45 protein-coding genes are annotated in these 44,613 nt (G+C 73.0%); 24 read left to right on the top strand and 21 right to left on the bottom strand.

From position 1 onward, the window contains the following. From KUM32_RS22125 to KUM32_RS22165, 9 genes are all read left to right on the top strand, one after another. The coding region (locus tag KUM32_RS22125; RefSeq protein ID WP_217143668.1) for an MCE family protein at positions 1 to 955 on the top strand (955 nt) is incomplete at its 5' end. After that, positions 952 to 1,971: an MCE family protein gene (locus KUM32_RS22130; protein ID WP_217143669.1), complete on the top strand. Its 1,020-nt coding sequence runs from the start codon at positions 952 to 954 to the stop codon at positions 1,969 to 1,971. The genes KUM32_RS22125 and KUM32_RS22130, both read left to right, overlap by 4 nt. 89 nt (positions 1,972 to 2,060) lie before the next feature. Further along, positions 2,061 to 3,290 (top strand): MCE family protein, encoded by a 1,230-nt coding sequence (locus KUM32_RS22135; protein ID WP_217143713.1) that lies wholly within the window; start codon positions 2,061 to 2,063, stop codon positions 3,288 to 3,290. Continuing rightward, positions 3,287 to 4,567 (top strand): MCE family protein, encoded by a 1,281-nt coding sequence (locus KUM32_RS22140; protein ID WP_217143670.1) that lies wholly within the window; start codon positions 3,287 to 3,289, stop codon positions 4,565 to 4,567. The genes KUM32_RS22135 and KUM32_RS22140 overlap by 4 nt, the downstream gene beginning before the upstream one ends. Further along, entirely contained in the window at positions 4,564 to 5,082 is a 519-nt protein-coding gene (locus KUM32_RS22145) for a hypothetical protein (RefSeq protein ID WP_217143671.1), read from the top strand. The genes KUM32_RS22140 and KUM32_RS22145 overlap by 4 nt, the downstream gene beginning before the upstream one ends. After that, entirely contained in the window at positions 5,079 to 5,852 is a 774-nt protein-coding gene (locus tag KUM32_RS22150; protein ID WP_254405926.1) for a hypothetical protein, read from the top strand. The genes KUM32_RS22145 and KUM32_RS22150 overlap by 4 nt, the downstream gene beginning before the upstream one ends. A 25-nt stretch (positions 5,853 to 5,877) precedes the next feature. Continuing rightward, positions 5,878 to 6,420: a nuclear transport factor 2 family protein gene (locus KUM32_RS22155; protein ID WP_217143672.1), complete on the top strand. Its 543-nt coding sequence runs from the start codon at positions 5,878 to 5,880 to the stop codon at positions 6,418 to 6,420. Positions 6,421 to 6,444: 24 nt separating this feature from the next. Then, positions 6,445 to 7,299, top strand: coding sequence for a hypothetical protein (locus KUM32_RS22160; protein WP_217143673.1), 855 nt, complete (start codon positions 6,445 to 6,447; stop codon positions 7,297 to 7,299). Positions 7,300 to 7,535: 236 nt separating this feature from the next. Then, a complete protein-coding gene (locus KUM32_RS22165) occupies positions 7,536 to 8,819 on the top strand; it encodes a lytic transglycosylase domain-containing protein (protein WP_217143674.1) in 1,284 nt (427 codons plus the stop codon). Positions 8,820 to 8,831: 12 nt separating this feature from the next. Here KUM32_RS22165 and proP read toward each other — a convergent pair whose 3' ends face one another. Further along, the gene (gene proP, locus KUM32_RS22170) at positions 8,832 to 10,346 is read right to left on the bottom strand and encodes a glycine betaine/L-proline transporter ProP (protein ID WP_217143675.1); all 1,515 of its coding nucleotides are present in this window, start codon (positions 10,344 to 10,346) and stop codon (positions 8,832 to 8,834) included. Positions 10,347 to 10,487: 141 nt separating this feature from the next. Here proP and KUM32_RS22175 point away from each other — a divergent pair, with 141 nt between their 5' ends. Continuing rightward, a complete protein-coding gene (locus KUM32_RS22175; RefSeq protein ID WP_217143676.1) occupies positions 10,488 to 10,943 on the top strand; it encodes an RpiB/LacA/LacB family sugar-phosphate isomerase in 456 nt (151 codons plus the stop codon). 9 nt (positions 10,944 to 10,952) lie between these two features. On the opposite strand, the gene rocD is transcribed toward KUM32_RS22175, so the two are convergent. From rocD to KUM32_RS22190, 3 genes are all read right to left on the bottom strand, one after another. Further along, complete coding sequence (gene rocD, locus KUM32_RS22180) at positions 10,953 to 12,173, bottom strand: ornithine--oxo-acid transaminase (RefSeq protein WP_217143677.1); 1,221 nt, start codon at positions 12,171 to 12,173, stop codon at positions 10,953 to 10,955. Beyond that, positions 12,170 to 13,012: a dimethylargininase gene (gene ddaH, locus KUM32_RS22185; protein ID WP_217143678.1), complete on the bottom strand. Its 843-nt coding sequence runs from the start codon at positions 13,010 to 13,012 to the stop codon at positions 12,170 to 12,172. Before ddaH ends, rocD begins: the two co-directional genes overlap by 4 nt. 125 nt (positions 13,013 to 13,137) lie before the next feature. Beyond that, positions 13,138 to 13,641, bottom strand: a complete 504-nt coding sequence (locus KUM32_RS22190; RefSeq protein ID WP_217143679.1) for an Lrp/AsnC family transcriptional regulator — start codon at positions 13,639 to 13,641, stop codon at positions 13,138 to 13,140. Positions 13,642 to 13,718: 77 nt separating this feature from the next. On the opposite strand from KUM32_RS22190, the gene KUM32_RS22195 reads away from it, so the two are divergent. From KUM32_RS22195 to KUM32_RS22210, 4 genes are read left to right on the top strand one after another with little or no spacing between them, the layout of a single operon-like run. Continuing rightward, a complete protein-coding gene (locus KUM32_RS22195; RefSeq protein WP_217143680.1) occupies positions 13,719 to 14,477 on the top strand; it encodes a LytTR family DNA-binding domain-containing protein in 759 nt (252 codons plus the stop codon). A 2-nt stretch (positions 14,478 to 14,479) separates the two neighbouring features. Continuing rightward, positions 14,480 to 14,839, top strand: a complete 360-nt coding sequence (locus KUM32_RS22200) for a hypothetical protein (protein WP_217143714.1) — start codon at positions 14,480 to 14,482, stop codon at positions 14,837 to 14,839. Beyond that, positions 14,836 to 16,698 (top strand): cation acetate symporter, encoded by a 1,863-nt coding sequence (locus KUM32_RS22205; protein ID WP_254405927.1) that lies wholly within the window; start codon positions 14,836 to 14,838, stop codon positions 16,696 to 16,698. The genes KUM32_RS22200 and KUM32_RS22205 overlap by 4 nt, the downstream gene beginning before the upstream one ends. 8 nt (positions 16,699 to 16,706) lie before the next feature. Then, the gene (locus KUM32_RS22210; RefSeq protein ID WP_217143715.1) at positions 16,707 to 17,912 is read left to right on the top strand and encodes a sensor histidine kinase; all 1,206 of its coding nucleotides are present in this window, start codon (positions 16,707 to 16,709) and stop codon (positions 17,910 to 17,912) included. A 22-nt stretch (positions 17,913 to 17,934) separates the two neighbouring features. On the opposite strand, the gene KUM32_RS22215 is transcribed toward KUM32_RS22210, so the two are convergent. The 6 genes from KUM32_RS22215 to KUM32_RS22240 all read right to left on the bottom strand — a co-directional run bounded on the left by KUM32_RS22215 (position 17,935) and on the right by KUM32_RS22240 (position 24,214). Beyond that, positions 17,935 to 18,105: a hypothetical protein gene (locus KUM32_RS22215; protein WP_107291848.1), complete on the bottom strand. Its 171-nt coding sequence runs from the start codon at positions 18,103 to 18,105 to the stop codon at positions 17,935 to 17,937. A 13-nt stretch (positions 18,106 to 18,118) separates the two neighbouring features. Continuing rightward, positions 18,119 to 19,837: a septum formation family protein gene (locus tag KUM32_RS22220; RefSeq protein WP_254405928.1), complete on the bottom strand. Its 1,719-nt coding sequence runs from the start codon at positions 19,835 to 19,837 to the stop codon at positions 18,119 to 18,121. Positions 19,838 to 19,895: 58 nt separating this feature from the next. After that, positions 19,896 to 20,846, bottom strand: a complete 951-nt coding sequence (locus tag KUM32_RS22225; RefSeq protein WP_217143681.1) for a cytochrome c oxidase assembly protein — start codon at positions 20,844 to 20,846, stop codon at positions 19,896 to 19,898. Positions 20,847 to 21,032: 186 nt separating this feature from the next. Continuing rightward, a complete protein-coding gene (locus tag KUM32_RS22230; protein ID WP_217143682.1) occupies positions 21,033 to 22,058 on the bottom strand; it encodes a 6-phosphofructokinase in 1,026 nt (341 codons plus the stop codon). A gap of 164 nt (positions 22,059 to 22,222) precedes the next feature. Further along, positions 22,223 to 22,951: a type 1 glutamine amidotransferase gene (locus KUM32_RS22235; RefSeq protein WP_217143683.1), complete on the bottom strand. Its 729-nt coding sequence runs from the start codon at positions 22,949 to 22,951 to the stop codon at positions 22,223 to 22,225. 24 nt (positions 22,952 to 22,975) lie between these two features. After that, the gene (locus KUM32_RS22240) at positions 22,976 to 24,214 is read right to left on the bottom strand and encodes a MurT ligase domain-containing protein (RefSeq protein WP_217143684.1); all 1,239 of its coding nucleotides are present in this window, start codon (positions 24,212 to 24,214) and stop codon (positions 22,976 to 22,978) included. A 169-nt stretch (positions 24,215 to 24,383) separates the two neighbouring features. Between KUM32_RS22240 and def the strand changes: the two genes are divergently transcribed. Continuing rightward, the gene (gene def, locus KUM32_RS22245; protein ID WP_217143685.1) at positions 24,384 to 24,923 is read left to right on the top strand and encodes a peptide deformylase; all 540 of its coding nucleotides are present in this window, start codon (positions 24,384 to 24,386) and stop codon (positions 24,921 to 24,923) included. Between the two features lie 351 nt (positions 24,924 to 25,274). On the opposite strand, the gene KUM32_RS22250 is transcribed toward def, so the two are convergent. Further along, positions 25,275 to 25,934, bottom strand: a complete 660-nt coding sequence (locus KUM32_RS22250; RefSeq protein ID WP_217143686.1) for a TetR family transcriptional regulator — start codon at positions 25,932 to 25,934, stop codon at positions 25,275 to 25,277. 169 nt (positions 25,935 to 26,103) lie between these two features. Here KUM32_RS22250 and KUM32_RS22255 point away from each other — a divergent pair, with 169 nt between their 5' ends. Then, positions 26,104 to 27,330 (top strand): acyl-CoA dehydrogenase family protein, encoded by a 1,227-nt coding sequence (locus KUM32_RS22255; RefSeq protein ID WP_217143687.1) that lies wholly within the window; start codon positions 26,104 to 26,106, stop codon positions 27,328 to 27,330. Between the two features lie 126 nt (positions 27,331 to 27,456). On the opposite strand, the gene KUM32_RS22260 is transcribed toward KUM32_RS22255, so the two are convergent. The 7 genes from KUM32_RS22260 to KUM32_RS22290 form a co-directional block, all read right to left on the bottom strand. Then, complete coding sequence (locus KUM32_RS22260; protein WP_217143688.1) at positions 27,457 to 27,978, bottom strand: cupin domain-containing protein; 522 nt, start codon at positions 27,976 to 27,978, stop codon at positions 27,457 to 27,459. 72 nt (positions 27,979 to 28,050) lie between these two features. Further along, positions 28,051 to 29,127, bottom strand: coding sequence for a type III polyketide synthase (locus KUM32_RS22265; RefSeq protein ID WP_217143689.1), 1,077 nt, complete (start codon positions 29,125 to 29,127; stop codon positions 28,051 to 28,053). Between the two features lie 159 nt (positions 29,128 to 29,286). After that, the gene (locus KUM32_RS22270; protein WP_217143690.1) at positions 29,287 to 29,523 is read right to left on the bottom strand and encodes a DUF6213 family protein; all 237 of its coding nucleotides are present in this window, start codon (positions 29,521 to 29,523) and stop codon (positions 29,287 to 29,289) included. 25 nt (positions 29,524 to 29,548) lie between these two features. After that, the gene (locus KUM32_RS22275) at positions 29,549 to 30,934 is read right to left on the bottom strand and encodes an NADP-dependent succinic semialdehyde dehydrogenase (protein WP_217143691.1); all 1,386 of its coding nucleotides are present in this window, start codon (positions 30,932 to 30,934) and stop codon (positions 29,549 to 29,551) included. Positions 30,935 to 31,050: 116 nt separating this feature from the next. Further along, complete coding sequence (locus KUM32_RS22280) at positions 31,051 to 31,509, bottom strand: NUDIX domain-containing protein (protein ID WP_217143692.1); 459 nt, start codon at positions 31,507 to 31,509, stop codon at positions 31,051 to 31,053. Then, entirely contained in the window at positions 31,506 to 33,044 is a 1,539-nt protein-coding gene (locus tag KUM32_RS22285) for an ATP-dependent DNA ligase (RefSeq protein ID WP_217143693.1), read from the bottom strand. Before KUM32_RS22285 ends, KUM32_RS22280 begins: the two co-directional genes overlap by 4 nt. Positions 33,045 to 33,791: 747 nt before the next feature. Further along, complete coding sequence (locus KUM32_RS22290) at positions 33,792 to 34,757, bottom strand: NAD(P)/FAD-dependent oxidoreductase (RefSeq protein WP_217143694.1); 966 nt, start codon at positions 34,755 to 34,757, stop codon at positions 33,792 to 33,794. A gap of 77 nt (positions 34,758 to 34,834) precedes the next feature. Here KUM32_RS22290 and KUM32_RS22295 point away from each other — a divergent pair, with 77 nt between their 5' ends. The 6 genes from KUM32_RS22295 to KUM32_RS22320 all read left to right on the top strand — a co-directional run bounded on the left by KUM32_RS22295 (position 34,835) and on the right by KUM32_RS22320 (position 40,108). Continuing rightward, a complete protein-coding gene (locus KUM32_RS22295; protein ID WP_217143695.1) occupies positions 34,835 to 35,407 on the top strand; it encodes a helix-turn-helix domain-containing protein in 573 nt (190 codons plus the stop codon). A gap of 93 nt (positions 35,408 to 35,500) precedes the next feature. Further along, entirely contained in the window at positions 35,501 to 36,481 is a 981-nt protein-coding gene (locus tag KUM32_RS22300) for an NADPH:quinone oxidoreductase family protein (protein WP_217143696.1), read from the top strand. Then, a complete protein-coding gene (locus KUM32_RS22305; RefSeq protein ID WP_217143697.1) occupies positions 36,478 to 37,659 on the top strand; it encodes an acyl-CoA dehydrogenase family protein in 1,182 nt (393 codons plus the stop codon). The genes KUM32_RS22300 and KUM32_RS22305 overlap by 4 nt, the downstream gene beginning before the upstream one ends. Beyond that, positions 37,656 to 38,738, top strand: coding sequence for an acyl-CoA dehydrogenase family protein (locus KUM32_RS22310; protein WP_217143698.1), 1,083 nt, complete (start codon positions 37,656 to 37,658; stop codon positions 38,736 to 38,738). The genes KUM32_RS22305 and KUM32_RS22310 overlap by 4 nt, the downstream gene beginning before the upstream one ends. Before the next feature lie 196 nt (positions 38,739 to 38,934). Continuing rightward, positions 38,935 to 39,798, top strand: coding sequence for a phosphatidylinositol-specific phospholipase C/glycerophosphodiester phosphodiesterase family protein (locus tag KUM32_RS22315; protein WP_217143699.1), 864 nt, complete (start codon positions 38,935 to 38,937; stop codon positions 39,796 to 39,798). A gap of 115 nt (positions 39,799 to 39,913) precedes the next feature. Next, a complete protein-coding gene (locus KUM32_RS22320) occupies positions 39,914 to 40,108 on the top strand; it encodes a hypothetical protein (RefSeq protein WP_217143700.1) in 195 nt (64 codons plus the stop codon). Between the two features lie 21 nt (positions 40,109 to 40,129). On the opposite strand, the gene KUM32_RS22325 is transcribed toward KUM32_RS22320, so the two are convergent. Further along, positions 40,130 to 40,498 (bottom strand): DUF779 domain-containing protein, encoded by a 369-nt coding sequence (locus tag KUM32_RS22325; RefSeq protein WP_217143701.1) that lies wholly within the window; start codon positions 40,496 to 40,498, stop codon positions 40,130 to 40,132. Between the two features lie 93 nt (positions 40,499 to 40,591). Here KUM32_RS22325 and KUM32_RS22330 point away from each other — a divergent pair, with 93 nt between their 5' ends. Both KUM32_RS22330 and KUM32_RS22335 read left to right on the top strand, forming a co-directional pair. Beyond that, complete coding sequence (locus KUM32_RS22330; protein ID WP_217143702.1) at positions 40,592 to 41,065, top strand: MarR family winged helix-turn-helix transcriptional regulator; 474 nt, start codon at positions 40,592 to 40,594, stop codon at positions 41,063 to 41,065. Positions 41,066 to 41,193: 128 nt separating this feature from the next. Continuing rightward, positions 41,194 to 42,786 carry an MFS transporter gene (locus tag KUM32_RS22335; RefSeq protein WP_217143703.1) on the top strand — a complete coding sequence of 531 codons (1,593 nt, stop codon included), beginning with the start codon at positions 41,194 to 41,196 and terminating at the stop codon, positions 42,784 to 42,786. Positions 42,787 to 42,839: 53 nt separating this feature from the next. Here KUM32_RS22335 and KUM32_RS22340 read toward each other — a convergent pair whose 3' ends face one another. Then, the gene (locus KUM32_RS22340; protein ID WP_217143704.1) at positions 42,840 to 43,229 is read right to left on the bottom strand and encodes a luciferase family protein; all 390 of its coding nucleotides are present in this window, start codon (positions 43,227 to 43,229) and stop codon (positions 42,840 to 42,842) included. Positions 43,230 to 43,374: 145 nt separating this feature from the next. Then, on the bottom strand, positions 43,375 to 44,460 hold the full coding sequence (locus tag KUM32_RS22345; RefSeq protein WP_217143705.1) for a lytic polysaccharide monooxygenase: 1,086 nt from the start codon (positions 44,458 to 44,460) through the stop codon (positions 43,375 to 43,377). Between the last annotated feature and the right edge of the window lie 153 nt (positions 44,461 to 44,613).

Raw genomic sequence — 44,613 nt, forward strand, 5'->3', positions numbered from 1 at the left:
CGCCTACAACGCCGAGCGGCTGCCCCTGGTCACCGGGGGCACCACGTACAGTGCCGACTTCTCCGAGGCGGCCGGCCTCGACGACGGGGACGAGGTGCGGATCGCCGGGGTCAAGGTCGGCGAGGTCACCGGCGTCGCGCTCGACGGCGACCGGGTGAAGGTCAGCTTCGAGGTGGAGGACGCCTGGATCGGCGACCGGACCACCGCGGCCATCGCCATCAAGACACTGCTCGGCGACAAGTACCTGGCCCTGGACCCCCTGGGCTCGGCCCGGCAGGACCCCGGCAGCCGCATCCCCCTGGCCCGCACCACCTCGCCGTACGACGTGACGCAGGCGTTCCAGGACCTCAGCGGCACCGTCGACGCCATCGACACCGAGCAGCTCGCCAAGAGCTTCGAGACGATCTCGAAGACCTTCGAGGACTCGCCGCCGCACGTGCGCAAGGCCGCCACCGGCCTGTCCGAACTGTCGAAGTCGGTGTCCGAACGGGACGACGAACTCTCCGAACTGCTGAAGGGGACCGAGCGGTTCACCCGGACCCTGGCGGACAAGAAGTCCAGCTTCGAGACGCTCATCGAAGACGGCGGGTCCCTGCTGGGAGAACTGCAGGACCGCCGGGACGCCATCAACGCCCTGCTGGAGGGCAGCCGCGACCTCGGCACGGAACTGAGCGGCCTCGTGGAGGACAACGACAAGCAACTGGGGCCCACCCTCAAGGCGCTCGGCCGCGTCACCACGGTCCTGGAGAAGAACACCACACAGCTCGACCGGACGCTGGCCCTGGTCGGCCCCTACTACCGCCTGGTCGGCAATACCCTCGGCAACGGCCGCTGGTTCGACAGCTACCTGTGCGGGGTCGTGCCCCGCGACTACCTGCCCGCGCAGTCCCGGCCCACGACGGGGTGCATGCCGCCGAAACAGCCGGCGGCGGCCCAGGGAAGCGGTGAGAGATGAGCAAGCGCAGACGACTCCTCGCGGCCGCGATCGCCCTCGCCGTGGTCGCCGCCGGACTGGCCGCGGTGCGCGCCCTCCAGGCCACGGGCACCCGCGTGACCGCCTACTTCGACCGTGCCGTCGGCATCTACCCCGGCTCGGACCTGCGCGTCCTCGGGGTCCGGGTGGGCGAGGTCGAGTCGGTACGGCCGCAGGGCACGCGGGTACGGGTGGAACTCGCCCTCGACGACGGCGTCCGGGTGCCCGAGGGGGCGCGGGCCGTGGTGGTCGCGCCCAGCGTCGTCGCCGACCGCTACGTACAGCTCACCCCGGCCTACCGCTCCGGCCCCACCCTCGACGACGGCGCCGTGCTGCCCGCCTCCCGCACCCGGACCCCCGTCGAGATCGACCAGCTCTACGCCTCGATCACCGACCTCGCCAAGGCCCTCGGCCCCGACGGGGCGAACTCCTCCGGAGCCCTGTCGGACCTGCTGACGACCGGTGCCGCCAACCTCGAAGGGAACGGCGAGGCCATCGGCGACAGCATCGAGCAGTTCGGCAAGGCGGCCAGGACCCTCGACGGCTCCAGCGACGACCTGTTCGCCACCCTCGGCAGCCTGCAGACCTTCACCACCATGCTGAAGGAGAAGGACACCGACGTGCGCACCGCCCAGGAGCGTCTGGACACGGTCGTCGGCTTCTTCGCCGACAACAAGGACGACCTCGCCGGCGCGCTCGACGAACTCGGCACGGCCCTCGGTCAGGTGAAGACGTTCGTCAAGGACAACCGGGGCGAACTGAAGAAGAACGTGGAAAGGCTGGTGCCGATCACCGAGACGCTGGTCCGGCAGCGTGCCTCGCTCGCCGAGGCCCTGGACGTCGCACCGCTGGCCGCGGGCAATCTCGTCGGCGCCTACGACACCGGCACCGGCATGCTCGACGGCCGCGCCAACCTCAACGAGATCAGCATGGGCGGCCCGCTGCTGCCCCTGCCGGCCGCGGGAGGCGCCGCGACCTCGGGGGAGGGGGAGCGGTGAGGCACCGCATACGGGGAAGGTCGCGGGGAAACGGGCCGGAGCCGGGCCCGGTGCGGACCGAGGACGCCGACCGGGGGGACGCCGCCCCCGTGCGGCGCGGAGCGCTCACCGGCGGCAAGGCCGCGGGCCTCGGACTCGGCGGACTCCTCGCCCTGGGACTGGGCTTCGCCCTCGCACTCGGCGCCTTCTCCGCCACCGCACCGCGCTTCGACGGAGTCGAGGACCTGCCGTTGCCCGGTGGTGCCGACCTCGGCTCGAACCCCTACACCGTGACCGCCGAACTGGACGACGTCCTCAGCCTCGTCCCGCAGGCCGCGGTGAAGGTCAACGACGTCGCCGTGGGCCGGGTCACCGGCATCCGCCTCGACGGCGAGAACTGGACGGCCCGCGTCACCATGAAGATCAACGGTGACGTGCGGCTGCCCGCCGACGCGGGCGCCCGCCTGGAACAGTCCAGCCTGCTCGGCGAGAAGTACGTCCAACTGGTCGCGCCCCCCGAACCGGCCACCGGACGGCTCGGCGACGGCAGCCTCATCCCGCTGTCCCGCACCGGTCGCAACACCGAGGTCGAGGAGGTCTTCGGCGCCCTGTCCCTCCTGCTGAACGGCGGTGGCGTCAACCAGCTCAAGACCATCACCCGGGAACTCAACGCGGCACTCGGCGGGCGCGAACCCGAGGTCCGTTCGATGCTCAAGCGGGTCGAGGAACTGGTCGCGAACCTCGACGACCACCGCGGCGACATCACCGACGCCCTGGACGGCGTCAACCGGCTCGCCGCGACCCTCGCCGGCCGCAAGGACGACGTCACAACCGTCCTCACCGGCCTGTCGCCCGGGCTGAAGACCCTGCACGAGCAGCGTGGCTCCCTGCTGACCATGCTGCGCTCCCTGGACACCCTGTCCGGCGTCGCCGTCTCCACCGTCAACGCGAGCAAGGACGACATGGTCGCCGACCTCAAAGCCATCGCCCCCACCCTGAAGGCACTCGCGGACGCGGGCACCGACCTGCCCGACTCCCTCCAGGTGCTGCTCACCTACCCGTTCACCGACGAGGTGCTGCGCGGCGTCAAGGGCGACTACCTCAACGTGTACCTGACCATGACCGCCGCCCCCGGCACCACGGTCGTCCCACCGCTGGTGCCGCGGAGCCCGGCCTCGCCGTCGGCCACGCCGCGGGGGAAGCCGGACACCGACGCGAGGAACCCCAGGGACCAGGGGAGCCCGAGGCAACGGACGAGCGCCACGCCCGGACCCTCGGCATCGGCACCGCTGCCGTTGCCGTCCGTGCCGGCGCCGTCCCGGGACGGAGGGCACGGGTGATCACTCTCGCCGTACGCCTCAAGAACCTCGCCTTCCTCGTCATCGCCGTCCTCGTGCTCGGCTTCGTCGGCATCCGCTACGCGGACCTCGGCCGGTACGCCGGCGTCGCCGACTACTACACGGTGGATGTCGAACTGCCGCGCACCGGAGGACTGTTCACCCACTCCGACGTGACCTACCGGGGTGTGTCGGTCGGCCGTGTCGGCCCCATCGACCTCACCGCGGACGGTGTCGTCGCCGAGCTGCGCATCAAGAAGTCCGCTCCCCGCATCCCCGCCGACACACGGGCCGTGGTGGCCGCGCTGTCCGCGGTCGGCGAGCAGTACATCGACCTGCGGCCCGAGAGCGACAGGGGCCCCTTCCTCGGCCAGGGCGCCCGGATCGAACAGCGGGACACCCAGGTGCCCGCGCCCGTCACCGACGTCCTCACCAGCGTCGACGACCTCACGCGCTCCGTGCCGCTGGAGGACCTCCGCACGGTCGTCGACGAGTTCGGCAAGGCGTTCGAGGGCCACGGCGACGACCTCCAGGTGCTGCTGGACAACGGCAGCGCCTTCGTGGAGGCCGCCGACCGCGCCCTGCCCTCCACCACCCGGCTGCTCACCGACGGCGAAACCGTGCTGCGGACGCAGGCCGAGGAGGCGGAGGCCATCCGCGACTTCGCCGACGGCGCCGAGGAACTCGCCCGCACGCTCAAGGGCTCCGACGCCGACCTGCGCCGGCTGCTCACCGTCACACCGGAGGCCGCCACCCAGGTCAGCGGCCTCCTGCGAGACCTCGACCCCAGCCTCGGGGTCGTCCTCGCCAACCTGCTCACCACGTCCGAGGTCGCCGTCACACGCCAGCGCGGCATGGAGGAACTCCTCGTGACATACCCGGCGGCTGTCTCCGCCGGCGCCACCGCCGTCGAGGGAGGAACCATGAAACTCGGCCTGGCCGTCACCTTCTTCAAGCCGCTGCCCTGCACCACCGGGTACGGCGGCACCCGCTACCGGAACGGTCTCGACCTCGGCACCGCCCCCGCCCTCAACACCGGTGCCTCCTGCACGGCGCCGGCCGCGAGCGGAAGCAACGTACGAGGCTCCGCCAACGCCCCCCGCGGCGGTGCGGTGCCCGTACCGGCCAGGCCGGGCTCCCTGCCCTCCGGCAGCGCACCGCCGGCCACGGCCCCGGCGTCCGCACCGCTGCCGGGCGCCCTCGCGCTGCCCGGCACGGGGGACGGCACCCCGCAGGACCTGGCGGCTCTCCTCGGCGCGGACACGGAGGACGGCCGATGAGAAGGGCCCGGGCCCTCGCCGGGGCGGGGACGGCACTCGCACTGGCGTTCTGCGGCGCGGGTGCGTGGACTTACGCACAGGCACGGGGCGACGACTCACTCTCCTACGGCCGTGAGCGGGACGAGGCGCTGGCCGACGGGCGCGCCACCCTGACCGCGCTGACCACCCTCGACGCCTCTTCCACCGAGCGCGCGCGGGCCGGCATCCGGGCCTGGCGAACCGCCTCGACCGGTCCGCTGCGGGAGGAACTGGGCCGCACCGAGCCCAAGGCGGGCGCATCGGCGCGGGGCACGGTCACGGAGGCCGCCCTCACCGCCCTCGACCCGCGGGCCGGCACCGCCAAACTCATCGCCACCGTGCGCGTGGAGGTCACACCCGCCGGGAGCGGGAAGCCCACCACGGACCGCAAACGCCTGGAAGCGGTCCTGGCCCGCACCGGGGAGGGCGAGTGGAAGGTCAAGGCGCTCAGCGCCGTACCGCTCACGCGGACGGCGGGGGAGGACGACGGCCGATGACACGGCTCGGGCACATCAGGAGGCTGCGGGACTCCACCGGTCCGGCACGGGAGGTTTCCCCGCCGCCGTCGGCCCCCGCCCGGAACGGGAGCGGGCTCCGGACGGACGTCCGCCCGGCGCCGGAGCCGGCCCCGCCGACGCGGGGCCCCGACCCCGACGAGGGCCCGGGGGACGACGACGCAGGCCCGCCGCGACCGGCCGGGCCCGTCACGGACGCCGAGGGCGAGGAGGAGGCCGGCCAGGACGGGACCGGTGCCCGCCGCCCGCGGTCCGGCCTGCTGCGGCGCACCGCCCTGGCGACGAGTGCCGCGGTGCTCCTCCTCGGCGGCTGTGGCTTCTTCTACGGCGCCCACCAGCTGAGGAGCACACCGTCGGCTCACAACCGCGCGCTCACCGACGCCGAGGCCACCACACGTGTCGCCGGGGACGTCGGCAGCGCCCTCGCCCGCGTCTTCTCGTACACGCCGGAGGGTCTGGACGCCACCGAGCGGTCGGCGCGTTCCGTCCTCGCCGGGCGGGCGGCCCGCCAGTACACGGAACTGATCGACCGTACGCGCGAGGACCTCGCGGAGCAGCGCGTCACCCTGAGCACCCAGGCCGTGCGCACCGGAGTGATCGAACTCGACGGCGACACCGCGCGCCTGCTGGTCTTCCTCGACCAGATCTCCCGCCGCGGCAAGGACGGGGCCGGCTCGGCGGCGGCCCAGCTCGCGGTCACCGCGCGATGGGGGAACGACCAGTGGCGCATCGTCGACATCAGCACCCGCTGAACGTGCGGGAGACAGGGAGGACTTCATGAGACGCGCGGTCCGCGGGCCGGCCGGACGCCGGGCGCTGACGGCCACGGCCCTCACCCTCGCCCTCGTCGCGGGCGGGTTCGCGGCCTGGGGAGGCTGGGACTGGTACGACGCGGCGCACGACGAGTCGGCCGCGTACGCCGTGCAGCGGGACGAGGCCCTCGCCGCCGGTGAACAGGCCGTCCAGAACCTCAACACCCTCGACCACCGCCACCTCGACCGGGGCCTGGATCTGTGGGAGTCCTCCACGACGGGCGAACTGCACGACCAACTCGTCACCGGACGTGACGAGTTCGCCGCCCAGGTGAAGACCGCGAAGACCGTCACCACGGCCCGGGTGCTGTCCGGTGCCGTCACCGAACTCGACGACCGGGCCGGCCGCGCCCGGGTGCTCGTCGCCCTGCGGGTGACGGTGAAGGCCCCGGACGCCGAGAGCACCGACAAGGACAGCCGCATGCTCGGCGAACTGACCCGCACCGGAGACCGGTGGAAGCTCAGCGCCCTGGGGCAGGCCCCCGTCGGCGGCACGGCGGCCGGCTGACCGGCCGCAGGAGAGGACCACACGATGGCGACCACCCGTCACCACATCAACAGCCTGCGCCGCCGTCAGGCCCGCGAGTCGGTCCGCACCCGGGGGCCCGGCACGGCCACGGCCACCCGGGCCGGACGGGCCACGGCCACCGACTCCCCGGCCGGAGCGTCCGGCGCGGTCGGCCCGGCCCGCACCCGTACCGCCGTACGGCCCGCGCGGGACGCCCCGCCGGACCCGGTGGACGCGACGGCCCGGCGGACGCGGAACGACCGGCGGTCCCGTCCCGTGGGACTGGTGCTGTGCTGTCTGCTCACCGTCGTCCTCGGTGGCTTCGCCGGCTGGGCGCACGCACGCGCCGAGGGCCTGCGGGAGGACCCCGCGGTACGCAACACCGCCCTGACGGACGTCGCCCGCACCAGTGAGATCAAGGGACAGACGGCCAAGGCCGTGGCCGCGCTCTTCTCCTACGACCACGCCGACCCCGGCGCCTTCGAGGAGGCCGCGAAGAACCTGCTGACGGGACGGGCCGTCGAGCAGCACCGGGCGCTGCTCGGCGACGTCCGGGCCGGTGCCGAGCGGCAGAAGGCGGTGATCACCACCACGGTCACCGACAGCGCGGTCGAGCGCATCGACGGCGACCGGGCCCGCGTCCTGGTCTACGCCGACCAGGCCGGCGTCAGCACGGCCGGGGGCGAGGACGCCTCCGCCCCGCGGGACCGGCAGGCGAAGGACGCGAAGGAGAAGCAGGGCACGAAGGGCGCGAAGGGAGCGAGGAAGGACGAGCGGGCGAAGGACACGGGCACGTACGCCGGCGCGATGTTCGCCGTCGACGTCGTGCGGCGCGACGGCCGCTGGCTCGTCTCCGGAATCGACACCTTCGGCCGCTGAGAGCGGCGTACGGACCCAGGCACGGCCGACCCGGCAGCACCCGCATCCGACCCATGAGCCCCGACGGACCACAAGCCCCGACGGACCACGAGGCCCGACGGACTACAAGCCCCGACGGACCACGAGGCCCGACGGACTACAAGCCCCGACGGACCACGAGGCCCGACGGACTACAAGCCCCGACGGACCACGAGGCCCGACGGACCACGAGACCCGACGACCAGGGAGTGACCGCCATGCCCGCACACCGTGCACGACGTCTGCGCGCCCGGACCGGGCGAGGCCTGCGGACCACCGCCGTCGCCGTGACCGCGGTGGCGGCCCTCACCGCCTCCCAGGCCCCCGGCCTCCCGCACCACGAGAAGGCCTGGCCGGCCGCCGACGACGAACGCACCCCGCCGACGAGCGCCCCCCACGCCGAGCTCGTCCCACCCGGCGACGGTTCCTACCACACCGAACTGCCGCCCCTGGCCGCCACGGACACGCCCGGCACCCCGCCCCGGCCCGAGCAGGCCACGCGGGCGCGGGCCGAGTCCGGCATCCCGGGGACCGTGCTGCGCGCCTACCGGGCCGCCGAGACCTCCGTGGCACGCACGGACCCGGGCTGCGGGCTGCCCTGGGAACTGCTCGCCGCGATCGGCAAGGTGGAGTCCGGCCAGGCGCGCGGCGGTGCGGTCGACCGGCACGGCACCACGCTGGGCCGCATCACGGGCCCGGCCCTCGACGGCCGCGGCTTCGCCCTGATCCTGGACACCGACGGCGGCGCGCACGACGGCGACACGGTGTACGACCGGGCGGTCGGACCCATGCAGTTCCTGCCGTCGACCTGGGCCCGGTGGGGCACCGACGGCAACGGCGACGGCCGCGCCGACCCGAACAACGTCTTCGACGCCGCCCTGGCCGCCGGGCACTACCTGTGCGCCGGGGACCGGGACCTGAGCAGGCCGGCGGACCTGGACCGGGCGATCCTCAGCTACAACAACTCGCGTTCCTACCTCGGGCTGGTCCGCCACTGGCTGGACTTCTACCGCAGGGGGGTGCGCACCGTCCCCGACGGCAGGGGCGTCATTCCGGCGTCCCCCGGGGCGGGCGGCGCCACCCCGGCGACGAAGCCGGTCGACGACGCCGGCGGTCAGGGGGGAGACGGCATCGTCGTCGGCCCCGATCCCGCGACCTCCGCGCCCGGAACCCCCGGGGCCCCCGCTCCCGCGCCCTCCCCTTCGCCCTCTCGCCCGGTCCCCTCCTCGCCGTCTCCCGTGCCCTCCCCCTCCCGGCCGGCACCCACCGCGCAGCCGAGCCCCTCGCAGTCGTCCAGCCCCGATCCGGCCGAGTCCCCGACGCCGGGCCCCTCGACCACCCCGGACCCCACCGGCTCGCAGACGCCGGGCCCCGGGAACCCGACGCCACCGCAGGGCTGCCCCTCGGGCTCCCCGAGCCCGTCCCCGGAGGCGAGCGGGCACTCCACCGCCACTCCGGGCACCCGGCAGGACGAGCCGACGTGTCCGGCGGACGGAGGATGAGCCCGGCGCGCTTCAGAACTTCGGCGTCGGGACCTGCGCCTCGACCATCTCCGCCGCCTCCTCCTCGGTCTGCACCGAGGGCGGGGAGCCCGCGAGCGGCTTCTGGGCCGTCTCCTTCATGCAGGCCACGGCCACGACACCGACCAGGGCCGCGGCCATCGAGTAGTAGGCGGGCATCATGTCGGAGCCGGTCACGCTGATCAGCGCGGTGATGACCAGCGGCGTCGTACCGCCGAACAGGGACGCCGACAGGTTGTAGCCGACCGAGAGGGAGCCGTACCGGACGTTGGTGGGGAACATCGCCGGGAGCGCCGCCGACATGGTGCCGAGCAGACAGACCAGGGACAGGCCGAGCATCAGCATGCCGCCCGAGACGGCGAGCAGACCGCCGTCCCGCACCAGCACGAAGGCCGGGGCGGAGAGGAGGAAGAAGCCGATCATGCCGGTCATGAGGACGGGCTTGCGGCCGAAGTGGTCGGAGAGCCGGCCGACCTGGTTGATGACCAGCATGAGCAGCACCATGGTGGCCACCAGGATCAGCAGACCGTGGCTCTCGCTGTAGCCCAGCTCGTCCGACAGGTACGTGGGCATGTACGACAGCAGCATGTAGTCCGTGATGTTGTACGCGCCGACCAGCGCGATGCACAGCACCAGCGACCGCCAGTGCGTGCGGAAGATCTTGGCGAGGTCGCCCCGGGCGGTGGTCTCCACCGCGGTCGCCGCGTCGGAGATGTGGACGTTGGCGTCCTCCAGCTTGAGGAACGCGGGTGTGTCGTCGAGCTTCAGCCGCAGGTAGATGCCGACGATGCCGAGGGGCGCCGCGAGCAGGAAGGGGATGCGCCAGGCCCAGGCGTCCATGGTGTCGTTGCCGAGGCCCGCCGTGAGGGCGGTGACGAGACCGGCGGCGCAGGTGTAACCGGCCAGCGTGCCCAGCTCCAGGAAGCTGCCGAAGAAGCCGCGCCGCTTGTCCGGCGCGTACTCGGCGATGAAGGTGGACGCGCCACCGTACTCGCCGCCCGTGGAGAAGCCCTGGAGCAGGCGGAACACGATCAGCAGGAGCGGAGACCAGAAGCCGATCGAGTCGTAGCTGGGAATGAGCCCGATGGCGGCCGTGCCGATCGCCATGAGGATCATCGTCAGCGCGAGCACCTTCTTGCGGCCGATCTTGTCGCCCATCGGGCCGAAGACCATGCCGCCGAGCGGGCGCACCAGGAACGCCACGGCGAACGTGGCGAAGGAGGAGAGCAACTGCGCGGTGTCGCTCCCGGACGGGAAGAACACCCGCCCGATGGTGCCCGCCAGATAGGCGTAGATGCCGAAGTCGAACCACTCCATGGCGTTGCCGAGGGAGGCCGCCTTCACGGCTCGCTTGACCGCGGCCTCGTCCGTGACGGTGATGTCCGACCGGCGCAGCCGGGGGTTCTGCCGGCGTCTGACGGCCCGGAACAGAGCCGGGTGGCGGCGGACGGCCGCGGTGTCGGGTGCTGGGCCGTTGTCGGTGGGGGACGTGGCGGCCTCCCTTTCCACATGCAGACGCTCCTGGCGGAGCGCTGCTGGTCGTACGTTTCTCGGGTCGTACCGTTCCCCAGATCATGCTGGGTATGGTGGTGACTTCGGTCATGTGGTTGAGCCGATGAGGTGAGCGGCCGGGGTGGGTACGCTTCGCACATGCGCATCGCCGTCTCTTCCGACATGGACGAACCCGTGGCCCGCCTCCTCGTCGAGGAGCTGCGCGGCCGGGGCCACCAGGTGCTCACGCACGGCGCCCTGCGCCCCGGGGCGGACCCGCGGTGGGCGGTGTGCTCGGAGCGGGCCGCCCGCGAGGTCGCCGACGGTACGGCCGACCAGGCGGTGGTGTGCTGCTGGACCGGCACGGGAGCGTCGATCGCCGCGAACAAGGTGCCGGGCGTGCGGGCGGCCCTGTGCGCCGACGCCTACACGGCGGACGGGGCACGCCGCTGGAACGACGCCAATGTGCTCGCGCTCAGCCTGCGGCTGACGTCGGCGCCGCTGCTGCGGGAGATCCTCGACGCCTGGTTCGCGGGCGGCCCCAGCGAGGACGCCGAGGACCGCGGCAACGTGACGCACGTGGAGCGGCTCGACGGGGACCGAGCCGCTCCGTAGGGGAAACCCTCAGGACGTGAGGACCTTCTCCAGCGTCCCGAGCGCGCCCTCCAGCTCCTCACCGGTGACGGTCAGCGGCGGGGCCAGACGGATCGTGGAGCCGTGCGTGTCCTTGACGAGGACGCCCTCGCGCATCAGGCGCTCGCTGACCTCGCGGCCGGTGCCCAGCGCCGGGTCGATGTCGACACCCGCCCACAGCCCCCGCGCCCGGAAGCCGACGACGCCCTTGCCGACCAGGGCGGTCAGGCCCTTGCGCAGGACCGCGCCCAGCTCGGCCGCCCGGCGCTGGAACGCGCCCGTCTCCAGCAGCTCCACCACCGCCGTGCCGACCGCGGCGGCCAGCGGATTGCCGCCGAACGTGGAACCGTGCTCGCCCGGGTGCAGCACGCCGAGCACCTCCCGGCTGCCGACCACCGCCGACACCGGCACGATGCCGCCGCCCAGCGCCTTGCCGAGCAGCACCACGTCCGGCACGACCGACTCGTGCTCGACGGCGAGGGTGTGCCCCGTGCGGCCCAGCCCCGACTGGATCTCGTCCGCGACGAACAGGCAGCCCGCGCGGCGGGTCAGCTCCCGCACCCCGGTCAGATAGCCGTCGTCGGGGATCAGTACGCCCGCCTCGCCCTGGATGGGCTCGATCAGCACCGCCGCCGTCGTCTCGTCGACCGCCGCCTCCATGGCCGCCAGGTCGTTGTACGGGACGATCCGGAAGCCGGGGGTGAACGGGCCGAAGCCCGAGCGGGCCGTCTCGTCCGTGGAGAAGCTCACGATCGTGGTCGTGCGGCCGTGGAAGTTGTCCGCCGCGACCACGATCGTCGCCCGGTCCGCGGGGACGCCCTTGACGTCGTACGCCCATTTGCGGGCCACCTTGATGCCGCTCTCCACCGCTTCGGCGCCGGTGTTCATCGGCAGCACCATGTCCGTGCCGGTCAGCGCGGCCAGCCGCTCGGCGAAGGAGGCGAGCCGGTCGTTGTGGAAGGCGCGCGAGGTGAGCGTGAGCCGGTCCAGCTGGCGGTGGGCGGCCTCGATCAGCGCCGGGTGGCGGTGGCCGAAGTTGAGGGCGGAGTAGCCGGCCAGCATGTCCAGGTAGCGGCGCCCCTCCACGTCCTCGACCCAGGCGCCCTCCGCGCGGGCCACGACGACGGGCAGCGGGTGGTAGTTGTGCGCGAGGACGGGCTCCTCCGCGCGGATGAGTTCTTCGGAGCCGCGGGTACGGGCGGGCGCGGTCATGAGGGGTTCTCCCGGATCTCCTGGGTGCAGCACTTGATGCCGCCCCCGGCCTTGTGGAACTCGGACAGGTCGACGGGGACGGGGACGTAGCCGAGGCCGGTGAGCCGGTCGGCCAGGTTCCGGGCCCCGGGCGAGATGAACACGTGTCGTCCGTCGGACACGGAGTTGAGCCCGAACGCCATGGCGTCCTCACGAGTGGCGGTCACCGCGTCCGGATAGAGCCGTTCGAGCACCTCCCGGCTGCCGGGCGAGAAGGCCCCGGGGTAGTAGGCGATGTTCCCGTCGGTCCCGGTCCCGGCCCCGTCGTCGAGCACGAACAGCGCCGTGTCCAGGTGGTAGAAGTATGGGTCCACCAGCGTCAGCGAGACCACCGGCAGCCCGAAGAACTCCTGCACCTCCCGGTGCGCCTCGGGGGTGGTGCGAAACCCCGTTCCGGCCAGGAGCCAGCGGCCGGCCGGTACCAGGTCGCCCTCGCCCTCGCACACCGTCCCGGGATGGTGGACCTCGAAGCCCTCCGCCTTGAACCACGCCTCGTAGGGTACGGACTCGGGACGGCGCTCGGGCGCGTGGAAGAGGGAGCCGAAGACCCGGCCCCCCACCACGACGGCGCAGTTCGCCGCGAAGACCATGTCGGGCAGGCCGGGGACCGGCGCGACGGTGTCCACGGTGTGGCCGTGGGCGCGGTAGGTGTCGACCAGTGCCTGCCACTGGTCGAGCGCGCGGATGACGTCGACGGGTCGGCCGGTGCTCATCCACGGGTTGATCGCGTACTGCACGGCGAAGTGTCTGGGTTCGCAGACCAGGAATCGCCGTCGGTGCGGCACACGGGACTCGGACACAGAGGGGTACCTCCGCTCCTCACGGTGTGTGACGGTGTGTTGACACCACGGTAGGAAGCGGCGGCCGAACCCGACAAGCACGAAGAGCTGCGTGTTCCCGCAGGATCGCTGCGTTGTCCGCCGCGTCAGCGCACGTCTGCTGCGTCCTGCGGAGCGAGCAGGCCCGCTCCCGCCTCCGGACTGTCCGGGATCAGGTGGGACAGCACCATCACACTGATCGTCTTCCGGATGAACGGCTCCGCACGGATGCGCTCCAGCACCTCCTCGAAGTGCTCCACGTCCCGCGCCCGTACGTGCAGCAGCGCGTCCGCACCACCGGTCACCGTCATCGCCGCCGTGATCTCCGGGTAGCCGCGCACGACTTCCGCCAGCCGCCTCGGCGGGGCAGCCCCCTCGCAGTACACCTCGACGTACGCCTCGGTGCGCCAGCCCAGCGCGGAGGGCCGCACGGTCGCCGTGAACCCGGTGATCACCCCCGTTTCGCGCAGCCGGTCCACCCGGCGCTTGACCGCCGTCGAGGACAGTCCGACCTCCGCGCCGATCTCGGTGAAGGACGTCCTGGCGTTCGCCATCAGCGCGGTGACGATCTTCCGGTCGAGTTCGTCGAAAGAGGTGGGCCTGCCGTTCATGCGGGCACTGTATCCAGCGGATACGTCCACGGCGCAGGCGTGTGCAGGCGTACCGATTGCTCCTACACTCCACGTTCATGCTGCGCGCCCTGGCTGTCGACGACGAACGCCCCACGCTCGAGGAGCTCGTGTACCTGCTGAAGGCCGATCCCCGGATCGGTACGGCGGAGGGCGCGAACGACGCGACCGAGGCCCTGCGCCGCATCAACCGCGCCCTGGAGTCCGGCCCCGACGGACCGGACGCCATCGACGTCGTCTTCCTCGACATCCAGATGCCCGGCCTCGACGGACTGGACCTCGCCCGGCTGCTGACCGGGTTCGCCCGCCCGCCGCTCGTCGTGTTCGTCACCGCGCACGAGGACTTCGCCGTCCAGGCCTTCGACCTCAAGGCCGTCGACTACGTCCTCAAACCCGTGCGCAGGGAGCGGCTCGCCGAGGCGGTGCGCCGTGCCGCCGAACGACGGGGCCCCGCGACCCCCGCTCCCCGCATCCCGGTCCACGAACCCGACCCCGACCACGTCACCGTGGAACTCGGCGGCGTCACCCGCTTCGTCCCCGTCGACGACATCACCCACGTCGAGGCCCAGGGCGACTACGCCCGCCTGCACACCGACAAGGGCAGCCACCTCGTCCGCATCCCCCTGTCCACCCTGGAGGAGCGCTGGCGTGCCCGCGGCTTCGTCCGCATCCACCGCCGCCACCTCGTCGCCCTGCGCCACATCGGCGAACTCCGGCTGGACGCGGGCACCGTCAGCGTCCTGGTCGGCACCGAGGAACTCCAGGTCAGCCGCCGCCACGCCCGCGAGCTGCGGGACCTGCTCATGCGGAGGCCGTGACCGTGGCCCAGGACCCCACCGAACGCCGCGTCACCGTCACCGGGCCGCCCAGGCGCACCGGCGGCGCCCTGGGCTACTACCGCCCGCGCACCGAGATCGACGAGCAGACCACCCTCGGCCACACCTACGTCCGCTCCCTGATGCGCAGCCAGCTGCGCGCCGGCCTGACCGCGTTCGTGGTCCTCGGGCTGCTCGTCGGACCGCTGCCGCTGCTGTTCGCGGCGATGCCCGGCGCCCGCCGCCTGGAATGGGCCGTCCTCGGCTTCGGCCTGTACGCACCCCTCGTCCTCCTCGCCCGCTGGTACGTGCGCCGCGCCGAGCGCAACGAGCGCGACCTCGTACGCCTCGTCGAGGACCGATGAACTCCGGCTACGCCATACCCGCCGTCGCCCTCGTCGTCGTGGCCACCGTCCTCGTCGGCGCCTTCGGCCTGCGCATCTCCCGCACCACCTCGGACTTCTACGTCGCCTCCCGCACCGTCGGCCCCCGCCTCAACGCCGCCGCCATCAGCGGCGAGTACCTCTCCGCCGCGTCCTTCCTCGGCATCGCCGGCCTGGTCCTCGTCCAGGGCCCCGACATGCTCTGGTACCCGGTCGGCTACACCGCCGGCTACCTGGTCCTGCTGCTCTTCGTCGCCGCCCCGCTGCGCCGCTCCGGCGCCTACACGCTGCCCGACTTCGCCGAGGCCCGGCTCGGCTCCCCGGCCGTACGGCGGCTGGCCGGGGCGTTCGTCGTGGGTGTCGGCTGGCTGTACCTGCTGCCCCAGCTCCAGGGCGCCGGACTCACCCTGACCGTGCTGAGCGGCGCCCCCGACCGGCTCGGCGGTGTGATCGTCGCCGTCGTCGTCACCGCCATCGTCGCCGCCGGCGGCATGCGCAGCATCACCTTCGTCCAGGCCTTCCAGTACTGGCTCAAACTCACCGCCCTGCTCGTCCCCGCCCTCTTCCTGGTGCTGGCCTGGCGGGGCGACGGAGCGCCCGGCCGCCCCTTCGAGGAACCCGCCACCTTCCGCGAGCAGCGCTCCGTCCGGGTCGACGACAGTCTCGCCCTCGAGCTGGAGAGGCCGCTGACCGTCACCGTCGACGGTACCGTGGACGGCCGCGCCCACCGCGGCACCCGGCTCAGCCTGTCCAAGGGCACCCATCACATCGGGTCCGGCACCCGCCTCACCTTCGCCGAGGGCACCCCGGTCCCGGCCGCCGGACGCGGCGTGGACGACGCCCTGTCGCCGTCCCGGGCCGAGAGCCGCACCGAACGTCCGCTGTACGCCACGTACGGGCTGATCCTCGCCACCTTCCTCGGCACCATGGGGCTGCCCCACGTCGTGGTCCGCTTCTACACCAGCCCGCACGGTGTCGCCGCCCGCCGCACCACCGTCGCCGTCCTCTGCCTGATCGGCGCCTTCTACCTGCTGCCGCCCGTCTACGGCGCCCTCGGCCGCCTCTACGCCCCCGAGCTCACCCTCACCGGTGACGCCGACGCCGCCGTCCTGCTGCTGCCGGACCGCGTCATCGGGGGAGTGGGCGGCGACCTGCTCGGCGCGCTGGTCGCGGGCGGTGCCTTCGCCGCCTTCCTGTCCACGGCGTCGGGACTGACCATGGCCGTCGCGGGCGTCCTCACCCAGGACGTGCTGCCGTCCCGCGGCGTGCCGCACTTCCGGCTCGGCACCGTCCTCGCCATGGCGGTGCCGCTGGCGGCGAGCACACTGGTCGGCGGGTTGCCGGTCGCCGACGCCGTCGGCCTGGCCTTCGCCGTGTCCGCCTCCTCCTTCTGCCCGCTGCTCGTCCTCGGCATCTGGTGGCGGCGGCTGACCCCGCCCGGCGCGGCGGCCGGGATGCTGGTGGGCGGCGGCTCCGCGCTGCTCGCCGTCGCCGCGACCATGGGCGGCTTCCCGGGCGGCGGCGCCCTGCACGCGCTGCTGGCCTGGCCCGCCCTGTGGTCCGTGCCGCTGGGCTTCCTCACCATGGTGCTGGTCTCCCTGGCCACACCGGGCCGGATCCCGGCCGCAACGGCGGCGATCCTGGCCCGCTTCCACCTGCCCGAAGAACTGCGCACCGACGAACTGCGCCCACAGGAACCGCGCGCGGACGGCCGGCGTGCCGACGAACCGCGCGAGGACGAAGAACGCGAGGACGAAGGACATGAGGACGAAGAACGCGAGGACGAAGGACATGAGGACGAAGAACGCGAGGACGGACCACGGAAGGAGGTGACCCCGTGAGCGGTTCGCTGGGCGGATTCCTGGCGGGCCTGGTCGTCGCCGTCCTCCCGCTGCTGGCCGCGGGCTTCTGGCTGGGGCGCCGCACGGCCCGCCCGCAGAACCTCGGCGGCCTCGGCACTCCCGTCGAGCACGCCACCTTCCAGACCCTGCACACCGCCTCGCTGGCGACACCCCCGCTACGGGCGGGCCTGACCGCGGAGACCGCCGGGAAGTCGGCCCGCAAGCTGCGCTCCCTGCTGGGCACGGACGCGCTGTGCCTGACCGACCTCAAGGAGGTCCTGGTCTGGGACGGCGCGGGCGCGCATCACCGCACCGAGATCATGGAACGCCTCGCGGGGCCACTGGAGACCGGCCGCGGCGAGGCCTTCCCGCTCACCTGCGACACCCCCGACTGCGCGGTGCGCTGGGCGGTCGTGGCCCCGCTCACCGTCGACGACCGGGTGCACGGCGCCCTCGTCGCCTGCGCGCCCCGCGAGTCCGCCGTCCTGGTCCGGGCGGCCGGCGAGGTCGCCCGCTGGGTCTCCGTCCAGTTGGAGCTGGCCGACCTCGACCAGTCCCGTACCCGGCTCATCGAAGCCGAGATCAAGGCGCTCAGGGCCCAGATCTCCCCGCACTTCATCTACAACTCCCTTGCGGTGATCGCCTCGTTCGTGCGCACCGATCCGGAGCGCGCCCGCGAGCTGCTGCTGGAGTTCGCCGACTTCACCCGCTACTCGTTCCGCCGCCACGGCGACTTCGCCACCCTCGCCGACGAGCTCCACGCCATCGACCACTACCTGGCGCTGGTACGGGCGCGCTTCGGCGACCGCCTCTCCGTCACCCTCCAGGTCGCCCCCGAGGTACTGCCGGTCGCCGTGCCCTTCCTCTGCCTCCAGCCGCTCGTCGAGAACGCCGTCAAGCACGGGCTGGAGGGCAAGTCCGGCACGTGCCGCATCCAGATCACCGCGCAGGACGCCGCCGCCGAGGCCCTCGTCGTGATCGAGGACGACGGCGCCGGGATGGACCCGGGCCTGCTCCGCCGCATCCTCGCGCGCGAGATCAGCCCTTCGGGCGGCATAGGACTGTCCAATGTCGACGACCGGCTCCGCCAGGTCTACGGAGACGACCACGGCCTCGTCATCGAGACGGCCGTCGGCGCGGGCATGAAGATCACGGTCCGGCTGCCGAAGTACCAGCCGGGCGTCCACTCGGCGGGCCGGCTCGCCCGCGAGTAGGTGTCGGGAGGCCCCGCGGGGCTCAGGCGCTGCGCGTGGCCACCATCCCCAGGGTGATCAGGCCCAGCACGACCCAGCCGAACCACAGCCAGCCGTTGCTGCCGAGCGCCACCGTGTAGGCGGTCACCGCGACCAGGCCGCCGATGGTCAGCGCCCCCATCGTCTTCGTCGAACTGTCCGTGGAACCGGGCATCGCAACACCCTCCTCATGGTCCGTTCCCCTCCATGGTGCCCCCGTTCTGCCTCCGTACGGTGCAGACGACGAGATGTGAGCCGGATCTCCAGGCCCCCGCGGCCGTCCGGGAGCCGGCCTCGTGCAGGGAGGGATCGAATCCGTAGTCGCGCGGCGGCACCTCCCGCGCGCACGCCGCGTCCGCCGCGCCGGGTGCCTCGGCGGGCGTGACGTCGGGGGCCAGCCGGGCGAAACCGAGCACCTGCTCGTCGTACCGGCCCGCGCAGGACGCCAGCCGGACCTCCCGTGCCGAGCGCACGTCCAGGCAGTCCCGGCGCTGCATGGTCGCGGTGCCGGCGAACACCGACCCGGGTTCGCGGTGCCGGCCGAGCGGCCCGTGGACCGGGCCGTGCGCGCCCAGCACCAGACAGGCCGTACGCCGCTCGGCGGTCTCGAAACCGCCGTCGGCGGGCACCACGGCCAGGCTGCGCACGTCGGCCAGCCGGGCCCGGACATCCCGCGTCCGCTCCTCGCACCGGGCCGGCCCCAGCTTGCGCGCCTCCTCGGCGGAGGCGGCGGGTACGGACGCCATCACCTGGCCGTCGGGTGCCCCGCCCCGGCAGGCCGGGACCACGGTGAGGCGCGGTGTCCCCGTGAACCGGGTCCCACCGGGCCAGTGGGCGCGCACACAGTCCCCGTCCCGCAACGGCGCCACGAGCCCCACACCGTCCCCGTACGGCGCCCCCGTCCCGTCGGCCGCCCGGTCGGCCAGGGCGTACCAGACGCCGCCGAGGGCGAGGACCAGACCGAGCCCGCCGGCGAAGGCGGCCCGCAGGGCCCGCGGGCGTGAACGCCGGTGCCCGACCGGAACGGAGGCGCCGAGGTCGGCGGTGGCGGCGAGGCCGGCAGGGGCGGCGGTGGCGGGGGCGTGCCGGCCGGCGGAGGCGACCGGGCCGGGCCGCGCCGCGGCCCAGGGCGGCTGCGATCGGGGGTCGGTCCGCGGCCGGACGTACACCTCGGTCTGCGGCGTGATGATCCACGCCAGCTCCGCCTCGGCCTCGGCCACCGAGCCGCGAAGTGCCGGGTCCCCCGCGAGGAGCCTGTCCAGCAGGGGCCTGAGCGCACCGGCCCGCACCGGCGGACGCGGCATCCCCGGTCCGGCCGGACCAGGCACCCCGTCGAACGGCTCGCGGCCCTCGACGCCGTAGTACAGGGTGCGGCCGAGCGCGTGCAGCCCGGCCCGGAGACCCGCGGCGTCGGCCGGTCGTACGCGCAGGCCGTGCTCCGCGAGCAGGATCCGGCCGTACGGCGCGCCCGTGGCGTCCGGCGCCAGCAGGACGTCCGCCGGGTCCACCTCCCGGTACGGCACGCCCCGCTCGTGCCCGGCGGCCAGCGCGGCGAGCACGGCGAGCCCGATCCGGGCGCAGTCGGCGGGGGCCGCCGGACCGTGCCGGGCCACCAGCTCCCGCAGGTCGACCGCGTCCGCCACGTACTCCATGACGAGCCACGGCACACCCTCGTGCACCGTCACGTCGTACACGGTCACCGTGTGCGGATGGCCGTGCGGCCCTGCCGCACCCCGGGCCGCACCCGGACCGGCCTTCAGCGCGACCTCCCGCCCCAGTGTCCGGTCGTGGGCGAGCCACACCCGGCCCGCCCCGCCGTCACCGAGCGGGCGCAGCAGCAGATAGCGGCCGGCGACGACCCGGCCCACTCCCGACGGCGGTGGTCCTGAGAACGCGTGGCGTGTCATACCGCTCCCCCCGGGCGGTTCCCCCGACGCGCCACATGCTACTGAACGGTGCCGCCGCTCAGCCGCCGCGTGTGTTCAGTGAGGCCAGATAGGCGTTGTACGCCTCGAGTTCCTTGTCGCCGTCGCGGTCGGCGGCCCGGTCGGTGCGCCGGGCCTGCCGCTCCTCGGAGGCGTACCACTGGAACAGCAGCGCGAGCAGCACGAGAACGGACGGGACCTCGCTGAAGGCCCAGGCGATGCCGCCGGCCGCGTTCTGGTCGGAGAGCGCGTCGATGCCGAGCGAGGCGGGCGGGTTCCGGAACGTCTCGACCATCGGCGAGGACGCCATCATCAGCGCGATGCCGAAGAACGCGTGGAACGGCATGCCCGCGAACAGTTCCAGGATCCGCATCAGGTGGCCGGGCCGGTGCGGGCCCGGGTCCACGCCCATGATCGGCCAGAAGAACACCACACCGACGGCCAGGAAGTGCACCATCATCGCGATGTGCCCGGTCTGGGAGCCCATCAGGAAGTCGAAGAGGGGCGTGAAGTACAGCGCGTACAGACTCGCGATGAACAGCGGGATCGTGAACGCGAAATGCGTGATGACCCGCATGTAGCGGCTGTGCAGCAGCATCAGCAGCAGCTCGCGCGGGCCCTTGCGGCCGCGTCCGGCCGTGGGCAGTGCGCGCAGGGCCAGGGTGATCGGTGCGCCGAGGAGCAACAGGATCGGCGACACCATGCTGATCATCATGTGCTGCACCATGTGCACGCTGAACATGACCATGCCGTAGTCGTTGAGCTTGGTGCACATCACCAGCCCGATGCTCAGCACACCGGTGACGAAGGCGACGGTCCGTCCGACGGGCCACTTGTCGCCGCGCCGGGTCAGCCGGACGACGCCCCAGCCGTACAGCGCCAGTCCCAGGAGGCAGGCGATCAGGAAGAAGGGGTCCGCCGACCACGCGAGACCTCGTCCCAGCGTGAACGGCGGCAGATCCATCGTCATGCCGTGCCCGCTGTGATCCATCCGCCGGCTCCTGTTTCGTGGGGGTTGAGCGCGGTTGAGCGCCGTCTGTCCGAAGCAAGACTAGAACCGCCCCCGGCCACGTGTGTGACCGGGGGCGGTACAGCGCCCCGCAAGAGGCGCGGGCCGTATCGATGCGCGGCTCCACCGCACGGGCGCGGGCACCCGCGCCCCACAGCCGCCGGACGGCTAGAGCACGCACTCCGCCTCGTCGTACCGTGCGTCCGGCACCGTCTTCAGCGACTCGACCGCCTCGGCGAGCGGCACCATCCGGATGTCCGTCCCGCGCAGGGCCGTCATCATCCCGAACTCCCCGCGGTGCGCGGCCTCCACCGCGTGCCATCCGAACCGGGTCGCCAGCACCCGGTCGTACGCCGTCGGCGTGCCGCCGCGCTGCACGTGCCCGAGTATCACCGGCCGGGCCTCCTTGCCGAGCCGCTCCTCCAGCTCGATCGAGAGCTGGCGGGCGATCCCGGCGAAGCGCTCGTGGCCGTAGACGTCCGTGCCGCCCTCGTCGAAGTCCATGGTGCCGGCCTTCGGCTTGGCACCCTCGGCGGCCACCACGATCGCGAACCGCTTGCCCGCCGAGAAGCGCTCCCCGACCTTGGCGGCCAACTCGTCGATGTCGAAGGGCCGCTCCGGCACGACCACGGCGTGCGCGCCGGCCGCCATGCCCGAGTGCAGCGCGATCCACCCGGTGTGACGGCCCATGACCTCCACGATCAGCACCCGCTGGTGGGACTCGGCGGTGGTCTTCAGCCGGTCCAGGGCTTCGGTGGCGACGGTCACGGCCGTGTCGAAGCCGAAGGTGACGTCGGTGACCGCTATGTCGTTGTCGATGGTCTTCGGCACGCCCACGATGGGCAGGCCGTTGTCGGAGAGCAGCCGGGCCGCCTTCAGCGTGCCCTCCCCGCCGATCGGGATGATCGCGTCCACGCCGAGTTCCCTGACGTGTCCCCGGGCGCGCTCGACACCGTCGCGCAGATGCTCGGGGCGGACCCGGGAGGAGCCGAGGATGGTGCCGCCGCGGGCCAGGATGCCGCCGACCGCGTCGAGGTCGAGCTTGAGGTAGTCACACTCCAGGAGGCCCTTCCAGCCGTCCCGGAAGCCGATGACCTCGTCGCCGTGGTCGACGACGGCACGGTGCACGACGGACCGGATGACGGCGTTCAGGCCGGGGCAGTCGCCGCCGGACGTGAGGACACCAATGCGCATAGCCCGAAATACCTTCTCAACGTGGCACGGGTCCGGACCGCGCTGTCCGGCTCGATCCCCGCCACCCTAGCGGCATCGGGCGGCGGGACCGAACCGTGCGTCCGCCTACTGGACGTGCCCGCTCACCTGTGCGGATAAGCCGTCAGACGGGCTTTCCCCAGGCGTCAGGCCGACTGCTGCGCGGCGGCGATGCGCTCGCCCCGCAGCGCCTCGTACCAGCGGTCGTCGGTCGGCGGCAGCGCGTTCACGTCGAGGGCCAGTTTCAGCAGCAGGTCCGCGATCAGCGGGTTGCGTGCCAGCACGGGGCCGTGCATGTACGTCCCGAAGACCGTGTCGTTGTACGCGCCCTCGGTACCGTCGCCCGTGCCGTTGCCGTTGCCGAAGCGGACCTGGGCGAGCGGGCGGGCGGTGGGGCCGAGATGGGTGACGCCCTGGTGGTTCTCGAAGCCGGTCAGCGGGGGGAGGCCCAGGCGGGGGTCGATGTCGCCCAGGACGTCGCCCACGCACCGCTCGCCCTCGCCGCGCGTCGAGACCACGTCGAGCAGACCGAGGCCGGGTTCGCGCTGCCCCAGGTCGTTGATGAACTCGTGGCCCAGGATCTGGTAGCCGGCGCAGACGGAGAAGACGATCGCGCCGTTCTCCACCGCCCGGTACAGGCCGCCGTCCCGGCGCAGCCGCTCGGCCGCGAGCCGTTGCGGCCGGTCCTCGCCGCCGCCGATCAGGTAGATGTCGCCCGAGGTCGGGATCGGCTGGTCGCTACGCACGTCGAGCCGGGCCACGTCGAGGCCCCGCTGCCGGGCCCTGCGCTCCACCACCAGGGCGTTGCCCTGGTCGCCGTACGTGCTGAGCAGGTCCGGGTAGATCCAGACGACCCGCAGCTGGTTGTCGCTCACTTCAAGTCCCCTGAGGTCTCGTGGTCAGTTGCCGACGCGGCGGCGCAGGTCCTGGAAGGCGGTGTAGTTCGCGATGACCTCCACCCGGCCCGGCGGGCACAGCTGGACCGCCTGGTCGAGGTCCTCGCACACCTGGAACTGCTGGTTGGCCACCTCCAGGCGCACCGCGAGGTCCAGCTTCCGGTCGCCGATCACACAGATCGGGTGGCCGGTCAGCCGGGTGTAGTCCACGTCCCACAGCCAGGAGGTGTCGGTGCCGTCGGCGCCGCGCGCGTTCACCGACAGGATCACCGGGGCCGGCGGCGGGTCGATCAGGGAGAAGGTCTCCAGCCAGCCGGCCGGGTTCTTGGCGAGCAGCAGACGCAGGTCGCGGCCCTGGAACTGGACGACGTCGTAGCGCCCGGCGACCGCCTGCACCTGGTACATCCGCTCCAGCGCGACCTGCGGCGGCACCCCGAAGACCGCGCAGACGGCGGCCGAGGAGGCGGCGTTGGCCTTGTTGGCACGGCCCGGGAGCTGGAGGTGGATCGGCCAGGCCGAGCCGTGCGGGTCCAGGACGTGGTCGCCGGACAGCGCCCAGCTCGGCGTGGGACGGCGGAAGCCGCACTCGCCGCAGAACCAGTCGTCGCCCGGCCGCTGCATCACGCCGCCGCAGGCCGGGCAGGACCAGGCGTCGTCCTTCCACATCTGCCCGGCGGCGACCCAGATCACGTTGGGGGAGGAGGAAGCGGCCCACACCACCAGCGGGTCGTCGGCGTTGGCGACGATCACGGCCTTCGAACCGGCCAGGCCCTCGCGCCAGTTCTCGGCGAGCATCCGGGTCTCGGCGGCGCGGTCGAGCTGGTCGCGGGAGAGGTTGAGCAGGGCGATGCACTTCGGCTCGGTGGCCTGGGCGACGCCGACGAGGTACTTCTCGTCGACCTCGATGACGCCGTAGCGGGCGTCCGCGCCGCCCGCGAGCGCCGAGGTGATGCCGGCCGGCATGTTGGCGCCGAGCGCGTTGGAGACGACCGGGCCGGCCGCCTTGAGCGCCTCGGCGATGAGCCGGGTGGTGGTGGTCTTGCCGTTCGTCGCCGAGACCAGCGTCACATCGAGGTGCTGGGCGAGCCGGGCGAGGAGGTCGGGGTCGAGTTTCAGCGCGACCCGGCCGCCGATCACCGAACCGCTGCCGCGCCCCGCGGCGCGAGATGCCGCCGCGACCGCCTTGCCCGCGGTCACGGCGAGCTTGGCCCGCGGCGTGAGCGGGTCCGAGTTGCCTGCCATCAGTTCTCGATCCTCCTTGCGTACGCGCCGCGCCTGAAGCCTGACGGCCACGTGGTGTGGACCTCAGCCTATCGAGATCCATTCGCACTCCCGAATCGCGGCACCGGCCACGCGGTCCCGGCGATGGGCGCGGACCGCCGGGGGACACAGGGACCTTACTCTTGCCGCCATGCGACACGGTTCCATCCCGGGCGCCCACGGGCGCGTCCGCCCCCTCACCCTCATCGGCGATCCCGCCCTGCACACCCCTTGCGAGGAGGTGACCGACTTCGGTCCCGAACTCGCCTCCCTGGTGGAGGACTTGTTCGCCACCATGTACGCCGCCCAGGGGGTGGGCCTGGCCGCGAACCAGATCGGCGAGCCGGTACGCGTCTTCGTGTACGACTGCCCGGACGACGAGGACGAGCGCCACCTCGGGCACGTGGTGAACCCGCGGCTCGTCGGGACCGACGGTGTGGTGGTGCGCGGCCCGGAGGGTTGTCTGTCACTGCCGGGACTCGAGGCCGGGACCGAGCGTCACGACGAGGCGGTCGTGACGGGGCTCACTGTCACCGGGGAGCCGGTCACCGTGCGCGGGACGGGGTTCTTCGCCCGGTGTCTGCAGCACGAGTGCGATCACCTGGAGGGGCGGGTGTACGCCGACCGGCTGTCGGGCTGGCGGCACCGCAGGCTCATGCGGCAGGTGGCGCGCGCCTCCTGGCACCGCTGAGCGCGTCCGCGGGAGCCCGGGGCCCCGGAGCGGCCCCGGCGCCGCGCTCGGGGCGGGGTCGGCCTCCGGCCGGGGCGGTCGCCTTGCCCGGCGCGCGGTTGGCCAGGGGCGGCGTGGGGGACGGCCGGCTGCGGGGCGCGCGGTTGGCCAGGTGCGGCGTGGGGGGACGGCCGGCTGCGGGGCGGGCGACCGGCTTGGGGCGGTGCCGGCCTGAGGGCAGGGGAGGTCGCCCTGCTCGGCGCGTGACCGGTCACCGGGCGGGCGTCGTACTGGGGTGGTGCCGGCCCCAGGTGGGGCGCCGGGTTCAGGGCGGGGCGGTCCTCGGTCGGTGCCGTGCTCGGTGCGCGACCGTCAGAACCCCGGGCCGCCCTCCTTGTCCCCGGCCGCGGACAGCCGCCCCCACAGCAGATCCGCCAGGCTCGTCACCAACTCCGCCCGGGAGCAGGGCCGCTCGCCCAGCCACCAGTCCCCGGCGGCGTGCATCATGCCGACGATCCCGTGGCCCCACACCCGGGCCAGTTGCTGTGTGCCCGGGCCGACGTCGAGGCGCTCCTCGATGACCTGGGCCAGTTCCTCGCCCATGCGACGCAGCAACGGCGCCGAGTGCTTGCCCACGTCGAAGCCCTGCTCGGCCTGGTCGCCCGGTGTGGTGCTGCCCTCCGCCGGGTGCATCAGGAAGCGGTACACCTGCGGGCGTGCCTCGATGGCCGCCAGATAGGTGTCCAGGGTGGCCTCGACGCGTCGCCGCCGGTCCTCCGCCGGTGCGTCGAGGGCGGCCCGCAGCGAGGAGAGGAGTGCGTCCGTGTGCCGCTGGGCGAGAGCGGCGTACAGCCCGCCCTTGTCGCCGAAGTGGCGGTAGAGGATCGGCTTGGTGATGCCGGCCTCGGCGGCGATGGCGTTCATCGAGGCCTGGGGGCCGTCGCGCAGCACCACCCGGTCGGCGGCCTCCAGCAGCTCGCGCCGTCTGCGGTCGGCGGACCGCTGCTGATCGGTCCGCTGCGTGGTGTCCATGTGCTCTCCCCACCCGTGCTCGTTCGGTGACGCCTGCGCAAACTAGCACCTGACGGGCGCCGGAGATCGAACGGGAGGGCGACGGGGCCCCGGGAGTTGACTTTCCTTACCCGCCGGTAACAGACTCCGGTTACCGCAAGTAACGCGTACGTGGGTCACTGGAGGGGACATGGCCGAGTTCACCATGGAGCTCAACGACGAACAGAAGGAGGTCCGGGACTGGCTGCACGGCTTCGCCGCCGACGTCATCCGCCCCGCGGCCGCCGAATGGGACGAGCGTGAGGAGACTCCCTGGCCGGTCATCCAGGAGGCCGCCAAGGTCGGCATCTACTCCCTCGACTTCTACGCCCAGCAGTACTTCGACCCCACCGGCCTCGGCATCCCCATGACGATGGAGGAGCTGTTCTGGGGCGACGCCGGCATCGCCCTGTCCATCGTCGGCACCGGCCTCGCCGCCGTCGGCGTCCTCGCCAACGGCACCGAGGAGCAGATCGGCACCTGGATCCCGCAGATGTACGGCGACACCAAGGACGTCAGGGTCGCGGCCTTCTGCTCCTCCGAGCCGGACGCCGGCTCCGACGTGGCCTCCATGCGCACGCGCGCCGTGTACGACGAGGCCAAGGACGAGTGGGTGATCAACGGCACCAAGACGTGGGCGACCAACGGCGGCATCGCGGGCGTCCACGTCGTGGTCGCGGTCGTCGACCCGGAGCTGGGTTCCAAGGGCCACGCGTCCTTCATCGTCCCGCCCGGCACCCGGGGGCTGTCCCAGGGCCAGAAGTTCAAGAAGCACGGCATCCGCGCCTCGCACACCGCCGAGGTGATCCTGGACGGCGTGCGCGTGCCCGGCTCCTGTCTGCTCGGCGGCAAGGAGAAGCTGGACGCGCGCCTGGCCCGCGCCCGCGAGAAGGCCAGGAAGGGGGGTGAGCGGGTCAAGAACGCCGCGATGGCCACGTTCGAGGCGTCCCGCCCGGCGGTCGGCGCGATGGCGGTGGGCACGGCCCGTGCCGCGTACGAGGTGGCGCTCGACTACGCCCGGACCCGTGAGCAGTTCGGGCGGCCGATCATCGACAACCAGGGCGTCGCCTTCCAGCTGGCGGACATGCGGACGTCCATCGACGCGGCGCGCCTGCTGGTGTGGCGGGCCTCGTGGATGGCGGTCAACGGCAAGCCGTTCACCGCGGCCGAGGGGTCGATGTCCAAACTGTTCGCGAGCGAGACGGCGAAGAAGGTGACCGCCCAGGCGGTCCAGATCCTGGGCGGCAACGGGTACACGCGGGAGTACCCGGTGGAGCGGATGCACCGTGACTCCGCCATCTACACCATCTTCGAGGGGACGAGCGAGATCCAGCGACTGGTGATCGCCCGGACGTTGTCGGGAATGCCGATCCGCTAGGACCCGGGGCGCGGGGGCCGGGGCCGACGCGGACTCGCGGCCCTCGTAGGGGACTGGTGTGGGACTGCTCACACCCGCGCGGAGCCGCGGACCGGCACGGCCCCGCGCCCCGGGGGGCGGGCACTCTCACCGGTGTTTCAGGGGTGTGAGCTGCTCGATGTCGTACTTGGCCCTGAGCGCCTCGATGGCCTCGTGGTCGGGTGGGCCTCCGGTGCCCAGGATCTCCAGCAGTTCCTCGAAGTAGCGCTCGTGGTCCGGGGGCGGGCTCGCCTGGAAGAACATCTTCGCGGGCTCGTCCGTCGGGTTGGCGAAGGCGTGGGGGCAGCCGGGCGGCACGACGATGACCGTGCCGGGGGTGGCGCGTACCACACGGTTCCCGGAACTCGACTGCCATTTCTGCCAGTTGTCGGCAGTGCGGACCCGCGGCTCGAAGGCGAGCACGTCCAGCTCGCCCTCGAGCACGTAGAAGAGTTCCTCGCTGCGGGTGTGCACGTGGGCGCCGACGTCGAAACCCGGCGGCACGATCACCTCGAAGGTGGAGGCCATGCGCGAGTGCGAACCGGTCACCTTGAACGTCACGTGCTGGGCCGGCGTCTGCACGACCCGGCCGTGCCCCGGCGGCACCAGCAGCCCTTCCGTCGTCGTCATGGCCCGCTCACCACGTGAGGGGGGCCGGCCGGTCCCGGACGGGCGGCGCCGTCCGGGGAATCGTTTCTGCGCTCACGGTTGCCTCACGCCCTGGACATCGTCCGCGGTCTGCCAGCGGCCCAGGGACATCTCGGCGGTGATGCCGGGGCCGAAACCGGCCAGCAGTCCGCGCGACCGGTCGCTGACGCCGCCTTCGTCGAAGAGCCTGCGCAGCGCGTCCAGGACGACGGCGCTGGCGATGTTGCCGTACTCGGTGAGCGTCGCCCGGCTGAACCGGAACGCGTGCGGGTCGACCTGAAGGAACGTGCTGAGGTCGTCCAGGATTCGGGGCCCGCCCGCGTGGATGATGTAGAAGTCCAGGTCGGAGGCGTCCCAGCCATGGGTCCTGGCCAGTTCCTGCAGGGCCGGTGCGAGCGGCTCCATGGTGGCCGGCACCCGCTTGTCCAGCAGGAAGTGGAAGCCGGTCGCCTTCACGTCGTACATGATCCACTCTTCCGTCTTGGGGATCAGGTACGAGCCGTTGCGCTCCAGTCGGACACCCGTGCCGCCCCGCCCGCGGACCACCGCGGCGGCGACGCCGTCGCCGAAGAGGCCGTTGGAGAGCAGGGATCCGACGCTGATGTCGGTGGGCTGGTAGCACAGCGAGCAGAACTCGCAGGCCACGATCAACGCGTTGGCCTCGGGGTAGGCGCTGCAGAAGTCGTGGGCCCGGTTGATGCCCGCACCGCCGGCCGCGCAACCCAGCTGGGCGATGGGTATCTGTCGTGTGGTGGTGTCGAAGCCCATCTCGTTGATCAGCCACGCCGTGAGCGAGGGCATCATGAAGCCCGTGCACGAGACGTAGATGATGACGTCGATGTCGGTGACGAGCAGTTCCGCGTCGTCGAGGGCCTGTTCGACCACGGCCGGGACGCGGGCCTTCGCCTCCCGCTCGTACAGCCTGTTGCGGTCCTCGAAGCCGGGGTGCTTCAGCGTCTCCTCGATGGGCTGCACGATGTGCCGGGTGCGCACGCCGGTGTTCTCGATCAGCCGGAGGGCCAACGGCAGTTGGGGGTGGTCGGCGTGACGCTCACGCGCCAGCTCCAGCGTCTCCTCCATCGTGATCACGTGCTCTGGAACGGACACCGAGGGTCTGCACAAAGTCGCCATGAACCGTACCTGCTTTCACCTCGCGGAGGGCTTTCGCCCACCGGCCGGTAAGTGGCGCACCCATTGGGGGTGTCCATCCACGGTCACTCACCGGGGCCGCAATCTCTCGCGGGGTTGCTCCATCTCAGTGAAACTGCGGGACGGCAGGTGTACGTCGCATCAGGAGGACTGGCCGCTGCTGTGGGCGATGCAGGCCACGTCGATCCGGTCGGCCAGCTTGGCGAGCTCGATGGTCAGGGCCGCGACCGTGTCCTCGTCCAGACTCTCCTCGCCGCCCTCCACCAGCCGCAGCCATCGCCCGCCCACCGTGCGCAGCAGCTTGCTCACGTCGGACGCGGCGACCTGAAGGGTGCCGCGGTCGTCGACGATCAGAGGCAGGGTCACTTCGCGGTTCACAGGGGGGATCGTAGTCGCGGAAGGCTCACGCTCCGTGCCATACGGTGGTGATGTTGCAGAACTCGCGGATTCCGTGCCCGGACAGCTCACGCCCGTAGCCCGACCGCTTGACCCCGCCGAAGGGGAGCGCGGGATGCGAGGCCGTCATCCCGTTGACGTACACGCCGCCCGCCTCCAGGTCCCGTACGAAACGGTCCACATCGGCCTCGTCGCGCGTCCACACGTTGGAACTGAGCCCGAAGTCCGTGTCGTTGGCGATCAGCACCGCCTCGTCCAGGTCGGCCGCGCGGTAGAGGGTGGCGACCGGGCCGAAGGCCTCCTCGCGGTGGATGCGCATCTCCCGGGTGACGCCGGCCAGCACGGTCGGCGGGTAGTACCAGCCGGGCCCGTCGGGGCGTTCGCCACCGCACAGCACCGTCGCGCCGGCGCGCACCGCGTCGTCGACCAACTCCACGAGGTCCGCCACGCCCCGCTCGCTGGAGAGGGGGCCGACCTCCGTCTCCTCGTCCATGGGATCGCCGACCCGCAGGGCCTCCATGCCCTCGGTGAAGCGCTCGGCGAAGGCGTCGTAGACGTCCGTGTGCACGATGAACCGCTTGGCGGCGATGCAGGACTGCCCGGCGTTCTGCGTGCGGGCGTTCACGGCCACCCGGGCGGCCCGGTCGATGTCGGCGGACGGCATGACGACGAACGGGTCGCTGCCGCCCAGCTCCAGCACCGTCTTCTTGACCATCTCCCCCGCGGTGGAGGCGACCGCGCGTCCGGCGGGCTCGCTGCCGGTGAGGGTGGCGGCGCGGACGCGCTCGTCCCGCAGGATGTCGTCGACCGCGGCCGAGCCGACGAGCAGGGTCTGGAAGCAGCCCTCGGGGAAGCCCGCCCGGTGGAACAGGTCCTCGAGGTACAGGGCGGTCTGCGGGACGTTCGACGCGTGCTTGAGCAGGCCGACGTTGCCCGCCATCAGCGCGGGTGCCGCGAACCGGATCACCTGCCACAAAGGGAAGTTCCACGGCATCACCGCGAGCACCGGGCCGAGCGGCCGGTAACGGACCAGGACCCGCAAGGCGCCGGAGTCCTTCACGTCCGCCTCGGCGGGCTCCTCGTCGGCGAGCAGGCCGGCCGCGTGGTCGGCGTACCAGCGCATCGCCTTGGCGCACTTGGCGGCCTCCGCGCGGGCCTGCCGGACCGGCTTGCCCATCTCGGTGGTGATGACCTTGCCGATCTCGTCCCGGTCCTCCTCCAGGAGGTCGGCGGCCCGGTGCAGGAGCCGGGCCCGCTCGTCGAACGTCGTCGTCCGGTACGTGCGGAAGGTGGCCTCCGCGAGCTGGAGCCGGCGCTCGATCTCCTCCTCGCCCATGGCCTCGTACGTCCTGAGCGTCTCGCCGTTCGCCGGGTTCACCGTCGCGATGGGCATGGCCGACCTCCCTGGGTGCAGACTCGTGCTTCGACCTTGGCGCCCGGCGCGGGGTGCCGCAACGCGGACTGCTCTCGTCGGTCTCGTCGTCCCTCGCCGCCGCCCGTGGCCTCTCGTCAGTGCGAGTGCTCAGCCAGCCGGTCGAGAAACGCGGCCTGCGCCTTCACGATCACTTCGCGCGCCCGGTCCACCGGGAACCACGCCACGCGGTCCAGCTCGGGGAACTCCTCGACGCGGCCCGACCGCGGCGGCCACTCCATGCGGAACGTGCCGGGGACGACCGTCGCCGGGTCGAGGTCGGCCTCGACCGCCCAGGCCGTGACGATCTTGCCGCCGGACTGGCGGACCTCGCCGAGCGGGACCGCCTCCCCGTCGGGCGGCGCCAGTCCCAGCTCCTCCTCGAACTCTCGCCGGGCGGCGTCCCAGGCCGGTTCGGCGGGGTCGTACTCGCCCTTGGGGATCGTCCAGGCCCCGGCGTCGCGACGGGCGTGGAAGGGCCCGCCCATGTGGCCGAGCAGCACCTGCCGGCCCTGGGGGCCGGGACGGTGCAGGAGCAGACCCGCGCTGCGCCTCACGGGGCCACCCCGGGATGCGCGGCGAGCAGCGCCCGTACCGTGTCCGCCTCCTGCGGGCGCTTGTCGTCGCGGTAGCGGATCACGCGGGCGAAGCGGAGGGTGACGCCGGCCGGATAGCGGGTGGAGCGCTGGATGCCGTCGTAGGCGATCTCCACGACGAGTTCGGGGCGTACGGTCACTCCCCAGGCGTGCTCCTCGACGGCGAGCTCCCGCAGCCGCTCGGTCTGCCAGGTCAGCAGCGCGTCGGTCATGCCCTTGAAGGTCTTGCCGAGCATGACGAAGGAGCCGTCGGCGGTGCGGGCGCCCAGGTGGAGGTTGGAGAGCTTGCCGGTGCGGCGGCCGTGGCCCCACTCGGCGGCCAGGACGACCAGGTCCAGGGTGTGCACGGGCTTGACCTTCAGCCAGGACGCGCCGCGCCGGCCCGCGCTGTAGGCGGCGTCGAGTGCCTTGACGACGACGCCCTCGTGGCCCCGTTCAAGGGTCGCGGAGAGGAACTCCTCCGCGGCCGGGGCCTCCTCGGGACCCCGTACCAGGGTGCGCCGCACCCTCATCGGCTCCGGAACCAGCCGGGCCAGTTCCGCGTGCCGCTCGGTCAGCGGCAGGTCGAGCAGGTCGCGGCCGTCGACGGACAGGGCGTCGAAGAACACGACGGAGACGGGGACCGCCCGCGCGGCCGTGGCCACGTCCGTGCGGGAGCCGACCCGCCCGGCGGTCTCCTGGAAGGAACGCGGGCGTCCGCTCCCGTCGAGGGAGATCACCTCGCCGTCCAGGACGAACCGCTCGCCGGGCAGCCCGAGGGCCGCCGCGGTGACTTCGGGGAGCCGGTCGGTGATGTCGTCCAGGGTGCGGGTGCAGACCCGTACGGTGCCGCCCTCCCGGTGCACCTGGACCCGGATGCCGTCCAGCTTCTCCTCGACCGCGCAGGCGCCCAGCTTGCCGACCGCCTCGGCGACCGAGGAGGCGCTGTGCGCCAGCATCGGCAGGACCGGGCGGCCGACGGTGAGCCGGAAGCGGTCCAGGGCGCCGGGGCCCTCGGCGAGCAGGGCCTCGGCGACCGTCTGCAGGGAGCCCGCGAGCATCACCGCGCGGCGGACGTCCGCCGACGCGGCCCCGGTCGCCCCGGCCAGGCCCTCGACGGCGACCGCGTCCAGGGCGCCCTGCCGGACCTCGCCGGTGAGCAGCCCGAACAGGAAGCGCTGTTCGTCCTCGGTGGCCGCGCCCATCAGCTCACCGACCAGGCGGGTCCGCTCGGCCTGCGCCCCGGCGCCGGACACCGCGCCGAGCCGGGTGATCCGGGCGTCCACCTCGCGCACGGTCAGGGTCGGCTCGGCGGCCGGTTCGACCCGGCGGCTCAGCACCTTCCAGCCGACGCCGATCCGGCCCTGGGGGAGCCGCCCCGCCAGGTACGGGATGACGACCGGCACGTCCTCCGCCTCCGCCTCCCGGAACAACTCCGCGAGCAGGGCGGTCTTCCGGGACCGCGCCGAGGTGGCGGCGACGTCCCGGGACACCTGGGCCAACCGGGCAAGCAGCATGCAGTCATGGTGCACCGGAGAGGACGGCGTCACACCCGCGCGTCCACACCTTCCGCCCCGCCTCGACGGCCGGGGCTCCGGTACGGCGGGCCAGCTCCCGCCCGGCCCGGGGCCCGCCCGGTGCGGGACCCACGGTGCGGGACCCACGGCGCGGGACCCACGGCGCGGGGTGCGCGCCTCCCGCCGGACCGCACCGACACGAACGGCGAGGGCCCCCGGGGCGCGTGCGGCGCCCCAGGGGCGTGCGGAGCGGCGTGCGGCGCCCCTGGGGCGTGCCTGGTGGTCCGCGCGCGCCCAGACGTCGCCCCGGGTGTCGTGCCTGTTGGGTGTGGACGCGTGCGCGGGTGCCGCCCCCGGTGCGTATGCGCGCGACGGGACGGAGTCGCCGTCGCGCCCGTCGCGGGCGTGTGTCCGCGTCCGGGGCGGTTGCCGTCGTTCCCGCCCCCGGCCGTGTGTCCGCGTCCGGGGCGGTCGCCGTCGTCCCGGTGCCGGGGCGTGTGTCCGCGCCCGGGGGCGGTCGCCGTCGTACCGCCCGCAGCCGCGTGTCCGTCTCCGGGGTGGTTGCCGTCGTTCCCGCCCCCGGCCGCGTGACCGTCTCCGGGGCGGTCGCCGTCGTACCACCCCCAGCCGCGTGACCGTGCCCGGGGACGGTGACCGTCGTCCCCCGTCCTTCCCCAGCCGCCTGTCCGCGTCCCGGGTGGGGAGACGCCGTTCCGTACGGGTCGTGTGCCTGCCCGTCGTTTCGCCCTACGCCTCCAGGGCCGCGTCCAGGTCCGACATGATCAGGTCGCCGACGACGGCCCCGGCCGCGCGGTAGCCGCCGCTCGCCGCGTGGACGACCTGCTCGGCGAACCCCATCGCGTTGCCGGCGGTCCACACCCCGGGCACGGTGGTCCGGCCCGTCGGGTCGACGACGGGATACGCGCCGTACGGCGTCTCCTCCAGCTCGGCACCCAGCCGCTCCATCAGGCCGGTCTGCGGCAGGGCGCGCGGGGCGACGAAAAGCACCGAGCGGTCGTGCGTCGAGCCGTCCGCCAGCCGGACCCCGTTGAGCCGGTCGTCCTCCACCCGCAGCCCGGCGACCTCGCCGGGCACCACCTTGACGCCGGCCGCCGAGAGCCGGCGCAGGTCGTCGTCGGACAGTTCCCGCTCGGCGACCGTGTGCAGGAAGAGCGTCACGTCGTCCGACCAGCCGGACACCATCAGCGCCTGGTGGACGCTGCGCGGACTGGAGGCCAGTACGCCGAAGCGCTCGTCACGCACCTCCCAGCCGTGGCAGAACGGGCAGTGCAGGACGTCCCGGCCGAACCGTTCGGCGACGCCGGGCACCGCCGGCAGCTCGTCCCTGAGCCCGGTGGTGACGATCAGCCGACGGGCGTGCGCGGTCCGCCCGCCGGCCAGTGCCACGGCGAAGTCCTCTCCCCGGGACACGTCCACCACCCGGTCGCGGACGAACTCCACGCCGTACCGGGCGATCTCCTCCCGGCCGAGTGCCAGGAACTCGGCCGGCGACATGCCGTCCCGGGTCAGGTACCCCTGCATGTGGTCCGACGGCGCGTTGCGCGGCTCACCCGCGTCGACGACCAGGGTGCGCCGCCGCGAGCGGCCCAGGACGAGCGCGGCGGACAGCCCTGCCGCACCGCCGCCGACGACGATCACGTCGTACGTACCGGTCGGGTCCGTCTTCCCGGTCAGGTCTTTGCTCTGGGTCATGGTGACCACCTCCACGCACAAGGTCGCCCGGATCCCACGGGATTGACAAACGTATTTGCCGGTTCTGCAATATCCCCATGACTGCAGACGACGTTCTCGCCGGTGTCGGACCGAGGCTCCGGCAGGTCCGCAAGGAGCGGGAGGTGACCCTGGCGGCCCTGTCCGAGACGACCGGCATCTCGGTGAGCACCCTCTCGCGGCTGGAGTCGGGGCTGCGCAAACCCAGCCTCGAACTGCTGCTGCCGATCGCCCGGGCCCACCAGGTGCCGCTGGACGAGCTGGTCGGCGCCCCGCCGGTCGGCGACCCCCGGGTGAGGTCCGAGCCGATCGTGCGCCACGGCCGCACCCACTGGCCCCTCACCCGCCAGCCGGGCGGACTCCAGGCGTTCAAGGTGCTGGTACCCCGGCACGAGGAGGAGCCGGACCCCCGCACCCACGAGGGGTATGAGTGGCTCTACGTCCTCTCCGGCCGGCTGCGCCTGGTGCTCGGGGAACACGACGTCGTGGTGTCTGCGGGGGAGGCCGCCGAGTTCGACACCCGGGTGCCGCACTGGTTCGGGTCGACGGGGGAGGGGCCGGTCGAGTTCCTCAGCCTGTTCGGTCCGCAGGGGGAGCGCATGCACGTGAGGGCGCGGCCCGCCCGGTCCTGACGTGCGACGGGCCGCGACCTGTTCCCTGATTGGCAAGCGACCGCTTAGTATGCGGGAGACCCGGTCGGACGACGCAGTCGGTGGAGGCCCCGCATGCAGGCATGGCAGGTGCACGAGAACGGCGAGCCGGGCGAGGTGATGCGCCTCGCGGACGTGGCGCCGCCCACGCCCGGTGATGGCCAGGTCCTGCTGAGGGTCCGCGCCGCGAACATCAACTTCCCGGACGCCCTGCTGTGCCGGGGGCAGTACCAGGTCAGGCCGCCGCTGCCGTTCACGCCGGGCGTGGAGGTCTGCGGCGAGACCGAGGACGGGCGCCGCGTCCTCGCCAACCCGGCGCTGCCGCACGGCGGCTTCGCCGAGTACGCCCTCGCGGACGCCCGTGCCCTGCTGCCCGCGCCGGACGCCCTGGACGACGCCGAGGCCGCCGCCCTGCACATCGGCTACCAGACCGGCTGGTTCGGCCTGCACCGCCGGGCCCGGCTGGAGGCCGGCGAGACCCTGCTCGTCCACGCCGCCGCCGGCGGGGTCGGCAGCGCGGCCGTGCAGCTCGGCAAGGCCGCCGGCGCGACCGTCATCGGCGTCGTCGGCGGCCCGGAGAAGGCGGCCGTCGCCCGCGAGCTGGGCTGCGACGTGGTCGTGGACCGCCAGGGCGAGGACGTCGTGGCCGCCGTGAAGGAGGCCACCGGCGGCCGGGGCGCCGACGTGGTCTACGACCCGGTGGGCGGTCAGGCCTACGCCCAGTCCGCCAAGGTCGTCGCCTTCGAGGGCCGGATCGTCGTCGTCGGCTTCGCGAGCGGCACCATCCCCAGCCCGGCGCTGAACCACGCCCTGGTGAAGAACTACGCCGTCCTCGGCCTGCACTGGGGCCTGTACAACACCAAGAACCCCGAACTGGTCCGGCACTGCCACGAGCAGCTCACCGAGCTGGCCACGCGGGGCGCGATCAAGCCGCTGGTGAGCGAGCGGGTACCGCTCGGCGGGGCCGCCGACGCCGTGCAGCGGGTGGCCGACGGCAGGACGACCGGCCGGGTGGCCGTCGTCCCGGAGAACCTGGAGAAGGGAGCCGCCGCATGACCGACGCAGCGGAACTGCGGGCCCGTACGAAGGAGTTGCTGGCCGCCCACCCGCCGGCGACCACCGCCCGACCGGACTTCCTCAGGGCCCGCTTCGACGCCGGACTCGCCTGGGTGCACTACCCGGAGGGCCTGGGCGGACTCGGCGCCCCCCGCTCCCTCCAGACCGTCGTCGACACCGAACTGGAGGCCGCGGGCGCCCCCGACAACGACCCCCGTCGCATCGGTATCGGACTCGGCATGGCCGCCCCGACGATCCTCCAGTACGGCACCGAGGAGCAGAAGCGCCGGCTTCTGCGCCCGCTGTGGACCGGCGAAGAGGTCTGGTGCCAGCTGTTCAGCGAGCCCGGCGCCGGGTCCGACCTGGCGGCGCTCGGCACCCGTGCGGTCCGCGACGGCGAGGACTGGGTGGTCGACGGGCAGAAGGTCTGGACGTCCAGCGCGCACCTCGCCCGCTGGGCCATCCTCATCGCCCGCACCGACCCCGACGTGCCCAAGCACCGGGGCATCACCTACTTCGTCTGCGACATGACCGACCCCGGCGTCGAGGTCAGGCCGCTGCGCCAGATCACCGGCGAGGCCGAGTTCAACGAGGTCTTCCTCACCGGCGTCCGCATCCCCGACTCCCGGCGCCTCGGCGAGATCGGCGACGGCTGGCGGGTCGCGCAGACCACGCTGAACAACGAGCGCGTCGCCATCGGCGGCACCCCGGTCCCCCGCGAGGGCGGCATGATCGGCAAGGCCGCCGCGACCTGGCGGGACCGCCCCGACCTGCGCACCCACGACCTGCACCAGCGGCTGCTCGGCCTGTGGGTCGAGGCCGAGGTCGCCCGCCTCACCGGCGTGCGCCTGCGTCAGCAACTGGCGGCCGGCCAGCCAGGCCCCGAGGGCGCCGGGATGAAGCTGAACTTCGCCCGCCTCAACCAGGAGATCAGCGGCCTGGAGGTGGAACTCCTCGGCGAGGAAGGCCTGTTGTACGACGACTGGGCCATGCGCCGCCCCGAGCAGGTGGACTTCACCGGCCGCGAAGCCGGATACCGCTACCTGCGCTCCAAGGGCAACAGCATCGAGGGCGGGACCAGCGAGGTCCTGCTGAACATCGTCGCCGAGCGCGTCCTGGGCCTGCCCGCCGAGCCGCGCACCGACAAGGACGTCGCCTGGAAGGACCTCGCCCGATGAGCGCACAGCCCGATCTGCTCTACTCGGAGGAGGAAGAGGCGCTGCGTGCCGCCGTCCGGGACCTGCTCACCGACCGCTGCGCCCCGGCGGACGTGATCGCCCGCACGGAGTCGGCCACCGTGCACGACCTGTCCCTGTGGAAGGCGCTCTCCGAGTCCATGGGCCTCGCGGGCCTGCTGGTCCCCGAGGAGCAGGGCGGGCAGGGCGCCACCCACCGGGAGACCGCCGTGGTGCTGGAGGAGCTGGGGCGCGCGGTCGCGCCGGTGCCGTACCTGACGAGTGCCGTCGTCGCCACGGAGGCGCTGCTGGCCTGCGGGGCCGACGACCTGCTCAGCGAGCTGGCGTCCGCCGCGACCGTCGCCGCCCTGGCCGTCGGCCTGCACGTCGCACCGGCCGGCCACTTCCCGCGGGTCCGGGTCGAGGACGGCGCCCTGCACGGGGAGCTGACCGGCGTCGCAGACGCGGCCGTCGCCGACGTGCTGCTCGTACCCGCGGACGACGGGGGGCTGTACGCGGTCGCCACCGCCGAGGTGACCGTCACCCCGCAGGTGTCCCTGGACCTCACCCGGCCGGTGGCGCGCCTGACCCTCGAAGGCGCGTCCGGGCGCCGGCTGGGCGACGCCGAGCCCGCCGTACGGCGTGCCCTGCGGGCCGGTGCCGGTCTGCTCGCCTCCGAGCAACTGGGCCTCGCCGACCGGCTGTTGACCGACACGGTCCGCTACCTCAAGGAACGCAGGCAGTTCAACCGGCAGGTCGGCGGATTCCAGGCACTCAAACACCGGCTCGCCCGCCTGTGGCTGGAGGTCGCCGGCCTGCGCGCCGCCGCCCGCAACGCGGCCGACGCGCTGGCGACCGGCACGGACGCCGACGTGGCCGTCGCCGTGGCCCAGGCGTACGCGGCCCGGGTCGCCGTCCACGCGGCCGAGGAGGCGTTGCAACTGCACGGCGGGCTCGGCATGACGTGGGAGCACCCGGTGCACCTGTACCTCAAGCGGGCCAAGGCCGACTCGATCGCCTACGGCACGGCGGGCACCCACCGCCAGGCACTGGCCGAACTGGTGGACCTGCGAGCACCCTGACGTCCGTCCCTCCGAACCGGCCGACCGGTCCCGGCCGTGCCCGTCCCCTCGGGGGCGGGCATTGCCGTGCCCGCGCCCCGAGAGGAAGTGAACGACCGGCGGCGGTCCGGCCAACTCCCCTCACGACTCTGCTCCTTGACGGCGCCGGGCCGCATACTCACAGGCGTCCCTTACGGCACCTCCAGGGAGGCAGAGCATGGCCCTCACCACCCGTCGCAGAGCCCTCACCACCCTCGGCGCCGCCCTCGCGGGCGCCGTCGCCCTGCCCGCCGGCACCGCGCCGGCGAGCGAAGGCAGGCGCGGCCCGCGCCCGTTGTGGCGCGCGCACGCCCACAACGACTACGAGCACCCCCGCCCCCTCCTCGACGCCCTCGACCACCGCTTCGGCAGCGTCGAGGCCGACATCCACCTCGTCGACGGCCGGCTCCTCGTCGCCCACGACCCCGAGGACCTCGATCCCGCCCGCACCCTGGAGTCCCTCTATCTCGACCCCCTCGCCGCCCGTGTCCGGGCCGGGCGCGGCAGCGTCTACCGGCAAGACCGGCGGCCCCTGCAACTCCTCGTCGACATCAAGACCGAGGGCTCGTCGACGTACCTCGAACTCGACCGTCATCTGCGCCGCTACAGGCACCTGTTCACCACCTACTCCCACGGGCGGGTGTTCCCCGGTCCGGTCACGGCGGTGATCTCCGGCGACCGGGCCGCCCGCGCGCCCATGGAGGCCCAGGGAACGCGCCGGGCCTTCTACGACGGCCGCCTCGCCGACCTCGGCACCAGCGCACCGGCCTCCCTCGTCCCGCTGATCAGCGACAACTGGACACACCACTTCACCTGGCGGGGCGTGGGCGCCTTCCCGGTGGCCGAACGGCGCAGACTGCGGGACATCGTCGGCGCGGCGCACGCCCGCGGGCAGCGGGTGCGGTTCTGGGCCACCCCCGACGTGCCGGGCCCCGCACGGGACGCGGTGTGGGCCGAACTGGTCGCCGCCGGTGTCGACCACCTCAACACCGACGACCTCGCGGGCCTCGAAGCGTTCCTCGACGCCCACCGGGCCGCGTAGGAAGCCGCCGGGACACCACACGTTCGGCGGACAGGCCAACTGCCCGGACGAACCCTCCGCTACGCCACACTTACGGCCGAAGGCCGCGAAATGGACGTGGCGGAGGAGGTTGACGATGGCCGTTTCCATCTCTGTGGTGCTGTTGCTCCTGGTCCTGGCGGTGATCTTCCTGCGCAACAGCGGGCTGAAGATCTCGCACGCACTGGTGTGCCTGCTGCTCGGCTTCTACCTGGCGAGCACGAGCATCGCCCCGACCATCAACAGCGGCCTGACCGCCACGGCGGACATCGTCGGCAGCCTCAGGCCGTAGCCGTAGCCGTAGCCGGTCTGGCTAGGTGCCGACCACGCGAGAACGGACGAGGAAACGCACCCCCTCGGGTGCCTCCAGCGAGAAGCCGCTGCCCCGGCCCGCGACGACGTCCACGATCAGCCGGGTGTGGCTCCACGTCTCGTACTGGCCGCGCGACATCCAGAAGGGCACCGGCTCGTCGACGCCCTCGACGGCCAGCTCCGCCAGCAGGACGTCCGAGGCGCCGGTGCGGAACTCGCCGGCCGGGTAGCACATGGGGGCGCTGCCGTCGCAGCAGCCGCCGGACTGGTGGAACATCAGCGGGCCGTGGGCCTCGCGGAGCCGCCGCAGCAGCACGGCCGCCGCGAGGGTGAGCTCGACGCGGGGGTTCTCCTCGTGTGTGGCGTGCATGCCCTGCATGCCAGCACGGGGAAGGTTGCGAGAGGGTTGCGAGCCACACTACCTCTTTTGACATACCTATTGGCTCATATCTAATATCGCCGGGTGACCGACTCCAGCACCCCCCGCGGGGACATCGACCGTGTGGCCTCCGGGCTCGCGGCATGCCTTCCCGCGCTGCACCGGGCGCTGGACCGGCAGGTCACCGCGGAGTACCCGCACCCCAAGCCCCCGGAGGGGCAGCTCGCGCTGCTGCGGTTCGTCGCGCTGCGTGAGGGTGCCACGGTGCGCGAGGCCGCCGAGGCCCTGCTGATGAAGCCGAACAACGTCAGCGCCCTGGTCTCCCAGCTCACCGAGCGGGGGGATCTGGAACGCCGGCAGGACAGCGCCGACAAGCGGGTCGCCCGCCTCCACCTGACGGCCACGGCCCGCGAGCGGCTGGCCGAGGTGCGGGAACTGGAGACCGCGTTCATCCGCCACGCCCTGACCTCCCTCACCGAGGGCCAGCAGGGCGCGCTCGGCTCCGCGCTGGACGCCCTCGACGCACTGACGCGGCACCTCCACCCCGCCGCCCGCTGACCGGGCGGGGCTAAGGCGTTTCCGCCGGCCGCGAGCACACCGTCGTGCCCGCGGCCGGCCCGCCGTGCTCCCGGCCTCCGCCCCGCCCCCCCCGCATCACCCCTGAACCTGGAAGAGAAGGCTCGTCCATGCCGTCCACCTCCGTGGATCACCCCACCATGCCCGCGGCCGAGGCCGCCCCACCGGCGGCCGGCCGCCTGCGGTGCAACCCCTGGCTGACCCTCCTCGCCGTCGCGTTCGGACTGTTCATGGTCCAGCTCGACGGCTCCGTCGTCGCCATCGCCAACCCGGAGATCGGCAGCGACCTGCACGCGTCCACCGCCGAGCTGCAGTGGGTGACCAACGCCTACCTCCTCGCGCTCGCCGCCACGCTCATCCTGGGCGGCAAGCTCGGTGACCGCTTCGGCCGGCGGACCTACTACCTCGTGGGCGTCGCGGGCTTCACCCTCGCCTCGGTCGCCATCGGCCTGTCCGGATCGATCGAGGGCGTGGTCGCCTTCCGCGCCCTCCAGGGCGTCTTCGGCGGTCTGCTGATGCCCAACACCCTCGGTCTGCTCCGTGCCGCCTTCCCGCCGAAGAAGTTCGGTATGGCCGTGGGCATCTGGGCCATGGTCTCCGCCGTCGCGACGGCCCTCGGACCCATCGTCGGCGGTCTCCTCGTGGAGCACGTCGACTGGGAGTCCGTCTTCTACATCAACGCCCCCATCGGCGTCATCGCCATCGTCTTCGGTCTCCTCGTGCTCCCGCAGAGCCGCACCGCCACCGGACGGGAACGGTTCGACATCCCCGGCCTCGTCCTGCTCGCCCTCGGTCTGCTCGCCGTGGTCTTCGGCGTCGTCAAGGGCGAGACCTGGGGCTGGACCTCCGCGGGCACCCTGGGCGCCGTCGCCGCCGGCCTCGTACTCCTGCTCGTCTTCGGCTGGTACGAGACCCGCGTCGAACACCCGCTGCTGCCGATGCGCCTGTTCCGCAGCCGTGCGCTGACGATCGGCGCGATCATCACCGCGCTGAACTTCTTCGTCATGCTCGGCGTGATCTTCTTCGTCATGCTCTACCTGCAGAACGTGCGCGGTTTCACGCCGGTGGAGGCGGGTGTGCGGACCCTGCCGCTCAGCCTCGCCTCGCTGGTCGCCTCGCCGCTGGGCGCCGCCCTGACCCAGCGCTTCGGACCGCGCCTGACGATGCCGCTCGGCATGCTGCTGCAGGCCGCCTCCTGCTTCGGCATGCTCACCTGGCAGACCGACTCGTCCTACGCCACGATGTGGCCGCCGTTCATCGCGCTCGGACTCGGCGTCGGCATGGTGATGGCCGCCTCCTCCGACGCCATCGTCGGCAACGCCCCCGTCCGCGACGGCGGAGTGGCAGGCGGTCTGCAGGCCACGACCCTGCAGATCGGCGGCGCCCTCGGCACGTCCGTGCTGGTCTCCCTGATCAGCGCGAAGGTCGGCGCCACGCTCACCGGGGAGCTGACCGGCGCGGGCGTACCGTCGGCCATGGCCGACGGTCTGGGAGAGGCCAAGGACGCGGTGGCGATGGGTGTGGCCCCCGTCTCCGGTGACATGCCGGCCGCCTTGCGGGCCGCCGTGGTCGAGGGCAGCGGACAGGCGTTCATGAGCGGCGTCCACACGGCCGTCGTCGTCACCGGCACCCTCTGTGTGCTCGGCGCGGCCGTCGCCGCCGTCGGCATCCGGCGCGCCGAGGGGCAGCCGGCGGACCACTGAGACCCGGCCGCGGCGGTGCCCCCTCCGGCCGGGGGCACCGTGGCCGGCGGGGCTCAGACCTCGCCGCCCCCGGCGCGGGGAAGCACCGTGACCCGGTGGAAGTTGCACGGAGAGGGCGGGTCCGTCGCGGGCCGGGCCTGGTGGGCCTTCAGCGCGATGCTCACCAGGCTCAGCAGCAGGTCGACGTCGGTGTCGCAGTCCAGGTGCACGGTCACCCAGCGGGATCCGGGGACCAGGCGTATGGCGCTGGAGCCGCCGAGGTCGTACTGGAAGCGCTGGATGGCCCGGTGGGTGAGGTGGAGGTCCACGTCCCGGTCCGAGTGGAAGTGGACGATCTCGTCGCGGACGGAACGCAGTGCCCGTCCGGTTCCGCAACTGGCCGGACCCGGGGTGAGGTCGGGCCAGGCCTGCAGCCGGTCAAGGGCGCGCTGGGCCAGAGTCATGGTCCCATCGTCGCTCGATCACCGCGCCGCAACCAGAGGTTGAGCGATTTGTAACCGGCACGTGAGGTCGGCGGGTCCCGGTCCCGGGCCCCTGCGGGTCCGGTCAGGGCGCCGCGTCCGGTCGCGCGGCGCCCTGACCGTCGCCCTACGGCGCCACGCAGCCGATCGTCCCGGCCGGGAAGTCATGGCCCGTCGACGTGGCGGTGAAGCCGAAGGTCACGCTGCCGTCCGGTGGGACGACACGGTTGTGGTCCACGTTCCTGACCTTGACCGTGCCGTCGGCGTCGGTCGTCAGCGAGCCGTTCCACACACCGCCGAGCGTGGTCCCCGCGCCGGGCCGCCACTGCACGGCCCAGCCGTTGAGCGGCGCCGTCCCGTGGTTCATCACCTCCACGGAACCCTGGAAACCGCCGCTCCATGAATTCTCCACGGAGTAAACGGCCATGCAGTCACCGGAGTGGGTGGGCGGCGTGGTCGGTGTCGGTGTCGGTGTCGGGGTCGGCGTGCCGCCCGAACCGCGGATGCCGGTCACCTCGCCGTTGCCGCCGTCGAAGACGATGTCGGAGCAGGAGAAGAAGTTCTCCTGGCTGTCCGAACGCACCCACTGCATGAAGATCAGCGCGTCACCCGAGCGGCCCGAGGGAAGCGGCAGGTCCCAGTAGTAGTGGCCCCCGTCGGTGCCCGGCGAACCCTGCTGGGGCGGGTTGGTCACCGTCTGGATCAGCTCCAGGTCGTCCCAGCCGAGCTCGGAGGTGGGGGACCAGCCCGGCTTGGTCAGGTAGACGCGGAAGTCACCGGGATGGGCCGCCCAGTTGCTGTACCGCACGCGCATCGTCGCGCCGGACGTCAGGTGCGTCCGGGGCCAGTCCGCGCGGGCCGCGTTGTAGCCGGAGAAGTCGTACGGCGACCGGTCGCCGGCGCTGCACAGGGTGCCGTCCGGCACGTAACCGGCGCCGCGGCCACCCGCGTTGGAGTCGAGCACGGCGAACCAGTTGTACAGCGCGGTCGCCCCGCTCTGGTCGAGCGCGCTCCGGCACGCCGGGTTGGTCGGGTCCAGCGCGCCGGTGCCCGTGATGGCGTCCAGCTGGCAGAGATAGGTGCGCGAGCCGGGCGTCATCGCCACGCCGTGGGCCTCGGCCCGGTCCTGCCCGAGCAGGAGGGTCACGCCGAGCGCGCCGAGCAGGGTGGCCAGGACCGCCGCGAGAGAGATGGATCTGCTGCGTAGAGCCATGGGATTCTCCTGTTTCCGGTGCTGGGGTCTCTCCGTCGTTTGATGATCAGGTCATGACAAGCGAGTGGCCGGCGGGGTGGAGCCGGTGCGGTGGAGCCCCTGCCCGTCCGGGAGTCGCTCCGACCGGACGGGCGGGGGAGTGGGGGGTGGGTG

The organism is Streptomyces sp. AC627_RSS907, assembly GCF_019049165.1.

Excerpts from the sequence above, each read along its gene's own strand:
- KUM32_RS22220 (WP_254405928.1), bottom strand. The coding sequence starts at position 19,837 with ATGACACGCCACGCGTTCTCAGGACCACCGCCGTCGGGAGTGGGCCGG.
- KUM32_RS22290 (WP_217143694.1), bottom strand. The coding sequence starts at position 34,757 with ATGACCCAGAGCAAAGACCTGACCGGGAAGACGGACCCGACCGGTACG.
- KUM32_RS22320 (WP_217143700.1), top strand. The coding sequence starts at position 39,914 with ATGGCCGTTTCCATCTCTGTGGTGCTGTTGCTCCTGGTCCTGGCGGTG.
- KUM32_RS22325 (WP_217143701.1), bottom strand. The coding sequence starts at position 40,498 with ATGCACGCCACACACGAGGAGAACCCCCGCGTCGAGCTCACCCTCGCG.
- KUM32_RS22240 (WP_217143684.1), bottom strand. The coding sequence starts at position 24,214 with ATGGCAGGCAACTCGGACCCGCTCACGCCGCGGGCCAAGCTCGCCGTG.
- def (WP_217143685.1), top strand. The coding sequence starts at position 24,384 with ATGCGACACGGTTCCATCCCGGGCGCCCACGGGCGCGTCCGCCCCCTC.
- KUM32_RS22275 (WP_217143691.1), bottom strand. The coding sequence starts at position 30,934 with ATGCCCATCGCGACGGTGAACCCGGCGAACGGCGAGACGCTCAGGACG.
- KUM32_RS22345 (WP_217143705.1), bottom strand. The coding sequence starts at position 44,460 with ATGGCTCTACGCAGCAGATCCATCTCTCTCGCGGCGGTCCTGGCCACC.
- KUM32_RS22150 (WP_254405926.1), top strand. The coding sequence starts at position 5,079 with ATGACACGGCTCGGGCACATCAGGAGGCTGCGGGACTCCACCGGTCCG.
- KUM32_RS22300 (WP_217143696.1), top strand. The coding sequence starts at position 35,501 with ATGCAGGCATGGCAGGTGCACGAGAACGGCGAGCCGGGCGAGGTGATG.
- KUM32_RS22195 (WP_217143680.1), top strand. The coding sequence starts at position 13,719 with ATGCTGCGCGCCCTGGCTGTCGACGACGAACGCCCCACGCTCGAGGAG.
- KUM32_RS22155 (WP_217143672.1), top strand. The coding sequence starts at position 5,878 with ATGAGACGCGCGGTCCGCGGGCCGGCCGGACGCCGGGCGCTGACGGCC.
- KUM32_RS22225 (WP_217143681.1), bottom strand. The coding sequence starts at position 20,846 with ATGGATCACAGCGGGCACGGCATGACGATGGATCTGCCGCCGTTCACG.
- KUM32_RS22340 (WP_217143704.1), bottom strand. The coding sequence starts at position 43,229 with ATGACTCTGGCCCAGCGCGCCCTTGACCGGCTGCAGGCCTGGCCCGAC.
- KUM32_RS22315 (WP_217143699.1), top strand. The coding sequence starts at position 38,935 with ATGGCCCTCACCACCCGTCGCAGAGCCCTCACCACCCTCGGCGCCGCC.
- KUM32_RS22310 (WP_217143698.1), top strand. The coding sequence starts at position 37,656 with ATGAGCGCACAGCCCGATCTGCTCTACTCGGAGGAGGAAGAGGCGCTG.
- KUM32_RS22255 (WP_217143687.1), top strand. The coding sequence starts at position 26,104 with ATGGCCGAGTTCACCATGGAGCTCAACGACGAACAGAAGGAGGTCCGG.
- KUM32_RS22260 (WP_217143688.1), bottom strand. The coding sequence starts at position 27,978 with ATGACGACGACGGAAGGGCTGCTGGTGCCGCCGGGGCACGGCCGGGTC.
- KUM32_RS22145 (WP_217143671.1), top strand. The coding sequence starts at position 4,564 with ATGAGAAGGGCCCGGGCCCTCGCCGGGGCGGGGACGGCACTCGCACTG.
- KUM32_RS22190 (WP_217143679.1), bottom strand. The coding sequence starts at position 13,641 with ATGAACGGCAGGCCCACCTCTTTCGACGAACTCGACCGGAAGATCGTC.
- KUM32_RS22205 (WP_254405927.1), top strand. The coding sequence starts at position 14,836 with ATGAACTCCGGCTACGCCATACCCGCCGTCGCCCTCGTCGTCGTGGCC.
- KUM32_RS22250 (WP_217143686.1), bottom strand. The coding sequence starts at position 25,934 with ATGGACACCACGCAGCGGACCGATCAGCAGCGGTCCGCCGACCGCAGA.
- KUM32_RS22230 (WP_217143682.1), bottom strand. The coding sequence starts at position 22,058 with ATGCGCATTGGTGTCCTCACGTCCGGCGGCGACTGCCCCGGCCTGAAC.
- KUM32_RS22305 (WP_217143697.1), top strand. The coding sequence starts at position 36,478 with ATGACCGACGCAGCGGAACTGCGGGCCCGTACGAAGGAGTTGCTGGCC.
- KUM32_RS22215 (WP_107291848.1), bottom strand. The coding sequence starts at position 18,105 with ATGCCCGGTTCCACGGACAGTTCGACGAAGACGATGGGGGCGCTGACC.
- KUM32_RS22295 (WP_217143695.1), top strand. The coding sequence starts at position 34,835 with ATGACTGCAGACGACGTTCTCGCCGGTGTCGGACCGAGGCTCCGGCAG.
- KUM32_RS22165 (WP_217143674.1), top strand. The coding sequence starts at position 7,536 with ATGCCCGCACACCGTGCACGACGTCTGCGCGCCCGGACCGGGCGAGGC.
- rocD (WP_217143677.1), bottom strand. The coding sequence starts at position 12,173 with ATGACCGCGCCCGCCCGTACCCGCGGCTCCGAAGAACTCATCCGCGCG.
- KUM32_RS22265 (WP_217143689.1), bottom strand. The coding sequence starts at position 29,127 with ATGGCGACTTTGTGCAGACCCTCGGTGTCCGTTCCAGAGCACGTGATC.
- KUM32_RS22335 (WP_217143703.1), top strand. The coding sequence starts at position 41,194 with ATGCCGTCCACCTCCGTGGATCACCCCACCATGCCCGCGGCCGAGGCC.
- KUM32_RS22130 (WP_217143669.1), top strand. The coding sequence starts at position 952 with ATGAGCAAGCGCAGACGACTCCTCGCGGCCGCGATCGCCCTCGCCGTG.
- KUM32_RS22285 (WP_217143693.1), bottom strand. The coding sequence starts at position 33,044 with ATGCTGCTTGCCCGGTTGGCCCAGGTGTCCCGGGACGTCGCCGCCACC.
- KUM32_RS22160 (WP_217143673.1), top strand. The coding sequence starts at position 6,445 with ATGGCGACCACCCGTCACCACATCAACAGCCTGCGCCGCCGTCAGGCC.
- KUM32_RS22175 (WP_217143676.1), top strand. The coding sequence starts at position 10,488 with ATGCGCATCGCCGTCTCTTCCGACATGGACGAACCCGTGGCCCGCCTC.